The sequence below is a fragment of the Burkholderia sp. HI2714 genome (genome assembly GCF_002223085.1).
Taxonomy (GTDB): Bacteria; Pseudomonadota; Gammaproteobacteria; order Burkholderiales; family Burkholderiaceae; genus Burkholderia; species Burkholderia lata_D.
In genome coordinates this window covers 1-57,671 of sequence record NZ_NKFM01000042.1, presented here as the reverse complement: position 1 = coordinate 57,671, position 57,671 = coordinate 1, and the positions used below count along the sequence as shown (strand labels likewise).

The 57,671-nt window shown below is 68.7% G+C and carries 46 protein-coding genes and 1 pseudogene (1 of these 47 running past the window's edge); 15 read left to right on the top strand and 32 right to left on the bottom strand.

All coding sequences use genetic code 11. The features are described 5' to 3' along the window. The 5 genes from CFB82_RS22765 to panE form a co-directional block, all read right to left on the bottom strand. Positions 1-58 carry the beginning of an ABC transporter permease gene (locus CFB82_RS22765; RefSeq protein WP_089485372.1) on the bottom strand. 956 nt of this gene lie to the left of the window's left edge, so the window shows 58 of its 1,014 coding nt (coding positions 1-58); it begins with the start codon at positions 56-58; its stop codon lies beyond the left edge, outside the window. Then, a complete protein-coding gene (locus CFB82_RS22760; protein WP_089485379.1) occupies positions 45-1,565 on the bottom strand; it encodes a sugar ABC transporter ATP-binding protein in 1,521 nt (506 codons plus the stop codon). Before CFB82_RS22760 ends, CFB82_RS22765 begins: the two co-directional genes overlap by 14 nt. A 62-nt stretch (positions 1,566-1,627) precedes the next feature. Further along, positions 1,628-2,572: a substrate-binding domain-containing protein gene (locus CFB82_RS22755; RefSeq protein ID WP_069252104.1), complete on the bottom strand. Its 945-nt coding sequence runs from the start codon at positions 2,570-2,572 to the stop codon at positions 1,628-1,630. Between the two features lie 121 nt (positions 2,573-2,693). Continuing rightward, complete coding sequence (locus CFB82_RS22750; RefSeq protein WP_089448098.1) at positions 2,694-3,653, bottom strand: AraC family transcriptional regulator; 960 nt, start codon at positions 3,651-3,653, stop codon at positions 2,694-2,696. A gap of 233 nt (positions 3,654-3,886) precedes the next feature. After that, complete coding sequence (gene panE / locus CFB82_RS22745) at positions 3,887-4,834, bottom strand: 2-dehydropantoate 2-reductase (RefSeq protein WP_089485371.1); 948 nt, start codon at positions 4,832-4,834, stop codon at positions 3,887-3,889. A 258-nt stretch (positions 4,835-5,092) separates the two neighbouring features. Between panE and CFB82_RS22740 the strand changes: the two genes are divergently transcribed. After that, positions 5,093-6,646, top strand: coding sequence for a methyl-accepting chemotaxis protein (locus CFB82_RS22740; protein WP_089485370.1), 1,554 nt, complete (start codon positions 5,093-5,095; stop codon positions 6,644-6,646). Positions 6,647-6,671: 25 nt separating this feature from the next. Here the strand turns inward: CFB82_RS22740 and CFB82_RS22735 are convergent, their stop codons facing one another. Continuing rightward, a complete protein-coding gene (locus CFB82_RS22735; protein ID WP_089485369.1) occupies positions 6,672-7,349 on the bottom strand; it encodes a response regulator transcription factor in 678 nt (225 codons plus the stop codon). A gap of 387 nt (positions 7,350-7,736) precedes the next feature. Between CFB82_RS22735 and CFB82_RS22730 the strand changes: the two genes are divergently transcribed. Continuing rightward, positions 7,737-8,231, top strand: coding sequence for a hypothetical protein (locus CFB82_RS22730; RefSeq protein WP_069252109.1), 495 nt, complete (start codon positions 7,737-7,739; stop codon positions 8,229-8,231). Positions 8,232-8,258: 27 nt separating this feature from the next. On the opposite strand, the gene CFB82_RS22725 is transcribed toward CFB82_RS22730, so the two are convergent. From CFB82_RS22725 to CFB82_RS22695, 7 genes are all read right to left on the bottom strand, one after another. Continuing rightward, complete coding sequence (locus tag CFB82_RS22725; protein ID WP_089485368.1) at positions 8,259-8,765, bottom strand: hypothetical protein; 507 nt, start codon at positions 8,763-8,765, stop codon at positions 8,259-8,261. A 133-nt stretch (positions 8,766-8,898) separates the two neighbouring features. Then, positions 8,899-10,320: a sigma-54 dependent transcriptional regulator gene (locus CFB82_RS22720; protein ID WP_089485367.1), complete on the bottom strand. Its 1,422-nt coding sequence runs from the start codon at positions 10,318-10,320 to the stop codon at positions 8,899-8,901. A gap of 111 nt (positions 10,321-10,431) precedes the next feature. Then, positions 10,432-11,016 carry a hypothetical protein gene (locus CFB82_RS22715; protein ID WP_089485366.1) on the bottom strand — a complete coding sequence of 195 codons (585 nt, stop codon included), beginning with the start codon at positions 11,014-11,016 and terminating at the stop codon, positions 10,432-10,434. A gap of 156 nt (positions 11,017-11,172) precedes the next feature. Beyond that, positions 11,173-13,008 (bottom strand): chemotaxis protein CheA, encoded by a 1,836-nt coding sequence (locus CFB82_RS22710; protein WP_089485365.1) that lies wholly within the window; start codon positions 13,006-13,008, stop codon positions 11,173-11,175. Positions 13,009-13,052: 44 nt separating this feature from the next. After that, complete coding sequence (locus CFB82_RS22705) at positions 13,053-13,334, bottom strand: hypothetical protein (RefSeq protein ID WP_089485364.1); 282 nt, start codon at positions 13,332-13,334, stop codon at positions 13,053-13,055. 73 nt (positions 13,335-13,407) lie between these two features. Next, complete coding sequence (locus CFB82_RS22700; protein WP_089485363.1) at positions 13,408-13,998, bottom strand: hypothetical protein; 591 nt, start codon at positions 13,996-13,998, stop codon at positions 13,408-13,410. Positions 13,999-14,109: 111 nt separating this feature from the next. Next, positions 14,110-14,433, bottom strand: coding sequence for a hypothetical protein (locus tag CFB82_RS22695; protein ID WP_069252115.1), 324 nt, complete (start codon positions 14,431-14,433; stop codon positions 14,110-14,112). A gap of 266 nt (positions 14,434-14,699) precedes the next feature. Between CFB82_RS22695 and CFB82_RS42390 the strand changes: the two genes are divergently transcribed. Then, positions 14,700-14,891 carry a hypothetical protein gene (locus CFB82_RS42390; protein WP_143750957.1) on the top strand — a complete coding sequence of 64 codons (192 nt, stop codon included), beginning with the start codon at positions 14,700-14,702 and terminating at the stop codon, positions 14,889-14,891. Between the two features lie 369 nt (positions 14,892-15,260). Here the strand turns inward: CFB82_RS42390 and CFB82_RS42385 are convergent, their stop codons facing one another. Further along, a complete protein-coding gene (locus tag CFB82_RS42385) occupies positions 15,261-15,974 on the bottom strand; it encodes a hypothetical protein (protein WP_143750956.1) in 714 nt (237 codons plus the stop codon). 161 nt (positions 15,975-16,135) lie between these two features. Here CFB82_RS42385 and CFB82_RS22680 point away from each other — a divergent pair, with 161 nt between their 5' ends. The 4 genes and pseudogenes from CFB82_RS22680 to CFB82_RS22670 all read left to right on the top strand — a co-directional run bounded on the left by CFB82_RS22680 (position 16,136) and on the right by CFB82_RS22670 (position 17,208). Continuing rightward, the gene (locus CFB82_RS22680; RefSeq protein WP_256990437.1) at positions 16,136-16,540 is read left to right on the top strand and encodes a hypothetical protein; all 405 of its coding nucleotides are present in this window, start codon (positions 16,136-16,138) and stop codon (positions 16,538-16,540) included. Continuing rightward, a pseudogene (locus CFB82_RS44595) lies at positions 16,533-16,700 on the top strand (NAD-dependent epimerase/dehydratase family protein); the annotation flags it as partial. The gene CFB82_RS22680 and the pseudogene CFB82_RS44595, both read left to right, overlap by 8 nt. A 26-nt stretch (positions 16,701-16,726) precedes the next feature. Then, positions 16,727-16,909 (top strand): hypothetical protein, encoded by a 183-nt coding sequence (locus CFB82_RS44065; RefSeq protein WP_256990440.1) that lies wholly within the window; start codon positions 16,727-16,729, stop codon positions 16,907-16,909. Then, positions 16,906-17,208, top strand: coding sequence for a hypothetical protein (locus CFB82_RS22670; RefSeq protein WP_256990436.1), 303 nt, complete (start codon positions 16,906-16,908; stop codon positions 17,206-17,208). The genes CFB82_RS44065 and CFB82_RS22670 overlap by 4 nt, the downstream gene beginning before the upstream one ends. A 37-nt stretch (positions 17,209-17,245) precedes the next feature. Here the strand turns inward: CFB82_RS22670 and CFB82_RS22665 are convergent, their stop codons facing one another. Further along, entirely contained in the window at positions 17,246-18,169 is a 924-nt protein-coding gene (locus CFB82_RS22665; protein WP_046548314.1) for an AraC family transcriptional regulator, read from the bottom strand. Positions 18,170-18,635: 466 nt separating this feature from the next. Between CFB82_RS22665 and CFB82_RS22660 the strand changes: the two genes are divergently transcribed. The 7 genes from CFB82_RS22660 (at position 18,636) to CFB82_RS22630 (ending at position 37,204) form a co-directional block, all read left to right on the top strand. Further along, a complete protein-coding gene (locus CFB82_RS22660) occupies positions 18,636-19,097 on the top strand; it encodes a (2Fe-2S)-binding protein (RefSeq protein ID WP_069252121.1) in 462 nt (153 codons plus the stop codon). Between the two features lie 2 nt (positions 19,098-19,099). Next, the gene (locus tag CFB82_RS22655; RefSeq protein ID WP_089485360.1) at positions 19,100-21,310 is read left to right on the top strand and encodes a xanthine dehydrogenase family protein molybdopterin-binding subunit; all 2,211 of its coding nucleotides are present in this window, start codon (positions 19,100-19,102) and stop codon (positions 21,308-21,310) included. Positions 21,311-21,771: 461 nt separating this feature from the next. Continuing rightward, complete coding sequence (locus CFB82_RS22650) at positions 21,772-22,170, top strand: winged helix-turn-helix domain-containing protein (protein WP_089485359.1); 399 nt, start codon at positions 21,772-21,774, stop codon at positions 22,168-22,170. 364 nt (positions 22,171-22,534) lie between these two features. Beyond that, on the top strand, positions 22,535-23,695 hold the full coding sequence (gene sctQ, locus CFB82_RS22645; protein ID WP_089485358.1) for a type III secretion system cytoplasmic ring protein SctQ: 1,161 nt from the start codon (positions 22,535-22,537) through the stop codon (positions 23,693-23,695). A gap of 3 nt (positions 23,696-23,698) precedes the next feature. Beyond that, positions 23,699-24,373: a type III secretion system export apparatus subunit SctR gene (sctR, locus tag CFB82_RS22640; protein WP_069252125.1), complete on the top strand. Its 675-nt coding sequence runs from the start codon at positions 23,699-23,701 to the stop codon at positions 24,371-24,373. Continuing rightward, positions 24,370-25,158: a lytic transglycosylase domain-containing protein gene (locus CFB82_RS22635; protein ID WP_069252126.1), complete on the top strand. Its 789-nt coding sequence runs from the start codon at positions 24,370-24,372 to the stop codon at positions 25,156-25,158. The genes sctR and CFB82_RS22635 overlap by 4 nt, the downstream gene beginning before the upstream one ends. 196 nt (positions 25,159-25,354) lie before the next feature. Further along, complete coding sequence (locus CFB82_RS22630; protein WP_089485357.1) at positions 25,355-37,204, top strand: LWXIA domain-containing protein; 11,850 nt, start codon at positions 25,355-25,357, stop codon at positions 37,202-37,204. Positions 37,205-37,243: 39 nt separating this feature from the next. Here the strand turns inward: CFB82_RS22630 and asnB are convergent, their stop codons facing one another. The 15 genes from asnB to CFB82_RS22555 form a co-directional block, all read right to left on the bottom strand. Beyond that, positions 37,244-39,211: an asparagine synthase (glutamine-hydrolyzing) gene (asnB, locus tag CFB82_RS22625; protein ID WP_089485356.1), complete on the bottom strand. Its 1,968-nt coding sequence runs from the start codon at positions 39,209-39,211 to the stop codon at positions 37,244-37,246. A 265-nt stretch (positions 39,212-39,476) separates the two neighbouring features. Further along, positions 39,477-40,508, bottom strand: a complete 1,032-nt coding sequence (locus CFB82_RS22620) for an EscU/YscU/HrcU family type III secretion system export apparatus switch protein (protein WP_089485355.1) — start codon at positions 40,506-40,508, stop codon at positions 39,477-39,479. A 16-nt stretch (positions 40,509-40,524) separates the two neighbouring features. Continuing rightward, entirely contained in the window at positions 40,525-41,334 is an 810-nt protein-coding gene (gene sctT / locus CFB82_RS22615) for a type III secretion system export apparatus subunit SctT (protein ID WP_089485354.1), read from the bottom strand. Further along, positions 41,328-42,005, bottom strand: coding sequence for a hypothetical protein (locus CFB82_RS22610; RefSeq protein ID WP_089485353.1), 678 nt, complete (start codon positions 42,003-42,005; stop codon positions 41,328-41,330). The genes sctT and CFB82_RS22610 overlap by 7 nt, the downstream gene beginning before the upstream one ends. Further along, positions 41,998-43,374 (bottom strand): type III secretion system ATPase SctN, encoded by a 1,377-nt coding sequence (sctN, locus tag CFB82_RS22605; protein ID WP_089485352.1) that lies wholly within the window; start codon positions 43,372-43,374, stop codon positions 41,998-42,000. The genes CFB82_RS22610 and sctN overlap by 8 nt, the downstream gene beginning before the upstream one ends. Beyond that, the gene (gene sctL, locus CFB82_RS22600; RefSeq protein WP_069252133.1) at positions 43,371-44,000 is read right to left on the bottom strand and encodes a type III secretion system stator protein SctL; all 630 of its coding nucleotides are present in this window, start codon (positions 43,998-44,000) and stop codon (positions 43,371-43,373) included. Before sctL ends, sctN begins: the two co-directional genes overlap by 4 nt. After that, positions 43,982-44,731, bottom strand: a complete 750-nt coding sequence (locus tag CFB82_RS22595) for a SctK family type III secretion system sorting platform protein (protein ID WP_089485351.1) — start codon at positions 44,729-44,731, stop codon at positions 43,982-43,984. The genes sctL and CFB82_RS22595 overlap by 19 nt, the downstream gene beginning before the upstream one ends. Further along, positions 44,728-45,597 carry a type III secretion system inner membrane ring lipoprotein SctJ gene (gene sctJ, locus CFB82_RS22590; protein ID WP_089448123.1) on the bottom strand — a complete coding sequence of 290 codons (870 nt, stop codon included), beginning with the start codon at positions 45,595-45,597 and terminating at the stop codon, positions 44,728-44,730. Before sctJ ends, CFB82_RS22595 begins: the two co-directional genes overlap by 4 nt. A 52-nt stretch (positions 45,598-45,649) precedes the next feature. Next, entirely contained in the window at positions 45,650-46,126 is a 477-nt protein-coding gene (locus CFB82_RS22585; RefSeq protein WP_089485378.1) for a hypothetical protein, read from the bottom strand. Between the two features lie 148 nt (positions 46,127-46,274). After that, positions 46,275-46,487, bottom strand: a complete 213-nt coding sequence (locus CFB82_RS22580) for a hypothetical protein (RefSeq protein WP_034180511.1) — start codon at positions 46,485-46,487, stop codon at positions 46,275-46,277. Positions 46,488-46,628: 141 nt separating this feature from the next. Beyond that, positions 46,629-47,996, bottom strand: coding sequence for a type III secretion system inner membrane ring subunit SctD (sctD, locus tag CFB82_RS22575; RefSeq protein WP_089485350.1), 1,368 nt, complete (start codon positions 47,994-47,996; stop codon positions 46,629-46,631). Then, positions 47,977-50,019: a type III secretion system outer membrane ring subunit SctC gene (gene sctC, locus CFB82_RS22570; protein WP_089485349.1), complete on the bottom strand. Its 2,043-nt coding sequence runs from the start codon at positions 50,017-50,019 to the stop codon at positions 47,977-47,979. The genes sctD and sctC overlap by 20 nt, the downstream gene beginning before the upstream one ends. Next, positions 50,019-50,297 (bottom strand): type III secretion system export apparatus subunit SctS, encoded by a 279-nt coding sequence (gene sctS / locus CFB82_RS22565; protein WP_006480854.1) that lies wholly within the window; start codon positions 50,295-50,297, stop codon positions 50,019-50,021. Before sctS ends, sctC begins: the two co-directional genes overlap by 1 nt. Beyond that, positions 50,294-52,501 (bottom strand): type III secretion system export apparatus subunit SctV, encoded by a 2,208-nt coding sequence (sctV, locus tag CFB82_RS22560; protein ID WP_069252138.1) that lies wholly within the window; start codon positions 52,499-52,501, stop codon positions 50,294-50,296. Before sctV ends, sctS begins: the two co-directional genes overlap by 4 nt. 234 nt (positions 52,502-52,735) lie before the next feature. Beyond that, positions 52,736-53,584 (bottom strand): helix-turn-helix transcriptional regulator, encoded by an 849-nt coding sequence (locus CFB82_RS22555; protein WP_089485348.1) that lies wholly within the window; start codon positions 53,582-53,584, stop codon positions 52,736-52,738. Positions 53,585-53,867: 283 nt separating this feature from the next. Here CFB82_RS22555 and CFB82_RS22550 point away from each other — a divergent pair, with 283 nt between their 5' ends. Next, a complete protein-coding gene (locus tag CFB82_RS22550) occupies positions 53,868-54,773 on the top strand; it encodes a helix-turn-helix transcriptional regulator (RefSeq protein ID WP_069253006.1) in 906 nt (301 codons plus the stop codon). 118 nt (positions 54,774-54,891) lie between these two features. On the opposite strand, the gene CFB82_RS22545 is transcribed toward CFB82_RS22550, so the two are convergent. Both CFB82_RS22545 and CFB82_RS43335 read right to left on the bottom strand, forming a co-directional pair. After that, complete coding sequence (locus CFB82_RS22545) at positions 54,892-56,538, bottom strand: Nramp family divalent metal transporter (protein WP_089485347.1); 1,647 nt, start codon at positions 56,536-56,538, stop codon at positions 54,892-54,894. A gap of 121 nt (positions 56,539-56,659) precedes the next feature. After that, positions 56,660-56,797 carry a hypothetical protein gene (locus CFB82_RS43335; RefSeq protein WP_166897302.1) on the bottom strand — a complete coding sequence of 46 codons (138 nt, stop codon included), beginning with the start codon at positions 56,795-56,797 and terminating at the stop codon, positions 56,660-56,662. Positions 56,798-57,671: the final 874 nt, after the last annotated feature.

Below are 57,671 nucleotides of genomic sequence, written 5' to 3'. Positions count from 1 at the left end.
TGCCGGCGGTAGCCGCGAGCGGCGTGGAAGGCGTGGAAGAAGAATCAGGCAGGTTCATGGGTCGCTCCTCGCGTGCCGGCCGTGGCATAGGTCATGACCGTGTCGGGATCGATCTCGTCGCCGTCGAGCGTCGCCTCGATGCGACCCTGCCGGAACACGGCGACGCGATCGCACATGCCGACGATTTCCGGCAATTCGGACGAGATCATGATGATGGCGTAGCCGCGCGCGGTGAGTTCGCGCATCAGCCCGTAGATTTCCGCTTTCGCGCCGACGTCGATGCCGCGCGTCGGCTCGTCGAAGATCAGCACCGACGTGTGATGGTTCAGCCAGCGCGCGATCACGACCTTCTGCTGGTTGCCGCCGGACAGCGTCGCGACCTCGGTATGGATCGACGGTGCCTTCACGCCGACGCGCCGCATCACGTCGTGCGTGGTACGTGCTTCGCCGCGGCGATCGATCAGCCAGCGCATCGACCGGTACTTGCCGAGGTTGTTCAGCGAGATGTTGTCGCGGATCGAGAACGACGTGACGAGCCCTTCCGTCTTGCGGCTTTCCGGCAGGATGCCGATGCCCGCGCGCAGCGCGTCGGCCGGATCGGCGAGCTTCGCCGCCGTGCCGCGCACGCGCACGTCCTTGCGATGCGCACGCGTCGCGCCGATCACCGCGAGCGCGGTTTCCGTGCGGCCCGAGCCGACCAGCCCGGCGAAGCCGAGGATCTCGCCGGCATGCAGCGTGAAGCGGTTCACCGGGCCGCCGCGTTCGATCTGCAGTTCGTTGACCTCCAGCACCCGCGGCGCGTCGGCCGCGCGCGCCGGCTTCGGCGGAAAGCTGCTTTCGATCCGGCGGCCGACCATCATCCGCACGAGTTGTTCGACGTCCGTGCGCGCGACGTCGGTCGTCGCCACGTACTGGCCGTCGCGCAGCACCGTGATGCGGTCGCACACCGCGAAAATCTCGTCGAGGTGATGCGAGATGAAGATCATCGCGACGCCCTGCCGCTTCAGTTCGCGCATGATCGCGAACAGGTGCTCGGCTTCGGCCGGCGTGAGCGTGGCGGTCGGTTCGTCGAGGATCAGGATGCGCGCATCGAGCGACAGCGCCTTGCCGATCTCGACGAACTGTTGCTGCGCGACCGACAGCGCACGGATCGGCGCATCGAGATCGATCGCCACGCCGAGCCGCGCGAAGATCGCGGCCGCCGCGTGACGCATCCGCTTGCGGTCGCGCGCGCCCCAGCGATTGCGCAGCTCGCGGCCGAGGAACAGGTTGTCGACGGCATCGAGGTGCGGAATCAGGCTGAATTCCTGGAACACGATGCCGACGCCCGCCGCGACCGCGTCGTGATAGTCCGCGAAACGGCGTGCGGTGCCGTCGATCTCGATCGTGCCGGTATCCGGCTGATGAATGCCGCACAGGATCTTCATCAGCGTCGACTTGCCCGCGCCGTTCTCGCCGAGCAGCGCGTGAATCTCGCCGCGCGCAATCTCCAGATCAATGTCGGACAGCGCCTTCACGCCCGGAAAGCTTTTCGTGATGTGGCTGAGCCTGAGTATCGTGTCCATCGGCTTCTCCGTGCGAAGGGCGCCGGCCGCGCCGCCGCCCTTCGCGTCGCATCGCACGTCGTTCACCAGCTGAAGCCCTTCGCGTTGCCGCGATCGACCACCTTCACGTCGACGGGAATCGCCTTCGGCACCGTCGCGCCCCACTTGCGCGCGATCGCGATGCCGAGCGCGATTCGCACCTGGTCGGCCGGGAACTGCGCGGTCGTCTCGATGAACTTCGAATTCGGCTTCTGGATCGCGGCGATCGCCTCGGGCGCACCGTCGACGCTCGTCAGCTTGATGTCCTTGCCCGAGCTCTCGATCGCGGCAAGCGAGCCCATCGCGCCGCCGTCGTTCACGCTGAAGATGCCCTTCAGGTTCGGATGCGCGGAGATCATGTTTTCCGTGACCGACAGCGCGGTCGCGCGCTCCTGCTTGCCGTTCTGCGTGTCGACCAGCTTCACGTTCGGGTATTTCGCGAGCCCGGCCTTGCAGCCGCGCACGCGTTCGAGAATCGGCACGACCGGAATGCCGTCGAGAATGGCGACTTCGCCGCTGCCGCCGATCGCCTTCGCGAGGTAATCGCACGACATCACGCCCGCGTCGTAGTTCTTCGAGCCGACGAACGAATCGACCGGGCCGTTCGCGTTCGCATCGACGGCCACCACCACCGCGCCGGCCTTCTTCGCCTGCGTGATCGCCGACTGGATGCCGGTCGAATCGGTCGGGTTCACGAGCAGGATGTCGATCTTCTTCTGCAGCATGTCCTCGACGTCGCTCACCTGCTTGCTGACGTCGTGATGCGCGTCGGTGACGACGACCTGCGCGCCGATCGACGCGGCCGCGTCGTTCAATGCCTTCTGCATCGTCACGAAATACGGGTTGTTCAGCTCCTGGAACGTCATGCCGATGCGCAGCGGTGCGGCCTGCGCAGCGGCGGCGGGCAGCCAGGCCGCGACGGCGAGCGCGGCAACGGCCGCCAGGCGGGCGGCGCGACGGGGGGAAGAAGCGGGCGATGCGTGCGTCATGACGGTGTCTCCGGAATTGTGTGCAGCTTTTTCGTGGGTGAATGCGCCCCTCGCGACGTGGGCGACGCGATTGCGCTGGGTGAAACGGTGTGGAACGTTCAGGCGGGCCGCGGCCCCGCGATCATCCGGGCTGCGGTGCGCGCTCGGGGAAGCCGGCCGTGACGACACGCGGCGGCAGCGGATTGCCCGTAGGCGCCGCATGCAGCGCGAGCTCGCGGCTGCGCGCATTCAGGCGCTGCAGCGCGCGGAATTCGGACGGCGCCATCCCCTTCACCGCGCGGAACTGGCGGTTGAAGTTCGACACGTTGTTGAAGCCGGCCTGGAAGCAGATATCGGTGATGTTCGCGTCGTCGGCGAGCAACATCTGGCACGCGGCCTCGATCCGCAGACGATTCACGTACTGGACGAACGGCATGCCCGTCTGGCGGTGGAACGCGCGCGAGAACGCGCTGACGCTCTGCCCGGTCAGTTGCGCGAGATCGGCTTCACGCAGCTCGGACGCGAGGTTCTTGCCGATGTACGACAGCGCATGGCTGAGCCGCGTGGGCGTGACGTCGGCCTGGTCGTACGCGGGGCTCGCGAGCAGCGTGCGTTCGGCCGCCCCGCAAAGCCGCTCGAGGATCGTCATGAACAGCGCGATGCGGCGCATGCCGCGCGCGGCCAGCAGTTCGTCGAACAGCGGCGCGATCGCGGCGCTGGTCGCCGCGTCGAAGCCGACCCCGCGACGCGCATCGTCGAGCAGCGCCTGCGCGTCGCGGCATTCGGGAAACGCGTCCATGCAACGGCGCACGAACGCCGGGTCGAACTGGATCACGAGATTGCGGCGCTCGACGGTTTCGCCTTCGGCCATGTCACTGACCCAGTTGTGCGGCAGGTTCGGGCCGAGCAGCACGAGATGGCCGGGGCCGAACGAGCCGATGTGGTCGCCGACGAAATACTTGCCGCGCGTCGCGACGATCAGGTGCAGTTCGAATTCGGGATGGAAGTGCCAGCGGATCGTGCGGTACGGATAGCCGTGCGACCAGACCTTGAACGACTCGTCGCGTCGCACGTCGACCACTTCCAGATCGGGGTGCATCATTGTTGGCGTCTCCATTCCCATGTCTCGCTGGCCGGTTCGTGGCGCGCGTGCGCCGCGTCTTTCACACGGCGACGCGACCGGTCGCATGGGAAGCAATGTAGGTCGATCGAGCGCGCGGCTCCACCAACTTTACGCCTGATTTCCGATACTTTTTTGCGCATTCCGGCCGCACAGGGTGCCGGACGACAAATTTGTGCAGCGCGGAACGGCCCGGCGGCCGCCCGCTCCGGTGCTTACGCGGCCGCGTGCTCGCGCGCCGTCCGCACTTCGTATGCCTTCAGGTGGTTGTACGCGATCCGCAGCAGCGACAGCGTATCGGCCGCCTGCGGGTCGCGGCGCGCGAGCAGGTCGCCGATCACGTGATCGGCTTCGACGCGCGCATGGTTCTCGATGTCGCGCAGCATCGACGCGGTCAGCGGCGACGGCGTCAGCACCATCCGTTGCATCCGCTCGATGGCGGCCGGATCGGGCCGGTGGCCGTTGTGCTCGGCAATCGCGCTGCATTCGCCGAGCATCGTCTCCAGCAGGCGACGGCCGTCCGGCGCGGCAAGAATGTCGCCCACCGAGCCGCGGAACAGCGACGTGCTCGCGGCGAGCGTCGCGAGGAACACCCATTTTTCCCACATCCGCGCGGCCACGTTGTCGCTGAGCGTCGCATCGAACCCCGCGCCGCCGAGCACCTCGGCCACCGCGCGCACGCGCGGCGATTCGCCGCCCGCGAGTTCGCCGAAGGTGACCCCGTGCGTGTCGTTGAGGTGCACGATGCGCTGCTCGCGATCGAGCGTCGCCGCGATCACGCACAGCCCGCCGAGCACCGGCGCCGCGCCGAACCGGTCGCGCAGCACGTCGAGATGACGCATCCCGTTGAGCATCGGCAGGATCAGCGTCCGCGGGCCGACGAACGGCGCGAACGACTGAATCGCATCGTCGAGGCTGTACGCCTTGCAGCTCAGCAGCACGAGGTCGAACGGCGCGACGCCGGCACCCGCATCGCCCGCGCGCACGGTTTGCACGTTCGCGAGCGTCAGGTCGCCGCGCGGGCTGCGGATCAGCAGCCCGTCGCGCGCCAGCGCGGCCGCGCGGCCGTCGCGCACCAGGAACGTCACGTCGCGCCCCGCCGCGGCCAGCCGGCCGCCGAAATACCCGCCGACCGCGCCGGCCCCTACCACCAGAATTCGCATCGTTGCCTCCTTTCGGTTTCATTCGCCGCCGCGCCGCCGAGCCGCCGAGCCAGACGTGCGGCGCGCACGCCATCGCCCCTGAGTATAGCGACACCCGTTATGCATATGCATAGATACCCGTGTCGGCATGAGAGGCATGCGTCCACGGTACCGGTTCATAGGGATAACCCGTCTACGGTAACGGGCGCCGGACGCCGTCAAGACACTTACCCCGTCACGCCGTTCCGGGGAGCTTCCACGACTGACCGACCACACACCATGCGCAACCTTTCACTGAATCAGAAACTCGCCTCGATGATCGTCATCCTCTGGCTCGGCCTGCTCGTGATCGCCGGGCTCGGCGCATGGCAGACGCGCGCCTCGATGATCACGGACCGCCGCGAACAGCTCGCGTCGCTGGTCGCGCAGGCCGCGAGCGTGACCGACCATTTCTACAAGCTGTCGCAGCAGAACGCGCTGCCGGAAGCCGAAGCGAAGCAGAAGGCGATCGAGGCGATCGCCGCGATGCGCTCCGGCGCCGACGGCTACATCTCGATCAATGACTCGAAGCCGGTGATCGTGATGCATCCGATCAAGTCCGAGCTCAACGGCAAGGACGTGTCGAATTTCACCGATCCGAACGGCAAGCACCTGTTCGTCGAGATCGTGAAAGCCGGCAACCTGGAAGGCGGCAAGGGCTTCGTCGAGTATCTGTGGCCGAAGCCGGGCGCCGACAAGCCGCAGGACAAAACCAGCGCGGTGCAGCGCTTCGCGCCGTGGGACTGGTATCTCGTGACCGGCATGTACATGAACGACGTCCGCTCGGCGGTGCTCGAAAGCGTCGGCCGCTGGCTCGCGATGACGGCCGTGCTCGGCGGGATCGCGACCGCCGTGATGGTGCTGGTGCTGAAAAGCGTGCGCGCGAACCTCGGCGGCGAACTGGAAGTTGCGCTCGACGCCGCGCAACGCATCGCGCAGGGCGACCTGACCGCGCGCGTCACCGTGAAGCAGGACGATCGCGGCAGCCTGCTGCATGCGCTGCACACGATGCAGGCCGGGTTGATCGACATGGTGTCGCGCGTGCGGATGGGCACCGAGAACATCAACGTCGGCGCGAGCGAGATCGCGTCCGGCAACACCGACCTGTCGCAGCGCACCGAGGAACAGGCGGCCGCGCTCGTCCAGACCGCGTCGAGCATGGACCAGATGACCGCGAACGTGAAGCAGAACGCGGACAGCGCCGCGCAGGCCGCGTCGCTCGCCGACCAGGCCGCGCAGGTCGCGACGCGTGGCAGCGCGGTGGTCGACGACGTCGTACGCACGATGAACGAGATCACCGACCGCTCGCACAAGATCGGCGACATCATCGGCGTGATCGACGGGATCGCGTTCCAGACCAACATCCTCGCGCTGAATGCGGCCGTCGAAGCGGCGCGTGCCGGCGAACAGGGACGCGGCTTCGCGGTGGTCGCGGCCGAGGTGCGCTCGCTCGCGCAACGCTCGGCGACGGCCGCGAAGGAGATCAAGTCGCTGATCGTGTCGTCGAACGAGACCGTCGAGCAAGGCGCGGCGCTCGTCACGCACGCGGGCGAGACGATGGCCGAGATCGTGCAGTCGGTACGGCGCGTGAACGAGATCCTCGACGAGATCAGCCATGCATCGCGCGAACAGAGCGCCGGGATCGAGCAGGTCAATCGCGCGGTGGGCGAGATGGACCAGGTGACGCAGCAGAACGCGGCGCTCGTCGAAGAAGCCGCCGCCGCCGCGCATTCGTTGCGCGATCAGGCCGAGGCGCTGCGGGATGCGGTGACGCGGTTTGCGTTGCCGGCCTGACGGCGGCCGCCCGGCGCACGCGCGCTCACGCGGCGCGGCCGGGCCGTGACGCGGTCAGACCGGTGCCGAGCCCCAACCCCGCCGCCCGCTGGATCAGCTCGACGTCGTTGCTCACGCCGAGCTTCTTCATCGCGCTGATCTTCTGCGCGCTGACCGTCTGCTTGCCCTTGCTCAGACGCTGCGCGATCGTCTTGATCGGCACCCCCGACAGGTACAGGCGAATGACCTCGATCTCGCGCGCCGACAGCTTCACGAGCGCTTGGCCGCGCTCGTCGACTGTATCGACCGCGCGCCTGACGAGCGGCGACAGGTAGCGCCCGCCGCTGTAGCTCGAATGAATGGCCGTGACGATATGGCCGACCTCGTCGAACTTGCTGACGACGCTCACGCCGCCGATCGCGAGCATCGACCCGAAGATCAGCGGATTCTCGTTCGCGACCAGCGCGACGATCCCGACGTTCGGACGCGTGCGTCGCAGCCAGTCGAACAGCGCAAGGCCGTCCATCTGCTCGTCTCCGCGGACCGCATAGTCGACCAGCACGACATCGCAGTCGACACCGCCGAGCGACGCGACCAGTTCGGCCACGCTCCGGTACACCGCGACGATCTCGATCGCACAGCCGCTGCCCGCGACCTGCTCGATGCCGGCCAGCGTCAACGGCCAGTCGTACGCGAAAACGACGCGAACATTGAATTTCCTCATGCGCAGTTCCAGGTGGTTCGTCGGCCGCGCGACACGGAACGCGCACGGCCGGTTCGGCGTTGAAAGAACGTTCAGGCTATTTTTAGCCCGAACATCGATTCTAGGGAGGCGTGCTCAGGCGGGATATCGGACGGCATCGGGATCAACCGTCGGGGACGTAATACGAGTTTGAAATTTGCGCCGGTTCGAACGCCCGACACATCGGAGCCAGCCTCCGCGGACACCGGCCAAATGGCCAGCGTGGCGGTCGATGCGGGCCAAGCGACCGGCCAGCAGGTAAAATCGACGCCTTTGCATCCCGCGCCGGGCCACCGGCGGCGAGCGACGCGCCGATGCCGGCCGCGCGCCGCCGCCCGTTTGCCGGTTGCCCGTACCCCCGCTTTCCCCATGACCGAATCCGACCTGCAACCCGACGACACCTCCATCCACGAAGACGGCCTCTGGCGCGACAACGGCTGGACGGCCCGCATCATCAAGAACGAAGACGACGACGGCTGGGCCGTCGAGATGATCAAGGACGGCGAGTCCGAACCCGCGCTCGTCGGGCCGTGGACCATGGGCCGCGACAAGAAGAACCCGAAGCCGATGGACGCGAACGCGTTCCGCACGCTCGTGAAGACCGCGACCGAGGTGCTGATGCGGCACGAGCAGCAGCGGCGCGCGATGCTGCACAAGGAAGTGACGGTTCAGGGCGAGGACGACCAGGATGTGTCGGTGACGCTCGACATCGTGCCGGACGAGTTCGAGCCGTACGCGCAGCTCAAGGCATTCGATCCGTATGGCGAGCTGCTGGCCGAAGCAAAGGTGTCGGCCGGATTCAAGCTCAACAAGGCCAGCGCCGAGCGCTGGGTCGCATCGGGCTTCGAGCGGCCGGCCGCCTGATCGCGCGCGGCGCGCCGGGCCGCGCGCTCAGGCGCCGGCGCCCTGCCGTGCGCGCCGCAGCCGGCGCGCCGCCAGCTTGCGCCGCACGAGCTGTTCGAACTGCCGCGTCGCGACCGCCGGGTCGCGCGCGGCCAGCCCGAGCGCGTTGCGCACGAGCTGGATCGGCGTCAGCACGAGGCCCCACGGCAACCCCCACCAGCCGAACGCGGCCGAAGCCAGCAGCGCGACCGCCTGCTTCCTGCGGCCGCAACGCCGGCAGCACACATGGCGTCGCGTCGCCCAGCGCGTGACGAACAGCAGCGACACGACGCGATGCGACGCATGGACATCCACCGGCTGGTCGTCGCGACCGCAGATCGGGCACGGCCCGTAACGCCAGTCGTGCACGTACTCCCAGACTTTCGCGTCGGGCACCCGCTCCGCCTCGACGACGATCGGATGCGCTTGCGCGCACGCCGCACGGCAATAGCGGCGGCCGTCGATCGACCGCCCGCCGACCAGGAACGTCCTGCCGCAGTGACTGCACTCTGCCACGGTAACCTCGGATAAGCGTGATGCGCCGCGTGCCGGCCGCGCGCAGCATGGCTGCACCGGCGGTCCGGACGGGCCGTTTCCTGTCTTAACGGCCGACATCGCGCGGTCTTGAGCGGCGGTTTGCCGCAGCGCGTCAGCTGTGCAGCCCGTGCGCGGTCATCAGCCGATACAGCGTCGCGCGCGAGATGCCCAGCGCGGCCGCCACATCCGCATGCTGGTGGCGGTGGCGCATCAGCGTTTCCTCGATCGCGTGCCGCTCGGCCTGCCGGCGCGCTTGCGCGAGCGTCGGCGGCCGCCGCGACGTGTACGGGTGCAGTTCGAGATCCGACGCCGAGATCATCGGGCCGTTCGTCATCACGACCGCGAACCGGATCCGGTTGATCAGCTCGCGCACGTTGCCGGGCCATGGGTAGTTGTGGATCGCTTCGATCGCGCACGGCATGAAGCCGCGAATCCGCTGCAAACTGTCGCCGCGATAGCGCTGCAGCACGTAGTCGGCGAGCAGCATGATGTCGCGGCCGCGCACGCGCAGCGGCGGCTCGTCGATGCGCAGCACGCACAGGCGGTAGTACAGGTCGGCACGGAACCGCCCCGCCTGCATCGCGGCCTCGAGATCGACGTGGGTCGCCGACACGATCCGCACGTCCACCGGAATCGACGCGTGCCCGCCGAGCCGCTCGATCGTGCCTTCCTGAAGGAAGCGCAGCAGGCTCGCCTGGCTCTCGAACGGCATGTCGCCGATTTCGTCGAGAAACAGCGTGCCGCCGTGCGCGGCCTCGATCCGGCCGGTCTTGCGCTGGTGCGCGCCGGTGAACGCGCCGCGCTCGTGGCCGAACAGTTCGGCCTGCAGCAGCGTCGGCGGAATGGCCGCGCAGTTCACGGCGACGAAGGGCGCGTCGGCGCGCAACGACTGCTGGTGGATTGCCGCTGCCGTCAGCTCCTTGCCGGTGCCGGATTCGCCGGCGACGAAGACGGTGGCGTCCGTGTTCGCGACCTTGCGGATCGTCGCGAACAGCCGGCGCATTGCGTCGCACGAGCCGATCATCGTGCCGCCGGGGGGCGCCGCATCGGCGTCCGGGCTGACGTCCGCGAGCTTCAGCATCCCGTATGCATGGCCGACCAGATAGCCGATCGTCGTATAGGCGTTCGCATTGCGCACGTAGTCGAAGCAGCAGCGGCGAATCAGGCGCGTGATGGTGAGATCCCGCAGCCGCTCAGGGTCGGCGAGCGCGACCCAGCCGACGCGCGGATCGCGCAGCAGCGTCTCGAACGACGTGAGGTCGAGCGACGCGAAGCTGCCGAAATCGACGATCCCCGCATGCGGGCGGTTCACCCTGACGAGATTCAGTGCGTCCGCAACGGTTTTCGCGCGCCATACGTCCCAGCCGCGTGACGCAAGGCAGTCGACGAGCGCGGCATCGTGCTGCCGCGACAGGTAGACGAGTGGCCGCGGCGGCACGACATGGTTGCGCCGGACGGCAACGAACGGCGCCGGTCCCGCATCGCGTTCGAGATCCTGCGGGCCCGACACCCTGATCTGGCAGCAATAGTTCACGATGGCCTCGTCGCTTGGATGGGTTGTCGAAACGGCCGTTGCCGGATCGCGCGGAGCGGGACATCGTGGTCCCGCGGCGCAGCGCCGGGCCGTCCTCGGATTGACGTTTCGTTATCGGCAGAACACGACACGCTGCGTGTAGATCTGCGGCTCGACGACCGGCTTCGCGGAGCGGTTGAGGTCGTCACGATAGGCGCGGTAGGTCTTGCCGTTCACTGTCACCTCCGTCGCAGGGGCCGTCTCGATCGAGCCGAGCCCGTTGCGCTGCCACCCGCTCACCCGATCCGCCGCCGTCACGTTCGACTCGCCGGCGATCTTCTGCGTGATCGCGCTGCCGTCGCTCCATGGCTGCGTCTGCATGTCCTCGGCATGCTGCATCGCGCCGATCGTCTTGCCGGTCGATGTCGGCCCCTTCTGCGCTTCGAACGGCGCGCCACGGCCGTACACCGGCGATTGCCACGACGGGGCGTGACCTTCCTCCGGCATCATGTAGATCATCTGCGGATCGCCGATCATCATCATCGGCGCGCATGCCGTGTTGTCGGCGCGACCGAGCGTCGACAGCGCCTGCTGGACGCTCACGGCGTTCGCGGCGGTCTGCTCGCCCAGGATCACGAAGACCGCCGGGTTCTGAAATACCGACTGCGCCGCGGCTTGTGCGCTGTACAACAATAGAGCGACCAAAAAGATCCTCATGATTGAGGCCTCCTTGCATCCTCGTCAGGCAAAAAGAGGTGTTGACCTCGGGGATGGGACCAACACCCGTCAAACAGGAAACGACCGCCGGGCATCGGGTTCGAACGTCTCCCGTGCGGCCGGTGTTCCGGTCACACGGGAAACCGACCCGCGTGCTTACGACGACGTGCTCGTCGAGATGACCGCCGGAGCCGGCACGACCGGTGCAGCCGGGGCGGCCTGCTGGTCGACCGAAGCCGGCGGCAATGCTTGCGCCGGATCGGACAACGCCGGCATGTCGGCGGGCTGCGCAGCCGCTGCTTCCGGCACCTTCGCGTCGGCAGTCGGCAGGTCGGCAGGCGCCGCGGCTACGGCAGGCTGCGCGGCTTCCGGTGCGGGTGCTTCCGCGGCGACCGGCGCCGGCTCGGCGGCCTTCGCATCGGCTGCCGGAGCGGGCATCGCGGCTTCGGCTGCAGGCGCCGCGACGACGGCAGCGGCCGGCGTCGTGTCCGCAGCCGGCGCGGCAGCGACCTGCGCTGCGTTGTCGCTCGCGGCCGGCATCGGCTCCGGTGCCTTGTCGGCGACGGGCTGCACGGGCTCGGGGGCCTTGTCGGCGACCGCCGGTGCGGGTTCCGGTGCCTTGTCGGCAACCACCGGTGCGGGTTCCGGTGCCTTGTCGGCGACTGCCAGTACGGGTTCCGGTGCCTTGTCGGCGACTGCCGGTACGGGTTCCGGTGCCTTGTCGGCGACCGCCGGTGCGGGTTCCGGTGTCTTGTCGGCGACCACCGGTGCGGGTTCCGGTGCCTTGTCGGCGACCACCGGTGCGGGTTCCGGTGCCTTGTCGGCGACCGGCTGCACGGGCTCCGATGCCTTCGTGTCGGCGACCTGTGTGGCAGGCGCTTGCGATGCCTTGTCCGCGACTGCCGCTGCGGCGATCACGGCGGCAGCCGGCACGGCAGCAATCGCAGCCGCCGGGGCGACCGACGCTGCGGGTGCGGCGGCGACAGCGGGCACCGCGGCTGCGACGGCAGGTGCTGCAGCGGCCGGGGCGGCGGTAGCAACAGCAGGCGTCGCCACTGCCGGTGCGGCGGCCGCAACAGCAGGCGCTGCCACTTTCGGTGCGGCGGCAACAGCAGGCGCTGCAACGGCCGGCGCAGCGGCAACCGGCGCCATCGACGGCACGGGCACCGGAACCGACACGGGTGCGGCCTGCACCGAAGTCGTCGCCACCGGACGGGGCTGCGCCGGTGCCGGCGCGGCAGCGCCGAGCGGCGGCAAGCCCATGCGGTCGCGCACGATCGGATCGCGATACTTCACGTCGTCGGCGACCGTCGCTTCCACGCTCGGCGCCACGTTCGAACGGGCGAGCGGCGCAGTCGTGCCCGGGCACAGGTGCCCGGTCGCTTCGACCGCACGCCGGTTCGCGTCGCTCTGGCAGAGCAGCGCGAGTGCCACGTCGGTCAGGCCCATCGCACGGAATTCACGCGCATCGAGTCGGCGGACGCAGGCCTGGTCGACCAGCGTCGTGCCGCCCGTCGCACCGAACCCCGGGAACGACACACCGACGCTCACCGATCCCATGCAGGTGTCGGACAGCGTGGTCGTGAGGCCCGGCGCCTGGATCGAGGGGTTCGTCTTGATCGTCTGCGTTCCGGAGTAGTTGACGTTTTCCGACGTCTGGGTGTTGTACGGGTTGGTGCCGGGCGCGCCGGACGACTGCAGCGAGTTCACGCTCTGCGGCGTCACGTTGCCGCCGGCCGTGCCGGACGGCATCGTCACGTTGACGTTCACGCTCGAATTGCCGCTGCCGCGCACCCCGCTGCTGCTGGTGGCGTTGCCGCCGCGCGAACTCGTGGTGTTCGTGTTCATGCTCGAACCGCCGCCCTGGCTGATCGCAGTCGAGCCGCTCGACGACTGCGAGCTCGAACTTGAGTCCGCGGTTTGCGCGTGAGCCCCGATCGTGGTCATCGCGAACATCGCCGCACATGCCACCTTGATCCTGTTGCTGTTCATTTCACTCTCCGGACGAGGTTTGACCTCCCACCCAGGCAACCGTACTAATTCCCCTGAATGCCTTCAGTTTTCGCTGCTTCCCCGAACTGCTTCCAGCCGCTGCCCAGCTGGGACCACGAGCCGGCCGACATGCCCTGCCACTGCTGGGTGTCCGGTCCGCCGATGGCGCTGCCCGACGAAAGCGTTTGTTGTTCTGACGGTTTGGTTGTCTGGTCAGAGTTGTTTGACGTCTGCATATTCGATTGCACGTCGTCGGCAATACGGTCAGCGCCATACGCCGTCAGAGACGCGAGCATCAGAGCGGCGGCAATCAGGTTCTGCTTCATGCCAACTCCTTACGTGACAACAATGTGGAAAAGAGACCAGCGTCGCAGGGAAACTGGTCCCCCCCACCCCTGACTAATGACTGCTGCCGGTTGCGCTCGAGTCGCCCTGGCTTCCGCCCGATGCGGACGGCGAACCGGCCGGACCGGTACTCCACACGGTCGACGAGTTGTAGTGATTCGAGCCCGCGATCGCGCCCGACCCGCCACTGCCCGTCAGCCCCACGGCACCCGCATTGGCATTGCCGTTGTCGTTCGCGCCCGTAGCCGTGTAGTGGTTCGCGCCGAGTACGATCGTGGCGGTCACCCCTCCCGACAGCGCATTCGCGTTCTCGTTCGTTTTGCTGTTTCCAGCAAACGATCCAGCGGCACCGATACCGCCGCCTGCCGCGAACGCGCCTCCGTTCGTGCCCGAACCGCTGGCTGTCGAAGTCGAGTTGTGATACGCGGACGCCGTGCCGGCGGAACCGGCGGGTGTCACGGTACTGCCTGCATTCGCGCCGGCCGTCGAAGTCGAATTGCTGGTATAGCTGCCGGAGCCGACCAGCACCGAACCGGAAACACCCGCCGCAACGGATTGCGTCTGGTTGGTCGTGGACGATCCGGCTGCCAACGCAGCGGACGAAATGACGGTGAGCGCTGTCGCTAAAAAGACTTTGGCTTTCATAGCAATTCCTTGCTGTGAGAAAGTTCGACGGTGGCGGAGCCGGGCCTGCCCGCACGGGGCAAGGCCCGGCATCCGCACCGCCAGCCAATGACGAACGCTACGCGCCGAGGCTTAGTGGTGATACGTCCAGCCGATCGAGCCGGCGTTCGCACCGCTGGTGCCGCCTGCCTGTGCGCCGCCGAAGCCGAAGCCGCCGACCGACGACGTTTGCGTGTGGTTCGTGTACGAGATCGAACCGCTGCTGCCGCCACCAGCCGTTGCGCCGGCTGCGCCGAGTGCCGAGCCGGAATCGGTTGCGGTGAAGTGGCCGAACCCGGCGACCCCTGCCATCGTCTGGCCACCGCTCGTCGAATTGCTGCTCGACACCGTGCCGCTGCCGGCGAACGCTGCACCCGAAACCGCCAGAACTGCTGCTGCAATCAGAAGCTTCTTCATGGTCGACTCCAAAACGGCGTGGACGGAGTGAATCAGGAAGATCGCACGCCATCAACCTCCCTGATTTTAGCAATCCTAAAAATAACGATCACTATTCAATCAATAAAAAGTTATTGCCTTTTCAATCACGTTTTTTTGCGAATTTGGCCAGACGAAGCTTAGCTTCGAGATTTTTGGTTATCCAAATTTTTTTGGTAGGTGTTTTCTATTATTTTTATGAACATTGACCTTGAACCGAAAACACCATTGCTTGATAGACCGGAACGATGCGCACATCTTTCCGGCTTGCGATATTCGATACCCCGCCGGACGGCATGCCATCAATCGGCATCCAATTTCCGGAATCGAAAATTCGCGAATACATTAACCACCGCAAAATGCAGCGCCGCTTAAAATACACCTTTTACGCGGGCGACAACGGGCCTGCATGGCAGCCAGGTGGCGTGTCTTCTCCCTGAGCTATCGAAGATAGCGTCTTCCGGATAATCCGGTCGACAGGCGCTCGATCTAATCCGGCCGGCGCCGGCGTGGGCCCGGCGCGATCGAAGCGACCCTGCATGGCCGAGGACGAATCGGCATCACGCTGTCCGGCACGAACAGCCTGATCCATCCGGGTGAACTGAATGAGAGCGCGTACCGCTGTCGCCCGACCGCCGTGCGGCGCGACAACCGCGACAACCGCGCCAGCACGCGGAGCGCGCGGCGGGCAAGAAACCGGGACAGCACGACCCGCGAAGCTGGCACAGCGTCGCGAGCGTCTCCCCGGCCTTTCCGACTACCCCACTGATGGGCAAAGTACGTGCCGATCAAGCTATTGCTTATGGTCTTCATCGCCGTTTCCCCGACTGCTTATTGACGAGTTGGCCGCCCCACCTGTTCGTTACTTCGTGTCGACCGCCCGCCGGTGCGTCCAATATCGCAAGCAGCGTGCCACGCGATATTCCATCGCAGATTGCGCTCGGCACACGCCCGCCACGGCGGCCCGCAGCGCCGGAAACGACATTTTTTGTTTCAGGAATGTATCGCAATAACAGCTTGACACCCGCTCCGATCATTGAGCGTCGCGACGCAATCGCCGGATTAGACGGACGAATCCGGCCCGCAGGACCGCACCGGGCGGCCCGGTGAACGAGTGTTTCAAACTTGAGAACCGGGCTGCCGCGCAAGGCAGGCGGCGCGGGCATTTCCGCCTGCAAACCGGGGGTCGCGGCATGTGCGCCCCCTTCCCGTGCCATCACAAACGAGAATCGATTCGCCCGACACCACGCACCGGGAGTCCGACACAGCAGCCTCCGGCGAGGCTTCGACGTGCGTTTCCCCTGATGATCGAAACGAATTTGATTCATCCGTGAAAATACCGACAGGATCACACACCGTTCGAGGGCCGAAATGGACCGTAAAAAAGAAAACTTTCGTGTCGGCGTAATAATTAAAACAAATGAAAACTCGCGCCCCGTCACGCCGCCCATCATTTTTTCACTTTCATTCGCCCCGCCTTTCACGCACCGAATCACCCGATTCGCGGCGCATACGGTAAACATTTTTAATCCGTTATTCCCGCATTTCTCATTGATGAAACATTCAAACTCAACACATTTTTGACGACGCCATTCCCGCAAAAGCCTGATTTATCGCGCGTTTCGTCGTATCGAATTGCATCGACCCGGCAATTGATCCGCTCGCTTTTCTGTCCCCACGATACATGCATGAAACAGAAGTGCGCATATCGCGCGCCAATCGCGCCGCCGTTCCCGCGCGCATCGCGACGGCATCGTTCATGGCATGCCGATTGCCTCATCTCCGGCTCTCACCGAGCGGCACGCCGAGGCACAAGATCACGAACGGCGGCCTGCTCGTCAATCAGCGTATCGGGGAAAAGGCGATGAAGATCACCACCGATCGATCGACGTGCGCGTCGTTCAAGCATCAACTGGGTAGTCAGCGAAACCGGAGCGCCTGTCGCGGTGCTTCGTCGACTTCAGTCCATGCGAACCGGCGCTTGCCGAAGCGCTACCCGTGCGGCGGGATGGAACGCGTGCGCACCGCCGTCGAGCCAATCGACGTGTGGTTCCTCGAGCTGCTCGACGAAGGAGAAAGCCATGAATGACAGGGTCGCGCTCGAGACGCGCACCGGTCAGCGCGTCCTGGTGACGGGCGGCGCCGGCTTTCTCGGCAGCTACGTATGCGAGCGCCTGGTCATGGAAGGCGCGTCCGTCACGTGCATCGACAGCCTGCTGACGGGGCGCAAGCTCAACGTCGCCGACCTGAAGGCGTCCGGCCGCTATCGGAGATCGTGCTCCGGCCGCTGCCGATCGACGATCCGCACCAGCGCAAGCCCGACATCTCGGTGGCCTCGGCCGAGCTCGGCTGGCGGCCGGGCGTCGATCTCGACGAAGGCCTGCGCCGGACCGTCGACTATTTCAGCCGTGAACTGTGGCTCGAGCCGGTGCTGCGCCTGACCGGGGCCACGGCATGAAAGTGCTCGTGACAGGCGGAGCGGGCTATATCGGCAGCCATACCTTCCTGCGGACCAAGTACGAGCGGGTGATCGACTACGGGCTGCCGGTGATGGTCACGGAGCTCCGCGTCGACGGGTCGAATTCGCGCAAGCGCGAGGAACTCGACGAATTCCAGCGGTCGCTGTGGCAGCTTCCGTTGCTGAAGGCCGTGGTGTATTTCAACGCGGTCGATACGCCCGGCGCGTGGCCGGCGCACTATGTGCCGGACTGGCGGATCGCGCCGCCGTTCCTGCAGACGACGGTGATCGCCAAGTGACTTGATCGAGCGCTGTCGGCGCGGCAGCGGTCGACCGTCAGCCGAGCAGTTCCTTCCTGCGCAACTGCACGACGTCGCGCATCGGCGGCGCGCCGAACAGCCGGCTGTATTCGCGGCTGAACTGCGACGCGCTTTCGTAGCCGACGACGGCGGCCACCGACCCGACGTCGCCGCCCTGCCGCAGCAGCAGCCGTCGCGCCTCGTGCAGCCGCAACTGCTTCTGGTACTGCAGCGGGCTCAGCGTCGTCACGTGCTTGAAATGATGGTGCAGCGACGACACGCTCATGTTGACCGCCTGCGCGAGCGACTCGACGCGCATCGGCTCGGCGAAGTGATCGCGGATCCATTCGATCGCGCGGGCGATCCGGTGCGTCTGGCTGCCCGCGATCGCCATGTGCCGCAGCCGCGTGCCCTGCCCGCTCGTCATCAGCCGGTACAGCAATTCCTTTTCGATCAGCGGCGCGACGACCGCAATGTCGGCCGGCGTATCGAGCAGCCGCATCAGCCGCAGCGCGGCATCGAGCAGCGGCGGCGTCAGCTCGGCGAGTGCGATCCCCTCGCCTTCGGGGCCCGCGTCGGGTTCGGGCAGCCGCATCTCGGCCGCGAGTTCGACGATGCGCTGCGGATCCAGCGTCAGCGACAGGCACAGGTACGGCGCGTCCGGCGACGCGCACGTCACGCGCGACAGGATCGGCAAGTCGATGGAGGTAATCAGGCAATTCTGCGCGTCGTACTCGTAGGCCTGGCCGGCCACGATCACGCGCTTCGAGCCCTGCGCGGCGATCACGAGCGCGGCCCGCGACACACCGCAGCCGAGATCGACCGGCCGCGTGTGCCGGTGCAGCATCAAACCCGGCACAGCCGTTGAATGCGAGCCGTCCGCGGGCGCGAAACGGCTGATCAGCGTCGCCAGCTCGCGCTGCCCGGATTCGCGCGACGCCACGATATCGGTCATGTCCATGACGCTTCCTCGATCAATTTCCTCATGTCGCGGGAGCATAGCGAAACCGCCCGCCGCCTGCCGGGGATTTGCAGGATTGTTCAATAAATTTGCAGGATTGGGTAGACGCAAAAACCGATGCCTCGCGCACACTCAGGGCCTGCTCACGCTCATAGCGGGCTTGCGAACGTGCGTTGCCGGTCGTAGTGCAAGGAGTGAGGAGCGCCGTTTGGCCGACCAAACAAGCGACGATCGACGCCGCAATACGGCCGGCAACGCACGTTCCCCTGTTTTGGATCAATTCATTCGTGGGGCTGGCCCCCAGAAGGGCCGATCGCGGCGTCATGCTCCTTGCGAATACGTCGAGTATTCGCTGCGTCGCATTCCTTGCGCTCGGCCCTTCTGGGGGCCAGCGCAAGCCCGCTATGAGCGTGAGCAGACCCTGTAACCGGGCGCATGCCGGGTTTTCCCCACGGAGACAATCACAATGCCTACCTCCTTTGTCCTGAACGGCAAGAACGTCACGCTCGACGCCGATCCGTCGATGCCCGTCCTCTGGGCGATTCGCGAACACGCGGGACTGACCGGCACGAAGTTCGGCTGCGGCATGGCGCAGTGCGGCGCGTGCACCGTGCATCTCGAAGGCCAGGCCGTCCGCTCGTGCGTGCTGCCGCTCGCCGGCATCGCGGGCAAGCACGTCACGACGATCGAAGGCCTGCAGAGCAAGCCCGCCCATGCCGTGCAGGCCGCCTGGGTCAAGCTGCAGGTGCCGCAGTGCGGCTACTGCCAGTCGGGCCAGATCATGTCGGCCACCGCACTGCTCGAACAGAACCCGAAGCCGACCGACGCGGACATCGACGCCGCGATGAACGGCAACCTGTGCCGCTGTGCGACCTATGCCCGCATCCGGGCGGCGATCCACGACGCGGCCGCGACGCTGGGAGCCTGACCATGACGATCGAACTCGACAACACCGGTTCGGTGCGTCCGTCGCGCCGCACGTTCCTGAAGGCCGCGGGCGCCGCGGCCGCCGTCAGCCTGACGATCGGCTTCGACTTCAGCGGCTTCGGCCGCCGCGCGCTCGCCGCGCCCGCGCCCGCCGCCGGTTTCGCGCCGAATGCATTCCTGCGCATCACGCCCGACGGCACCGTCACCGTCATCGCGAAGCACGTCGAAATGGGCCAGGGCGCGTATACGGGCATCGCGACGATCGTCGCCGAGGAGCTCGACGCCGACTGGTCGCACGTGCGCGTCGAAAGCGCGCCCGCCGATGCGAAACGCTACGCGAACCTCGCGTTCGGCACGATGCAGGGGACGGGCGGCAGCTCGGCCATGGCGAACTCGTGGCAGCAACTGCGCGAAGCCGGCGGCAAGGCCCGCGCGATGCTGGTATCGGCCGCGGCGGCCCGCTGGAAGGTGCCCGCGAGCGAACTGACGACCGCCAATGGCGTCGTCACGCATGCGAAGAGCGGCAAGACGGCCACGTACGGCACGCTCGTCGCCGATGCGTCGAAGCTGCCGGTGCCGGACAAGGTCACGCTGAAGCAGCCGGCCGATTTCAAGCTGATCGGTCACCCCATTCCGCGCGTCGACGCGTCGGCCAAATCGAACGGCACCGCGCATTTCACGCTCGACACCACCGTCCCCGGCATGCGCGTCGCGCTGCTGCAGCGCCCGCCCCGCTTCGGCGCGAAGGTGAAATCGTTCGACGCGACGGCGGCCAAGGCCGTGCCGGGCGTCGTGTCGGTCGTGCAGGTGCCGGGTGGCGTCGCCGTCGTCGGCACCGGCTTCTGGGCCGCGAAACAGGGCCGCGACGCGCTGAAGATCGAATGGGACGAAACGAACGCCGAAAAGCGCGGCTCGGACGAGATCATGCGCGAATACCGGCAGCTCGCCGACAAGCCGGGCACGTCGGCGCGCAAGGACGGCGATGCCGATGCAGCGATCGCGGGTGCCGCGCGCAAGATCAGCGCGACGTACGAATTCCCGTATCTCGCGCATGCGCCGATGGAGCCGCTCGACGCGGTCGTCAAGCTGACGGCGAACAGCTGCGAGATCTGGGCCGGCGACCAGTTCCAGACGGTCGACCAGGCCAACGCGGCCCGGACGGCGGGCCTGAAGCCCGAGCAGGTACAGATCCACACGCTGTACGCGGGCGGCAGCTTCGGCCGGCGCGCGAACGCGTGGTCGGACTACGTGGTCGAGGCCGTGTCGATCGCCAAGGCGCTCGGCGCGGACGGCAAGCCCGTCAAGCTGCAGTGGACGCGCGAGGACGACATTCAGGGCGGCTTCTACCGGCCGATGTACTTCCACAAGCTCGACGCGGGGCTGACCGCGGACGGCAAGCTGGTCGGCTGGCGCCACCGGATCGTCGGCCAGTCGATCCTCGCCGGCACGCCGTTCGAGGCGTTCATGGTGAAGAACGGCGTCGACGCCACCTCGGTCGAGGGCGCGGCGAACCTGCCGTACGCGGTGCCGAACGTGTCGGTCGAACTCACCACCACCAAGGTCGGCCTGCCCGTGCTGTGGTGGCGCGTGGTCGGCAGCTCGCACACGGCGTACGCGGTCGAGGCGTTCATCGACGAAGCCGCGCACACGGCGGGCAAGGATCCGTACGCGTTCCGCCGCGACCTGCTCGCGAAGGAGCCGCGCATGCGCGCAGTGCTGGACCTGGCCGCGCAGAAGGCCGGCTGGGATCCGGCCAAGCCGCTGCCGAAGGGCCGCGGGCGCGGGATCGCGGTCGCCGAGGCGTTCAAGAGCTATGTCGCGCAGGTCGCCGAGGTGTCGGTCGACGCGGACGGCAAGGTGAAGGTCGAGCGCGTGGTGTGCGCGGTCGATTGCGGGATCGCGATCAATCCCGACATCGTCGCCGCGCAGATGGAGGGCGGCATCGGCTTCGGGCTCGGCGCGGCGATGCACAGCGCGATCACGCTGAAGGACGGCCAGGTCGAGCAGCGCAACTTCGACGGCTACCACGTGCTGCGGATGGCCGAGATGCCGAAGGTCGAAGTGCATATCGTGCCGTCGGCCGAAGCCCCGACCGGGGTCGGCGAGCCGGGCGTCGCGCCGATCGGGCCGGCGGTCGCGAACGCGATCTTCGCGGCGACGGGCAAGCGGCATTACGTGCTGCCGTTCGATTCGGCGGATAGCGCGAAGGCTTGAGGATGGGCCGGAACGCCGGCCGCGGGGCGGAAACGCCTTGCGGCCGGCGTTTTTTTTTATTCAGGAGGCTGGCAATGTAGGGTTCGATGTCGGCAAGAAATCACCTATAACACATTGATTCGTATAGAAAATCAATCGACCCATGTAGGGTTCGATGTCGGGTTCGCCATTCGGCCGCAACGACGCTCCGCCGGCCCCGACTCCCCGCCGCGCCCCACACGTTACGTCGGACGTAACGCCCGTAACGTCGCCCGCCGATGCTACGTAACAATCCTTCACGGTTGTCCCGCCCCCTTTTCTCTCCGCCCCCGCGCCTCCCGTTAAAAATTCTTTTAAATTCAAGGCTGCCGCGCCGCCTGCACGGGTGCCGCACGCTGTCGATCCCCGACGATCCTCTCCCTGGCCCGGAAGTTGCAGCACAGGACCCGCAAACACTCCTTTAAGGACATGCGAGGGCCACCATGGATTGCAAATACCTGTACATCGACGACATAAAAATCAACTTCGTGCGCCGCACGATCGAAATCGACAACAAGATCATTGATGTCACGCCGCGTGAATTCGACGTCGTCGAATTCCTGCTCGACAACATGAACAAGATCGTGCCGCGGCAGGCAATCCAGGAAGCCGTGTGGGGCCGTGAGCTCGGCGTGTCGTCGCGCACGCTCGACACCCATATCTCGCGTATCCGTTCGAAGCTGCAGCTCGATCACGACAAGAACCTGCGGATCATCCCGATCTACGCGGTCGGCTATCGCCTGGTGCTGTTCGGTGCGGCGATGACGCACGTCGAGCGCCACGAAGCCGCGCCGATCCTGCGCGTGGCACCGCAGGCCGTAATGGCCGCCGACTACGCCTGACGCTTCCCGCGCGCCGCCCGCACGTGGCGCGCCGGCGCCCCCCACCGCGCTGCGGCGATCCGCAGCGCCTCGCGGCCCCGCCCGTCGGGCGCGGCCTGCACGCCGCCCGGCCCGCCAGCCAGTCGCGACCCGACCGCCGCCTCCGGGCGGCGGTCGCTTTTGAGCGGCGGCCGCGGCCTGCCCGCTGCGTCACGCTTCGTAGCGCCCCGCTTCGGCGCGCGTGCCGCGATGCGCGCGACTACGGATTCCGGCGCGGCACACGGCCATGGCCGTCCCTACAATCGACGCAGCAGCCGCGCGCCCCGAGCGCCACCGGCCCCAGAACAACCCGTCGAACCAACGCCGAATCCGCCCCGATCCCGCCGTGCCTGCGCTGTTCCTGACGAATGCCGACGCCGGCGATGCCGCGAACCGGGCGATACCCGACGCTTGCGCGCCGCCCGCCGCAGGGCCGGCCACCGCCGCGGTCGCGCTCGACGCGTCGCCCTACCTGCCGCGCCTGTCCGCTGCCGCCGCGCGCGGGCTGTCGCACGCCTACTGCGCGACCGGCGCCATTCCGGTCACGCTCGGCGAGCACGCGTACGACGTGCGCTGGCGCGTCGACGCCGAGCCGGCCGCCGATGCGCACGCGTACCGCTTCGTCGTCGGCCCGGCCGCCGGCACGCTGTGGATCGACCCGGTCGCGGAAGCCGCATGGCTGGGTGACGCGGCCGATCCGGCCGTGCCGGCCGTGATTCGCGCGGCGCTGCTCGCCGATCTGTGCGCGCCGCTCGCGACCGTGCTGCAGGCCGCGACGCGGCAGCGCGTGGAACTGCTGCCGCCGCCCGACAGCGTGCCCGCCTGGCGCGCGTCGCCGGCGGCGCTGCGCTTCGAGCTGCGGCGCGCCGACGCCGCCTGGCGCTGCCATGGCGCGCTGCTGTTCGACACGCCGGATGCGCTCGCCGTGTTCTTCGCGGCTGCGCCGGCCGCCCCGGCCGACGCGCGCGCGGCCTACGCGAACCTGCCCGTGCCGCTCGTGTTCGAGATCGGCCGGACCGAGCTGACGACGGCCGAGCTGGCCGACGTCGTCGCCGGCGACATCATCGCGATCGAGCGCTGGCAAGCGCACGAGCAGAACCTGCTGTGCGTCGCGCGGCTGCCTGCCGCGCCGGCGTGGGAGATTACCGGACGGCCGTCGGGCAACCGGCTGACCGTCGAACGAATCAGGGAGATGCCTTTGGAACCGACCCGCACCGACATCGCGTCCGCGACGACGCACGACGCGCCGCCTGCCGACGCGCCGCGTCCGCTCGACGGCCTCGCGGTCGACCTGCGCTTCGAGCTGCCGCCCACGTCGATGCCGCTCGGCGAACTGAGCGCGCTGCAGCCCGGCGCCGTGATCGAGCTGCAGCAAGGGATCAACCAGAGCGTGATCCATCTCGTCGCGAACGGGATGCTGATCGGCACGGGGCACCTGATCGCGGTCGGCCAGAAGCTCGGCGTGCGGGTCGTCACGCTGACCCAGCCCGCGCCGCGCGAGCGCTGAACGATGGGCAACCTGCCGAATCCGGTCGCGCTGATCGCGGTGATCGCCGCGCTCGGCATCGCGCCGTTCGCGGCGCTGATGGTCACGAGCTACACGAAGCTCGTGGTCGTGCTCGGCCTGTTGCGCTCCGCGCTCGGGATCCAGCAGGTGCCGCCGAACCTCGTGCTGAACGGCATCGCGCTGATCCTGTCGCTGTTCATCATGGCGCCCGTCGGGATGTCGATCCGCGACGCGCTGCAGGCGCGCCACTTCGATGCGTCGGGACAGTTGTCGACGGCCGACGTCGGCGCGCTCGCCGATGCCGCGCTGCCGCCCATCAAGGAGTTCCTCGTGTCGCACACGCGGCAGCGCGATCGCGAATTCTTCGTGCGCACCGCGACCTCGGTGTGGCCGAAGAACCGCGCGGACGGCATCAAGGACGACGACCTGCTGGTGCTGGTGCCGAGCTTCACGCTCGCCGAGCTGACGAAGGCGTTCCAGATCGGCTTCGTGATCTATATCGTGTTCATCGTCGTCGACCTGCTGGTCGCGAACATCCTGCTCGCGCTCGGCATGCAGATGATCTCGCCGACCACGATCTCGGTGCCGTTCAAGCTGCTGCTGTTCGTCGCGCTCGACGGCTGGTCGCTGCTCGTGCACGGCCTCGTGATGTCGTACCGGGTGGCGGGCGCGGGATGAGCGCGCACCGCCTGCGAACCGCCGCCGCCTGCCTGTGCGCGCTGGCCGCGCTCGCCCTCTCGTGCCTGCCGGTGCGCCGCGCGCAGGCCGCAGGCGTCGGTACCGGCTTCGCAACGCTCGCACGCGCATGCGCGCCGAACGTCGATCCCGACACGCTCGCCGCGCTCGTGCGTACCGAGTCGGGCTTCAATCCGTATGCGATCGGCGTGGTCGGCGGCCATCTGGCGCGCCAGCCCGCATCGCTCGACGAAGCGCGGGCGACCGCGCGCGACCTCGCGGCGCGCGGCTTCAGCTACAGCGTCGGCCTTGCGCAGGTGAACGAGCGCAATTTCACGAAATACGGGCTCGATGAAGCGACGATGTTCGAACCGTGCCGCAACCTGCGGGCCGGCGGCGCGATCCTGACCGAATGCTTCGCGCGCTCGTCGGGCACCGGTCGCGCCACGCAGGCCGCGTTGCGCGCGGCGCTGTCGTGCTACTACAGCGGCAACTTCACGACCGGCTTCTCGAGCGGCTACGTGAGCCGCGTCGTCGCCAGTGCGCAGCGCAACGCGCGCGAAGGCGGCGTCGGGCCGATTCCCGTCGTCAGCGACACGCCGCCGCCCGCGCGCCAGCGGCGCATGGACGCGGCCGCGACCACGCCGCCCGAGCGGGCGCGCCGGCTGCCGTCGCCCGCCGCGTCCGCCGACGCGCCGTCGTGCCACGCCCGCCCGGTCGTGATGATGTGCCGCGGGCTCGCGGCCAGTCAGGCGAAGCGGCTGTGCGTGAAGTGTCTCGACGAGTAACGGTGCGGTGCAACACGCCGGCCCCGTCGATGCGCATTTCGTAGCCGTCAGGCGCCGTGCGCGCCGCACGCATCGCACTGCTACGAAACTGGCGCCGCGCGGTGCGCGCCCCGGTCCGTACACTCGAATCGGCGGCAAGTGCCGGGCGCCGGGTCGCATGCACCCGCACGCCACGGCAGCCTGACAGGAGACTTTCATGCTGGACATCGACGGCGTCGGGATGGGCGTCAACTGGATGGCGTTCCTCGAGCGTACGCTCGAAGCCGAACGCGCGAAGGCGGCGAGCCAGGCCGCCCAGCAGTCGAGCGACCCGTCGAAACAGCAGGCCACCGCGCCGCCGGCCCCGCCGCTCACCGTGCAGGTCACGCCCGACAGCGATCCGTCGAAGCCGACCAATGCCGAAATCTCGTCCGCGACGTCGCTGATCCAGAGCCTCGCCGCGCAATACCGGCCCACCGCGCCGGACATCACGGTCGACGATCCGCTCACGAAGGCCGCGCAGACCGCGATCCAGGGGGCGCAGACGAAGTTCGACGACGCGCTGAAGGACGAACAGGGCAAGCAGACGGCGCTCACCGCCGCGCAGAACGATCCGCAATCGTCGCAGGCCGCGATCGACCAGGCCCGCACCGCGTACGACCAGGCGCACACGGCCACCGCCAAGGCGGAGAAGGAGCTCGACGTCACGACCGACGCCGGCTACATGATCGCGTATGCGCAACAGGCCGATCACGACAACGCCGCGCTCGACCCGAAGCAGGCCGGCTCCGCGCAGGCGAACGCAAATGACGCGCTCGACAAGCTGAAGGCCGCCGTGCCCGGCATCGGCGACGATCCGACGAAGGCGTCGCAGGACACCTGGACGCCGCAGCAGAAACAGGCTTACGACACGTGGCAGCGCGCGGATGCGAAGCTGTCCGAAGCGAAGGCGCGCCACAACGCCGACATCGCGAACTCGAACCTCGCCCTCGCGCAATTGCAGTCGTATGCGTCCAACGGCGACTATTCGGACGCGATGGATGCCGGCATCGCGCGCGTCAACGACCAGCTCGCGCCGCTCGGCCGCATGATCGACGCGCCGGCGGCGATGAATCCGGACGACGCGCAGAAGGCGCTGGCCGGCGCGGCCGACGACGCCAACTATGCGAACGCTTGCCTGAACGCCGCGACCGACGCGGCGAATCTCGCCGACGTCCAGATCACGTACAACACGGTGTCCGGCAAGTACGGCCCGACCGTGATGAGCACGACGGTCGATGCGCAGCGGAACCTGCTGAACCACGCCCAGGCGAGTGCGCGCGTGAGCGGCGGCTACCTGCAGATGCTGTATGCGAATCGCCAGGTCACCGAGCAGCAGGCGAATTACGACGCCACGCAGAAAAGCGCGACGCAATGGCGCCACGACCATCCTGGCGTGAAACTCGTGGATCCGCGCGCCGACCTCGGCGTCGACGACGCGGCCGCGCAACTGTCGAAGGCCAAGGATGCCGCGAGCCTCGCGCACGACGGCTACGTCGCCGCGTACGGCAACGCGCTCGCGATCCACTATGACGACGTCGCCGCCGGCGTGCAGGACCAGTACGACCACCGCACGATGTGTCTTGTGAACGATCCGACGCCGCTCGAGATCAAGGGGCTGAAGACGATCGCGTCGGCACTGCATCAGGCCGACGACCGGATGACGGCGACCGTCAACGAGCGCGCGACGAAGCAGGCGCTCGCCGACGCGCAGGCGAAGCAGTCGGATCTGCAGATCAAGGTCGACGGGTTGCAGGCCCAGTACGATCAGTGGAACCGCGATCACGGCGTCGGCCCGACGCCGAGCGTGCTGGCGGTGACGAAACCCGACAGCACGCCGAAGAACATCCCGCTGACCGCGCCCGTCCCGTTCATCGTGAATCCGTACGCGCAACAGCTGACCGATGCGCGCGCGGCCCTCGACCAGGCGACCCGCGACGTCCAGCAAGACCAGATGCTCGGCGAAACGCTGCATCAGCAGGTGCTGTTCAACGAATTCGACGCGCATCTCGACGAGCGGCTGCGCAACCCGAAGACGGAATCCGACCAGAAGGACTACGCGAAAGCGCTGTCCGACTTCTTCGGCGCACACCGCGGCGAGCTGTCGCAATCGCTGCTCGACAAGGCCGGCGAAGCCACGCAGCACGGTGCGACGATCGACTTCGGGAAGCTCGACGACACGCAGCAGCGCAACCTCGTCGGCGTCGCGATCGGGCTGTCGCCGGACAGCACGTCCAGCGATCCGCATGCCGCGCAGTTCACCGACGGCAAGAAACTCGAGTCGATCGACAAGGTACGCAACGAGCTGCTGAAGGTGGGCGGCGGCGCGGGCACGCGCGTCAACGTGATGCCGATCGTCTACGCGTCGAAGGACGCCGGCCTGATGACGAGCGCGATCTTCAAGGTCACGAACGCGAACGGCGACACGCACTACGTCGACGACCAGGGCTCGAAGTATTCGGACATCGGCAATTTCCTCGACGACAACCAGCTGTCGTCGAACGGCACGCTCGACATCGCTACCGGCTACGACGCGAACGGCGTCGCGCAGATCGACCGTCACAACAGCGCGCACGACGACAGCTGGTGGGAAAGCGTGATGCATACGCTCGGCGCCGGCGACGTGAACCTCGGCATGCTGATCGGCGGCCTCGCGCTCGAAGTGGGCGGCGGCCTGCTCGACGCCACGGTGTTCGGCGCCCCGCTCGGCATCGCGCTCAACGCGGTCGGCACGGGGCTGATGTATACGTCCGCGACGGCGGCCGTCGTGAACTCGGGCTACGACCTCGCCAACCGGATGGAGCACGACCGCACGATCAACCCGCTCGATGCGGGCGCCCGCGCGGACTACCTGAACCTCGTGCCGCTCGGCGTCGGCAAGTTCGGCGAAGCGCTGTCGTTCGCGAGCCGCACCACCACGGCCGAAAAGCTCGTGCAGCGCTTCGGCGGCGATGCGGAGCAATTCGCGTCGCGCGTGAAGAGCGGCACGCAATTCGCGACGAAAGCCTCCGCCTACGGCGGCGCGGCCGACGCGGCCGGCCAGTTCGGCTACGACCTCGCGACCGGCCACACCGACCGGCTGTCCGGCGACGCGACGTCGTTCCTGCTCAACGCGGGGCTCGCGGCGGGCCCGCAGCGGATCAAGGCGCTGTCGACCGGCATCGTGCGCCGCACCGGCAGCTTCGGCGCGCGCGACCTCGGCAACCAGGCCGTCTCGATCGGCGACCAGCGCGTGACGGTCGGCAAGGACAAGTACGCGGCCCTCGATACGCTGCGTGTCGGCCGCCAGCAGGCGACGCTCGACGGCCGCTCGATCACCGTCGCGAAAGACGGCACGTTGATGGTCGGCAACAAGATCCTCACCTACGACGGCGTGCCGATCCGCGTGCTCAACCGCGGCAACGACGTCAACACCGGCGCGCGCGGCAGGACCGAATCGACCGCGTTTCTCGACCAGGACGGCACGATCACGCTCGGCGAACGCGTGAAGGGCCTGACGCTGACGCGCTTCAACCGGTACGAGACGGATGCGCGCATCTCGGCCGACGAACACGGCGGACTCAGCCTGTCCGACGGCATCGAGCTCAAGTACGCGCACGACATCGCACAGCCCCGCCCTGCCACGACGCCGGTCGCGCCGTCGCAAGGCGACGCGCAGCCGCCCGACGAAACGGGCCGCACGACCCCCGTCGCCGCACGCGCGACCGATGCGGCCGGCGCGGCGGCCACCGCCGACGAGCCGGCGGCCGCGACCTCGCGAGCAACCGCGCAAACGCGCCGCACGTCGGCCGACGTGCGCGAACGCGCCGCCGAGAACGACCACGAGGCCCGGCTCGCGTCGAATGCGGACCGCCGCAGCGGCGACGCGCGCACGATCAACTACCGGCGCGTCGCCGATCCGGCCGAGTCCGGCGCGGGCGGCGCACTCAAGCCGCTGACGTTCCGCGAGCGGGTCGCGTGGACGATCCTCAACGCGCTCGAGACGTCGCCGCTGTCGCCCGGCTTCGTCGCGCGCGACGCCGACGTGACGCTGGCGTCGCGCCGGCCGCTCGTCGAGCAGCACGAGTACGGCGGCCGCACGCTGTACGTCGTGCGCAACGACCGTGCGGGCGGCGCGTTCGCGACGCGCGACGGCGTACCGGTCGGCGGGCACGAACTCGCGCTCGATGCCCGCTACGCGTTTCGCGCGCCGGCCGACATGGCGGAACCGATCGTGCTGATCGCCGAGCAGGCGGACGCGAAGCTCGCGCCCGAACTCGCGAACGTGTGGAACCGGCCGGTGTTCGTCGCGCCGCGCGACGCGCTCGCGGCCGACGGCACGCTGCGCGCGACGAGCGGCTACCTGCGCTACGACCCCGCGCCGCACCCCGAAGTCGATCTCGGTCCGCTGCGCGCGGACGGCACAACCGTGTTCCATGCCGATACCGGCAAGCCGGTCGATCTCGCCGAGCATCTCGGCGCGCTGATCGCGTTCGGCAACGAGAAAGGCGGCTTTGCGCTCGGCCGCGGCGCGGTGCTCGGCCTGTACGAGGACCTGACCAGCACGCGCAGCCAGCAGCGCAACGCGGCGCTCAACGAGCAGGCCGGCCTTGCGCTGCTGCGCGGCCGCTTCGATCTGCCGACCGTGTCGATGGACGGCCCGTTCTCGCACGCGAATCGCGTCGCGGTGCTGTACCAGCCGCGCGGTGCGCTGCATACGCAGGATGTCGAGCGCGGCGTGCTGCCGTCGACGCTGAAAGCCGGGACGCTCGACCAACTGCGGGCGCTCAAGACGCTCATCGCGGAGAATCGCCTGTACTTCGACGTCCAGGGTATCTATCACGACGGCCGCCTGCTGATGACGGACCCGGGCCGGATCGAAACCGGCAACGACGGCTACCGCGGCACGCACGACCGCGTCGACGACCAGTTGCAACTCCTCGAGCGCGGCGTCGAACGCGGCGACGTCACGCTCGCGCACCCGGAAACGACCGAGGTCGCGCCGTCCGGCGACAAGCCCGGGCTCGTCGCCCGGCTGCAGATGCGGTTCGGCGGCGCGCCGCTGCCGAACGAGGTCAGTGCGCTCGCGCAACAGTCGGGCACGCTCGCGCAGCAACTGCGCATGCTCGACGACAACGGCTGGCGCGTGCGGGTCGGCAAGCGCGGCGGCGGCAGCCGGATCGATGCCGGCAAGAAGCGCGTCACGATCGACGGCGCGCTCACGCACCCCGAATCGATGACCTACACGCTCGCGCACGAAGCCAAGCATGCGGTCGAGGCGATCGACGGCTCGCTCGGGCTCGACTACAGCGGCCGGCGCCGCTTCACGCGCAAGGCGCTCGAAGCGGAGGCGCGCGCGCAGCTCAATGCGTTCGAGGCGCGCTACGAAATCCAGATGAAGAGCGGCGTCGACATCGCCGCGCACGTCAAGCTGCCCGACGCGATCCAGGCGGTCGCCGATGCGTGGCAGCCGTCGCACGACTACGCGGGCACCGTCGCGACGCTGGCCGACGCATTCGCGCGTTCGCCGGTGTCGGGCGCGCACGGGCAGCACTACGACGCGTTCTACGGCGACGCCTTCGATCGCGGCGCGGCGCAGGCGGCCCGCACGATGCCGGCGCCGCAGGACGCACCGGCGGCCGGCGACGCGCCGCGCTCGATGCGCGAGATCCAGGCGCAGCGCGTCGCGTGGACGAACGACCATGTGGAGCGCAATGCGTCGCCGTTCGGCGCGGGCGGCCCGCCCGCGCTCGACACGCTGTCGTTCCTGCGCAGCGACGAGCCCATCCGGCTCGATCCGCGCAACCAGATCGCCATCGTGCCGGCCGAATCGCTGCGTGGCGGCACGCTGCTCGGCCCCGACGGGCGGCCGGTCGATCCGCACACGTTCACGCTGCTCAATCCGCCGCCGCCCGACCCGGGATATACGACGATCCTGTCGGCGCGCCACGCGAACGAAGGCGCGGCCGCGCAACTCGCGAACCTGTGGCAACGCACGATCTACGCGGCGCGTCCGGATGCCGTCGGCGAAGCCGGCGCGCTGACCGACCTGTCCGGCCTGAACCGCTACACGCCGGCCGCCTATCGCCAGCCGTCGCTCGGCGAGCTGTCGGTCGACACGGCACGCGATCGCCTGCATGTCACCGGCGACCCGTCGCGCGTCGTCGACCCGGCGGATTACCTCGGCCCGGTGCTCGGTTCCGGCGCGGACAAGACCGTGTTCGACGGCGGCGCCGGACAGGCCGTCGGCATCTATCGCAACGGCACGCCCCGGGGCCTCGTCAACGCGTACGAAGCGGTCGCCCTCGAACAGGCCGGGCTGCGCGAACTCAAGGAAACCTACAAGCTGCCGACCAGCACGACCGACGGGCCATTCACGGTCGCCAATCGCATCGGCGTCGTACTGAAGCCGTCCGCCCAGCTGAGCAGTGTCGACGTCGAATTCGACCTCGGCCTGCCAAGCGTGGTGTCGCACGACGGCCTGGCCGATCTCGGCAAGATTCGCCGCGTCACCGCGCAGCACCATCTGCTGTACGACTTCCAGGTGCTGTTCGGCCGCACCGGCGAGGTGATGCTGCACGACCCCGGCGAGGTCATGCACGAGGCCGACCCGGACGGCAGCGTACTCGAACGGATCGACGACGTCGCCGCGAAGATTCATTATGGACTCCAGACCGGGCGCATCCGTCTCGCGCACCCGGAGATGACCGAGCACGGCGCCTACGCGCCGCGGCGCGGCGTCATCGAGCGCGTCGTCACGACCTTCCGCGGCGTCGTGCTGCGCATGCGCGCGCACGCGCTCGCGTCGCGTTCGCCGACGCTGATGGCGCAGATGCGGCTCGCGAAGCAGGACGGCTGGACAGTGAAGCTCGGCGCGCGCGGCGCAGGCCAGTCCGTCGACGCCGAACGGCGCGTGATCGTCCTCGACGGCAACACGCGGCGTGCCGGCACGCTGGTGTTCGCGCTCGCGCACGAGGCGCAGCATAGCGTCGACATCTCGACCAATGCGCTCGGCCTCGATCACACGAGCCCCGAAGCGTACGTGCGCAGCCTGCTGCTCGCGGAGGCGCGCGCGCAGGTCAACGCATACCGCGTACGCGACGAGATCCTCGCGGCGGGCGGCGGCGACATCGCGGCCCACGTGCAGCTGCCGGACGCACTCGCGCGCGCCGCGCGCCACGCGTACGAGAGCGGCGACCCGGCCGCGCTGCAGGCCCTCGCGGACCAGTTCGGCGACACGCGCACGTCGCTGCCCGGCAATCCGACCTATCGCGTGCTGTACGCCGAGCAGGCGCGCGCGCTGACCGGCGACGCGCGACTGCCGAAGCTTGCCGCGCCGGGGGCCGGCAACCGCGCATCGGGTGCGTCAGGCGCCGCCGGCGGCGGGCGCGCACGCGAAAGCGCAAAGATGAAGCTCGCACGCGCCTGGCTCGACGAACGCGGGTTGCGCACCTTGACGCGCGTCGAAGGCAACAGCCTGCCGGAACTGCGCCACCTCGTCCGGGAAACCGGGCGCAGCACCTACGTGCTGATCTCCCGTGCCGGCACGCCGAGCGCCGGCTCGCCGCCGAAGTTCGTCGCCGAGGCGCAGGTCGATGCGAACGGCGCGATCAAGATCACCCATGCCGACCGGTCGCTCAAACGCGCGGGCCGGAAGACACTCGACGATGCGCTGTCGCTCGCGCTCGATGCGCGGAATCGCAACGAGGCCGCGGCAGCACGACTCGACTTCGATTTCTACGTATCGAAGGTGCCGCTCGCCGAATTGAAGCGCCTGGGCGGTCCGTCGAAGATCGAGCCGGCGCACGACGGCGACACGATCGAGCTCGCCCATGCGGGCCGCGTCGACGACGGGCTCGCGGACGCGATCAATGCGCTCGGCTCGGTCAAGCACTATTCGAACGCCAACAAGGCGATCGCGAACGCGCGCAACGTCGATACGATCTATGCGGTCGACCGGAAAACCGGCGAGATCCTCGGCCATGCGACGCGCGATCCGAACAGCGGGGTGTGGTACTACGAAGCAAAAGCGCCGCTCGACGGCACCCGCGTCACGCCACGCACGCTCGACGACGCGTTCCAGCGCCGCGTGAATGCGCGGATGCGTCCGGGCGGCCCGCGCCACCGGATTCCGCTGTCGCGCGCCCGCCAGCGTGGCGTCTCGTTCATCGCGACGGAGATCGGTGCCGACATGATGGCGCGCATCGGCCGCTTCGATCCGGTCAAGGCGCCGAAGGAAAAGGCCGACCGCCTGCCGTCGCGCCTGCGCCCGCGCTATGTCAGCCAGACCACGATCGCGTGGACCCTCGACGCGAGCCACCGCGTCGCGCTGCTGACGCGCGCCCGCGCCGCCGCGCTGCTGAAGCCGCAGGCGACGCCGGGCGCCCTGCCGTCGGGATCGGCGGCGCCCCATGCGCAGCCCGCCCCGTCCCGCCCGACGCTGCGCGACGCGCTGGTCGAAGCGCACATGCTGCCCGCCGGCGCGAATCACGCGCTCGACTTCAGCGGCCCGAACGCCGTGCATCTGCTGACCCTCGCCGAGCACGGCATGCTGGCCCCCGACACGCACCGCGTCTACGTGTACCACAACGGCCAAGCGATCGCGCACCAGCTCGACGCCCCCGACGGCGTGCTCGTGCCCGACGCCGCCGGCAACCTGCTCTGGCACGACGACTGGCGCGACACGAGCGGGGCCGGCGTGCCGCTCGACGCGTCGCCGATCGGCCGCGGGCCCTACGGCGCCGACGTCCATCTGCTGCTCACCGAACTCAAGCCGGACGGCGTCGACACCTATGCGGCCGGCACGCGCGTGGACGCGCTGAACAAGCAGATCGCACGCCTCACGAAGCTGCAGGGCGCGTCGAGCCGCAACCTGGTCGACACGCTGCGCAAATGGGCCAGGCAGGAAAAAGCCGCGGCCATACGCGAACGCAACGCCACGCAGCGGGGCATCGACCGCGAGATCGAAGCCGCACGCAGGCGCAACGCGCCCCTGCCCGAGCATCCGGTGCTCGAGATCAAGCCGTACCAGCCGGCGCTCGTCAGTTCGACGCTGATCGAATGGAAGCGGCACTACGGCGACGGCGGCATGCCCGATCCGCTCGCGCACGTCGCGCGGCTCAAGGCGGTCATCGCGCGCGAAGGCAACCGGCGCGCCGGCCCGCTCGAACTGGAGGACACGCCGGGCGACACCGCGCCGCCGGTGATGATGGCCGACGCGAAGGCACTGAACTGGCTCGGCAAATGGCTGGGCATCGCACGCGACTATGCGACCGGCGGCGCGCGCTATGCGCCGGTGCCGCGCTGGAAGGACATGCAGCGCAGGCTGAGCGCGGCCGCCGCGACCGACCGGCAGATCATGCGCGCGTTTTTCCGGTCGAGCCGCGACGTGCAGTATCGTGTCGCACCGATGAGCCGTGCGTACCGGCTGTCCGACGATCCGAAGACGTTCCTGGCCCAGCTCCGCCGCAACGGCGCGGCGGGCGCGGTCGTCACGCTCGTCCTCGATCCGCATACGCTCGCGGCGGCCCAGGGCAAGAAGCACGACCAGGATTTCGTCGACGACGTGAAGCGGCTCGGCGACCAGACGCGCGCGAAGCTGGACTACACCGATGCGACGATCACCGGCGAGAACGGCCACGTCGTGCATCTCGACGAGCTGACCGAGCAGAACCTGCACGCGTGGCTCGACGCCGCGGCCGAAGGCGGCTTCCTGCTGCGGCTGGAAACCGCGTCGGCCCGTGCGCTGGTATCGCGTACCGACGAGCGCTACCAGGCCGGCACGAACGACGGGTATCACGACTACGTGCGGCTCGCGTCGCTGCTCGAGAAGTGGGCGAACGAACATCAGCGCGAACCCGCGACGCACGTGATGGTGACGTTCCACGGCTGGGATGCCGTGCCGGAGCCGGTGCCGGGCGCCGGTCACGTCGAACTCGTGAACGCCCTGCTCGACCGGCCGGCGCTGAACTGGGTGCACGTCGGGCTGTCGTACGCGACGCACGGCGCCGACTTCATCGCCAACCAGGACCTGACGAGCGCGCTCGCGAAGATGCTCGTCGAGCGAGCCGGCCCGCACGCGGGCAAGCGCAACCACGCCGCGTTCGAGCGGATCCATGGCGGCGACGCGCTGACCCGCGTCTTCGAGCGCGTCGATCCCGACACGCTGGTCGAACAGCACCAGCTGCTGCTCGCCGAGATCGACCGGATCGGCCGCGACAGCGGGATGACGCCCGACGAGATCGGCTCGCTCGTCAGCCGCCTGTACGAAGGCAACACGACGAAGCTGCTGAATCGCGCGCGCTACGCGGTCGCCGACTACGCGACGCGGGCATGGCAAGCGGACCCGAACAACGCGCCGAAGCCGAACTCGAAGGTGCGGCGCTTTACCGAAGACTGGCAACGCGACGTCGGCAGCAAGCTCGACAAGCCGCAGCAGAGCCGGACCATCGGCAGGCGCCCCTTCTCGTCGCAACCCGACTGGCGCGAGGTCGTGCAACGGCCCGAGCTGCTGGTCGACGACGCGAAGCCGCTCAGCGACAGCCGCCTCGTCAGCAGCCAGTCGAACCGGCCGGCCCCCGCCGCGCCAGCCGAACCGCCGCTGACGCCCGAGCAGGCCGCGCATGCGGAACTGAACGCGCTGCGGCTGCAGCAGGCGGGCCGGCTGCGGTCGTGGTTCACGCGGGAAAACGTGCTGTCGATGCTGGCCGGCGTCGGCGTGGGCTTCGGGGTCGGCTTCGGCGCGCACCAGTTCGGCCTCGCGTCGCCCGAGTTCAAGCAGACGAGCAACGCGATGTTCGTCGGCGCGCGCACCGGCCGTCTCGTGCAGGCCCTGCACCAGGATTCCGTGCGGGCGCTGCAGGATGGCGATCCGCGGCTGTTCCGGCGCGTGCTCGATCGCTTCGTGCGCGGGCTCGACAGCCAGCTCGCCGCGCACGAGATGGACCGCGACACGCGCGGCGCGTCGCTCAGGCTGCTGGCCAGCGAGGCGCGCGCCAAGGTGAACCAGCTGATCGTGCTGCACGAGAAGCAGAAAGTGCCGGCGGACGACGTGGTCACCTATACGAAGATGATCGCGAACGACATGATCGCGCAGATGCAGGGCGTGCTCGGCGGCACGTCGATCCAGCAGATGCACCACGGCAACCCGCGCCGCTTCTTCGGCAAGCTCGGGCGCTCGGCGGCGCTGGCCGGCTACGTCGGGATCGGCGAGACCGCGATCCACAACCTGTTCACGGATCCGTCGATCGTGCCGGTGCTCGGCGGCGTCGGCGCGCTGCTCGGTCTCGGCTATACGGCCGCCATCCATCTCGGCGCGACGCGCAACCTGTCGCTCGACCGCCGCAGCCGGCTGGTGCGCGCGATCGATGCGACGTCGGATGTCGTGTCGGTCGCGGCTGGCTACACGGGCGCGTTCATCGGCGCGCACGCGACGATCCATTCGAACGTCCCGCTCGCGCTGTCGGGCGCAACCTCCGCGACACTGCTCGCGCTCGCGCGCATCGACACACATTTCCCGAACGCGACCAAGGCGATCACCGGCCGGATTCCGACCGCGATCGTGCTCGTGCCGATCGCGATCTACGTCGGCAACTGGATCTACACGTTCTTCGACGACAAGGGCAAGCCGGTGCCGAAGTCGAACGTCGCGCCGCCGGGCGGCAGCGCGTCGCCGTCACCAAGTGCGTCGCCGTCACCGGGCGCGTCGTCGTCCGCCCCGTCGCCGTCGGCCACGCCGACCGCGAGCGCGCAGCCGACACCCGGGCCGTCCGGGTCGGCCACGCCGACGCCGCCCGCGTCGACGCCGTCGGCCAGCCCGTCAACGCAGCCGCCGCGCTATTTCGTCGTCGACGGGGATTCGCTGTGGGTGATCGCCGACCAGCATCGCGATTCGCTGCTCGACGCCGCCCACGTCCCGCCCGCGGACCGGCAGGCGATGTCGCGCGCGGAGCAGGACTCGGCGGCACTCCGGGAAATCCTGCAGCTCAATCCGGCGGTGGCCGCCGATCCGGCCCACCTCGCGATCGGCACGCCGCTGATCGTCGGCTGACCGCGGCCCGGCCGCGCGTCGGCCGACCGCGGCGCCGCGTCACCCCGCGCGCTGATGCTCCAGCCATGCCTGGAACATCAGCACCGTCCACAGCTGGTGCTGCCAGTTCATCCGGCCGGTCTGGTGCTGCCGCCACAGGCGGTCGACCGCCGCCGCGTCGAAAAAGCCCTCCTCGCGCAGCCGCGACGGCCGCAGCAGCGCCTCGGCCCAGTCGCGCAGCGCGCCGCGCAGCCAGTGGTCGACGGGTGCGCAGAAGCCCTGCTTCGGCCGGTCGATCAGCGCGGACGGCACGTACCGGTCGAGCAGCCGGCGCAGCAGCGCCTTCGACTGCCCTTCCGGCAAGCGCACCGCCGCCGGCACGCGCCACGCGAATTCGACGACGTGATGATCGAGGAACGGCATGCGCGTTTCGAGGCTGACCGCCATCGCCGCGCGATCGACCTTCGCGAGAATGTCGGTCGGCAGGTAGGTGAGCGTATCGATCGCCATCGCCTGCTCGGCGAAGCTCAAATGCTCGGGCCACGCGGACACCGTGTCGAGCGGCGTCGGCGGTTCGTGCCCCGACAGCGCGAGGCGTTCCGGATGATGCACCGACGACATCAGCAGCCGGTACAGCCCGATGCGGCTCTCGGCCGTCATCACGTGGCCGAGCTTGTGCAGGCGGTCGCCGATGCGCGTCGCCGATTCGCGCGCCTCCACGCTGCCCCACGCACCCTGCGCGACGGCCGCGAGCTGGTCGGCGTGATCGGGCCGCAACGCATGCAACGCGGCGGCGATCCGCGCACGCACCGCCGCCGGCACGCGATGCAGCTTGCGCCACAGGCGCGGCGTCAGGAAGTAGCGCGTATAGCCGCCGAACAGCTCGTCGCCGCCGTCGCCGGACAGGCTCACCTTCACGTGCCGGCGCGTCAGCTCCGACACGAGGAAGGTCGGAATCTGCGACGCATCGGAGAACGGCTCGTCATAGATCGACGGCAGCTTCGGCACGACGCCGAGCGCATGGTCGGCCGTCACGTAGAGTTCGGTATGGCGCGTGCCGAGATGGCGCGCGACCGCCTTCGCGTAACCGGCTTCGTCGTAGCCGGCTTCGTGGAAGCCGATCGTAAACGTGTCGACCGGCGCCGCCGATTGCGCCTGCATCAGCGCGACGATCGCCGACGAATCGACGCCGCCCGACAGGAATGCGCCGAGCGGCACGTCCGCTTCCATCTGGCGTGCGACCGCCTGGCGCAGGATCGTGTCGAGCTGGCCGACCGCTTCGTCGGCGCTGCCCTCGAACGGCTGCGCGCGGCCATCCGCGATGGCCTGTTCGAGCGTCCAGTACGTGCGGACGCGCGGCGTGTCGCGCGCATGCTCGAACTGGATGAAGGTGCCCGGCGGCAGCTTGTGGATGCCACGATAGATCGTGTAAGGCGCGGGCACGCTCGACTGGCGCAGGTACAGGCACAGCGCGTCGCGATCGATCGTGCCGTCGAAGCCCGGATAGCCGCGCAGCGCCTTGAGCTCGGACGCGAATACCAGCGCGTCGCCGATCCGGCCGTAATAGAGCGGCTTCTCGCCGATCCGGTCGCGTGCGAGCGTCAGCACCCGCGACGCGCGGTTCCACAGCGCGAACGCGAACATGCCGGTCGCGCGCCGCAGCGTCGCCTCGACACCCCACGCGACGATCGCCGCGATCAGCACCTCGCTGTCGGAGTGGCCGCGCCACGCCGGTGCGCGTCCTGCACGCTCGAGTTCCGCGCGCAGTTCGCGATGGTTGTAGATTTCGCCGTTGAAGACCATGACGTAGCGACCGCACGCGGATGCCATCGGCTGTCGGCCGTGCACCGACAGGTCGACGATCGCGAGCCGCCGGTGGCCGAGCGCGATGCCGGCCTCCGGGTCGACCCAGATCCCCTGCCCGTCCGGCCCGCGATGCGCGAGGCTTGCCGTCATCCGCGCGAGCGTGCCGCGCGCTGTCTCCTCATCGAAGGCGACGCTATTCAGAAAGCCGTCGATTCCGCACATTGATTTGTCTGCCCCTGTTGACCATGTTCGTCACACGTGGCGCAACCTCGCGGCCCGCCGTCCGGCGTGACGGTCGAGCCATATTACGAAGAAATAAATCAGCAATAATTCACTGGTGAACTTCCGCACCAGGCAGAAAAAAATAACGTCAAGCACCACGCGTGCATGACCATTCAAGGGGCCATATCGAACGGGAACGCGTGGCCGCGCACGTGCTCGGAACGGAAAAAGGGGCGGCATGCCGAAGCGGCCGCCGTCGCACGCGTCAGCCCGCGCCGGTCGCCCATTTCAGCAACTGCGCAACCTCGCGGAAATGTTGCGGCTGGATCGTGCCGTTCTCGGGCGTCGTCTCGTACAGCGCCTGCGCGAGGCCGACGTTCGCGAGCGTCGGGCGCAGTTCGTCGCGCGCGGCACGCACGATCCGCTCGGCCGCGTCGCCCTCGCCGCGCGCGAGCACCCACGGCAGCGTGCCGATCCCGCCGTAATACAGCGCGACCGCGACGCGCGACGAATGGACGACCACCGACGCATAGCCGATCCGCTCGGACAGCGACGCGAACTGCACTTCGCGCGCGAGCTGCCGGCGCTTCGCCGCGATGTGCGGATCGCCTTCGTCCTCCTTGTGCTCGCGCCGCACTTCGTCGATCGACATTTTCATCTTCTGGTTGAATTCGTGCCGCTGGTGCACGATGTCGATCAATGCCATCACGATGTAGATCAGCGCGGCCCAGCCGAACAGCAGCATCAGCAGCTTCACGATCAGCGCGAGGATCGAGATCGGCCGCGTGAAGCCCGACTGCACGGACGGATCGAGCGACTCGACGATCAGCCAGCCGAGCGTCGCGACGAGCAGCGCCGTCTTCAGCAGCATCTTCGCGAGATTGACGAGGTTGCGCAGCGACCACAGGTTCTTCATCCCCTCGGCCGGGTTGAGCCGCGACAGCTGCGGCACGAGGCGGCTCCACGCCATCACGCCGCCGACCTGCACGAAGCCCGCCAGCAGGCCCGCGAGCAGCCCGGCCGCGACGATCTGCGCGGACAGCGTCGCCCAGTCGCGCGCGGCGCCGTCGATCAGCACCGCGATCCGCGTGGCGGGGTCGGACGCGCCCACCGCGTCGAACACGAGCCGGAACAGCCCCTGCACGCGTGCGAACAACGACCCGATGCCCACCGCGAGCGCGACGCACACGCCGACGAAGAACGCCGACGAAATCGTCTCCGCACTCTTCGGCACATCGCCTTTCTCGCGCGCCTCGCGCAGGCGCTTCGCGGTCGGCTTCTGGTTCTTTTCGGCCATCGCGGCTCCGGCGCGCTCAGCCGCCGCCGTGCGCGGCGAACAGCGCGCGCAGCAGCGCCATCAGCCCGCTGTCGGGGCTCAGCAGCGCATGCAGCGACGCGTACACCACCGGCAGGAACAGCACCATCATCAGCAGCGCGAGCGCGCTCTTCAGCGGCTGCGAGAACACGAAGATGTTGAGCTGCGGCACCGCGCGCCCGACGAGGCCGATGCCGAGCTCGACGAGCACCAGCACGATCGTCACCGGCGCGGCGAGCTTCACCATCCATTCGAAGATCGTGTCGGTCTGGCGCACGACGAAGGTCTGCAGCATCGACGAGAAATCGGGGCCGAGCGAGCCGATCGGCCACCACGCATACGACTGCGCGAACAGCTGCACGAGCACCTGCAGCCCGCCCGCGGTGACGAACAGCGCAATCGCGACGAAATTCAGGAATCCAGACGTCGGGCCGCCCTCATGCCCGCCCATCGGATCGAAGAACGCGGCGCTGCCGCTGCCGGTCTGGAAATCGATCAGGTAGCCGACACCCTGGATCGCGAACAGCACCGCACTGAACGCGCCCGCGAGCAACATGCCGACCATCGCCTCCTTCGCGACGAGCAGGCACCACATCAGGAACGGCAGCGCGGCCACCTGCGCGGCGTCGATCGCCGGCGCGACGAACGCGGCGATCACGACGGCGACGCCGTTGCGCACGAGCCCCGTGACGATCTGCTCGTTGAACACCGGCACGACGAACATGATCGGTAACAGGCGCGGCATCACGTAGAGCAGCGGCCGCAGCATGCCCGCGACGTCGTTGAAGCCCGAGGCCGGGTCTAGCATCGGCGCTCCGCGGCGGGCGGCGCGGGATCGTCGGGTGCGGCGGAAGCGTCGGTTTCGCCGGTGGTTTCAGCAGCGATGTCGGCGCCCGTTTCCGCTTCGGTCATGGCCGCCTCGAACGCGGCGGCGGCCTCCGGCGGCGTGGACGCATGACCGGTCGCGTCGCCCGCGCCGGCCGCCCAGGTACCGCCCGTCGCGAAGCGCCGCACCGCATAGCCGTCCGCGACTTCGTCGGCATCGCGCTCGACTCGCGCGGCGCGCGCGTGCAGCGCCTTCTCGCCGGCTTTCTCCAGCTTGTCCTCGGCGGCCTGCGCCTTGCGCGCGGCGCGCTGCAGGTCGGCGAGCGTTGCCTCGTGACCGCGATGCACGTGCGCGGCCTCGCTCACCGACGCGTTCGCGGTGCCGATATGCCGGTCGAAGGTGCGCGTATCGGCCGCCGCGTTCTGCAATGCACGCGCTTCGCGCACGTCGTCGGCGAGGCGCGTCTGGATCGCCGCCTTTGCCGCGACCTGCTGCGCGAGCTGCGCCTGCGCGGCCGCCAGCGCGCGCCGACTCTGCGCGGCAATGCCCTGCTGGCGCGCGGCCGCGACACGCGCGATCTGGCTGCGCATCTCGCGCACGCGCTTCAGGCGCGCGAGCGTCGCGAGCACGAGGCGGTCGTCGGCTTCAGACATGATCGTTCGCCAGCTTCGTCAACTTCGCGAGCAGCGTGTCGAAGCGCACGTCCTCGTCCGACGCCTGCGCGCAGAACGCACCGATCGCGTCACGCGCGCGCAGCGCCAGATCGCCGAGCCGGTCGCTGCCTTCGCGATATTCGCCGATCTGCACCAGCAGCTCGATCTCCTGGTACTTCGCGATCAGTTCCCGCACGCGCGCGGCCGCATGCTGGTGCGCGCGGCTCGCGACGAGCGGCATCACGCGCGACAGGCTCGCGAGCACGTCGATCGCCGGATAGCGGTTCGCGAGCGCGATCTTGCGCGACAGCACGATATGGCCGTCGAGGATCGAGCGGACTTCCTCGGCGATCGGGTCCGATTCCTCGTCGCCTTCGACGAGCACCGTGTAGAGCGCGGTGATCGATCCGCGCGCGCCCTGCCCCGCGCGCTCGAGCAGGCGCGGCAGCACCGCGAACGTCGAGGGCGGGAAGCTGCGCCGCGTCGGCGGCTCGCCGCTCGCGAGGCCGACCTCGCGCTGCGCGCGCGCGAAGCGCGTCAGCGAATCGACCAGCAGCAGCACGCGCTTGCCCGCATCGCGGAAATGTTCGGCGATCGCGGTGGCGACCAGCGCGGATTTCACGCGCTCCATCGCCGGGCGATCGGACGTCGACACGACGACGATCGAACGCGCGCGCACCTCGGGCGACAGGCTGTGCTCGATGAATTCGCGCACCTCGCGGCCGCGCTCGCCCACCAGGGCGATCACGTTCACGTCGGCCTGCGCGCCGCGCGCGATCATGCCGAGCAGCGTGCTCTTGCCGACACCGGACGGCGCGAAGATGCCGACGCGCTGCCCGATGCCGAGCGTCATCAGACCGTCGATCACGCGCACGCCGGTCGGAAACGGCGTGTCGATCATCTTGCGCGCGAGCGGATTCGGCGGGTCCTGCTGCGTCGACACCCACGCGGCGCCCGTCACCGGCCCGCGATCGTCGAGCGGCCGGCCGAGCCCGTCGAGCACGCGGCCGAACAACCCTTCCCCCACCGGAAACACATGCTCGCGCCCGGACGGCACGACGGTCGTCTCGGGCGACAGGCCCGCCACGTCGCCGAGCGGCGTGAGCAGCGTCGTCTGCCGCGAGAAGCCGACCACCTCGGCGAGCAGCGTCGGCTGGTTCGGTGTGCGCAGCTCGCAGATTTCGCCGAGCCGCGCGCGGATACCCGTCGCATTCAGGATCTGCCCGACCGCATGATTGACGCGGCCCTGCACCGACACCGGCGAGAAGAACGCGAGGCCCGCATCGAGTTCGCCGACGAGGCGGCCCTGATCGAACGGCGCGCCGTCGTCGTCGCCGAACGGCTGCGTATCGTCGAGCGGCGCGTTCATCGCGCGGCCCCCTTCAGCGCATCGCGGCGGATCGCCTGGCGCAATGCGTCGATCTGCAGGTCGAGGCTCGCGTCGATGCGCCCGGACGGCGTCTCGACCGTGCACGCGTGGCGTTCGAGCTGCGCATCCTCGACGATGCGGATCTTCTGCCGGTTCGACTGTCCGGCGAATGCGCCGTCGAGCGCGTCGCGCATTTCGTCCTTGCGGCCGGGCGCGATACGCACGATCAGGAACGCCTCGTCGCGCACGAGCGGCGCGATCCGCGCGAGCGCGGCCTCGTACAGCGTCCGCGTGTTCATCTCGCCGACGATCGCGCGCACGGCCTTCACGACGATGTCGGCCATCGCATCCTTCATCGTCTCCATCGTGCGCGCGGCGGCGAGCGCCTGCGTGTACGCCTGCGCGGCCTGCTCGCGCTGCGCGCGGCGCATCCCTTCGTCGTAGCCGGCCGCCTGGCGCTTGTCGAATTCGCGCTGCGCGTCGGCGACGATGCGCGCGGCCTCTTCGTGCGCGGTCGCGATCACGTCGGACGCGTCGAGCAGCGCCGCGTATTCGCGCTCCTTGAGCACCTTGCGCTCCGACAGGAGTTGCAGGTTGTCGCTCGTGATCAGAAAAGCCAGTCCCATGACGCAAGCCTCTCGGGAATCAGAAACAGGAACATCAGTTCGCCGAACTGGTCGCGCTGTGCGCGGTTCAGCCAGTACGGCGCTTCGTCGTCGATCGCGCGGTGGAATTTCAGGCGCGTGCGCCGCGCGACCGCGTCGCCCGCCACGCCGATGAAATCCGCCAGCAGGCGCCCGCCGCGCGCGCGAATCACGGCAGGCAACGCGGCGGGATCGGCGCGCCACGGCTCCAGCGTGTCGGCGAGCGCACCGAATTCCGGCGCGCGTTCGAGCGCGAGTTCGAGTGCGTCGGCGCCGAGCTTCGCCGCCACTTCGGCGCGGATGCGCCGCACGGCCAGCGCATCGCGCAGCCACGTGCGATGCAGCAGCAGCCCCGCATACGCGGCCAGCTGCTCGAGCGCCGCGCCCGGCAGCAGCGCGAGCCGCGCGCACGGGTTCGCCACGTCGAAGTCGTGCCGTCCGGCCACGCCGTTCGCGTCGAGCAGGTGCCGCGCGAGCAGCTTGCGGCCGGCCGCGCCGAACGCATCCGGCGAACGGTAGCGCGCGGGCCAGTCGGCCGGCACGCGCGTCACGTGCAGATAGCGGTCGGGCCGCAGGTTGAAGTCGCAGACGAGCGCATGAAACGCGGCGCGGCGTGCCGCGGGCGGCGGCCCGAGCGGCTGCAGCCACGGCAGCGGCGCCGCATCGGAGGCGGCCGGCCCGTCGCCCGGCGGCAGCGCGTGCGGATCGCTCATGCGCCGTCGCGCGCGCCGTCCGGCGTGCGCAGGCCGCCGGAACCGGTCGCCCCGTGCCCAGCGCGCGATGCACCGAGCAGGCCCGCGAGCCGGGCGCCGAACATCCCGCGCCGCGCCGCCGACAGCGCGATCACCGCGCAGGTCAGCAGGATCAGCGCGAACACGAGCCAGCCGAGCGGCGAGCGCAGCCGCACGATGTCGGTCACCGCGCTGCCGATTCCGTCCACGCGCGTCGCGCGCGCGGCGGCCGGCTGCAGGAACAGCGACACGTTGTCGTACTGCAGCCCCTCGATGCTGTGCGCGACCAGATCCTTGACCATCGGCGCCATCGCGCGCAGGTCGACGCCGGGCCGGTAGCGGATATACACGGCCGCGGACGACGGCTTGATCTTGTCCGCGAGCGGATCGTTCTCCGGAATCACGACCTGCACGCGCGCGACGACCACGCCCTCGATGTCCTGCAGCGTGCGCGACAGATCCTGCGACACGCCGTACAGGTAGCGCACGCGTTCCTCGGCCGGCGTCGACACGAGGCCCTGCTTCTGGAACAGCTCGCCGAGGCTCGCGTAGCTCGGCTTCGGCAGCCCGTTCGCCTGCAATACCGTGAGCGCCGACTGCATGTCGCCGTCCGCGACACTGACGAGCCACGCGTTGCGGTCCGACGTGTCGCGCGCGTCGTTGTCCTTCGACGCGCTGATGCCCGCATCGCCGAGCACCGCGACCATCTGGTTCGCATCGCGCTCCGACAGGCCCGAGTACAGCTCCTTCTGGCACCCGGCCAACAGCACGAGCAGCCCCGCGAGCAGCGCGCGCGCCGCCCGGCTGCGCCACGCATGCGCGCGCGGCGTCGAATCGATCGTCGTCATCGTTTTTCCGCTTCCGTGTGAGCGCGGCCGCGTGCGGCACGCGCGCACGCCATCACTCCTGCGTCTTCAGCACCGTGTGCGTGAAGCCGTTCGCCGCCTGCGCGACCGACAGGCTCAACTGGTATTCCGAAATCGTGGTGGTCGCTGTCCACTGAAAATCCATCGCCTTCACCATCGTCATCATCGGGTCGCTGCGGCTGTCGGCCATCGACGTCAGCATCTCGCTGCGATGCTTGTCGATGTTCGCGTACCGCGCGTCGAGATCGTTGCCGTAGGTGCGCAACCGCTCGACGAGCGACGACTGGTTCGCCTGCGCGGGCGTCATCTGCACGGCCGGCGCCGCATCCGCCGGTGCGCGCGACATCGCGACGCCCGACGAAGACGGCGGCGCGGCCGGCGATGCGCCCGGCTGCATCAGCGCATCGAACTGGCGCACCTGCGCCGGATCGGACGCCGAGCCCGTTTGCTGCGCGGCTCCCGCGAGCGCGGCCGCGCCCGGCGGCGACGCGCCTACGCCTGTCACTGACATGTTCATGTCCTCCTCGAGAAGCGGACGCCGGACCGGATCGGTCGGGCCCGCCCGGAACGGGCCGGCCGGCACGCGCACGGCCGCCACCGGGCGCCCTTCGCGGGCAGACCCGGCGCGCGACGTCGCGCGGCGCGGCCGGCGGCCGGCGTCATGCGCGGCCGGCCGAGCTCAGGTGTTGCGCGACCTGGGCGTTCGCCGTCCCCTCCTGCGCGGTCACGGCGTTGCTGGTCTCGAACGTCGCGGTCGACTGCTGGACCTGGAAGTTGATCTTCGTCAGTTCGAGCTGCGTCTTGGTCAGGTCGTCCGCCTGCTGCTGGACCTGGTTCGTGTTGGTTGCACCACCTGCTGCCTGCGTACCCATGTTGCGCTCCTTTACGTGAACTGCATCCACCTGGCGACGGAAGCCCCATGCTCCGCCGTCGACGTGAGCCGCCGCACGCTCGCGACGCCCCGCGTACTGCGCGCACCGCGCGCCGCGCGATGCGCATGACCTGTCGCGGCGCTAGTGCGCCGCCTCCTTCGATGCGCGTGCCGCCGAGGCGTCGGCCGCCGCGGCACCGGCCGCCGACCCGTCCGGCAACGGCGTCGGCACCGGCTGCGCGATCCCCGCCGCCGCGCCGCTCGCGAGCGGCGCCACGGGCGGCGCCGGCACCGGCTCGGGCGCAGTCGCCGACGCTCCGCCGAGCGGCATCGTGATGCGCTGGCCGTTGCGCTCGAACACGACTTCGTCCGGGCCGATCGACACGACCGCCGCGCCCTCCTTCAGTCGCGCACCTTCGAAATAGCGGCTGCCGTCGGCCGTCTCGATGTAGCGCTGGTCGCCATCTCCGGCGAACACGGTCGTGATCTCCGGAATCCCGGCCATCCCGCCCAGCGTCGTCGCCGTGCGCGGCGCGGCCGGATCGGCATCGCGCACGTGATCGACCACTTCGAGCGCGGGACGCGCGTCCTTCATGTAGTTGCGGATCCGCGGCTCGATCTGCGCGCGCGCGGCCGTGCCGGTCACCTCGATCCGGCCCCGGCCGAGATACGCGACCGTCAGTGCCGTGTCGCTGAAATAGGTCTGCGCGGTCGCGACCAGGTCGCTGACCACGTAGATGTTGCCGAGCGCCGCGTTGTCGACGCCCGCGACGATCTGCGCGACGCGTTCGCGCGCGGCCGGATCGCTCACGTAGCCCGACACGATCACGCCGTCGTCGCGCGGCGCGACGGCCAGCTCCGGGTACGCGCGCAGCAGTTGCTGCAGCCGGTGCGTGCGCGCGAGCACCGATTCGTGCTGCCACGGCAGGCGCCCCGACCAGGTGACGAAGCCGTAGCCGAGCGCGCCGAGCAGCACGCCGAGCCACAGCGCGACCAGCGCGATCACGAGCCGCCGGCTGCCGAGGCGGCGCAGCCCGCCCGCGAGCCAGCCGAGCCACGCGGCCTCGCGCGCCGGGTCCGGCGCGCCGGCTTCATCCGGCAGCGCGACGCTCGCCTGCGCATGCCGCGCGATGCCGAGCCGGATCGAGCCGACCGTCACGACGTCCTGCGGCGTCAGCGAGCGGCGGCCCGCGCCGAGCGGTTCGTCGTTGAACAGCACCGGCGCGCCGGCGTCACCGCCGTGGTTCTGCACGGTCACCGCGAGCGCACCGACCTGCAGGCACACCTGTTTCGCGCCGATCTCGCGATCGGGCAGGATCACCTCGCAGTCGGCCGCGGTGCCGACCCAGTTCGCACCGCGCGCAAGCGACATCGTGCGACCGTACATCGGCCCGCTCAGGAAGCACAGGTTCCACGGCGATGCGGGCGCGGCGGCCGACCCGGCCCCTGCGCCTGCCGCGCCGCCGGGCAATGCGCCGTCGCCGTGCGGATCAATGATGCTCGTCGACATGCGTGGTGACTCCTGCAGTCGTCGCCGCCGGGCGCGCCGCCGAATCAGCCGGCGGCGGCAACGCGGGCGGCCCGAACTTCGTGCCGGGCAGCGGCTTCGGCGTCAGCGGCACCGCGACGTCGTTGTCCGGCGGGCGGTACATCGACATCCCTTCCTGGTTCGCCGGTCCGTCGGCGCCCGGGTTCACCGGCGAGCCGTCCGGCGCGTACATCGACGCGGTCGTCACCACGCGCGGCGTCAACAGGTAGAACCGCTCCATGTGGTTGCCCGACTTGTCGGTGTACTTGAACAGGTTGCCGATCAGCGGAATGTCGGACAGCCAGGGCACGCCGCTCTTGTTCAGCCTCACCTCGTCGTCGTTGAAGCCCGCGATCAGCAGGCTCTTGCCTTCGTCGATCATCGTCTTGGTAACGATGTTGCGCTGCTGGATCACCGGCACGTTCGACACGGCCTGCCCCGGCACGATGTTGCCGTCCTGGATGTCGATCGACATCATCACGCTCTGCGGATTGCCCGAGACGGCGGCCGCGTTGCGGATCGCCTCGTCGACGATCATCGGCGTCACCTTGATGCTCGTGCCGGTCGTCACGCTGTACAGCGACGAATCCTGGTAGCCGGGCACCTGCACGTAGAACTGCGTGAGGTTCTCGAGGATCGCCTCGGTGTTGTCGAGCGCGAGCACCTTCGGCTTCGATCGCAGTTGCGCCTGGCCCTTCTGCGCGAGCGCGTTCACGCGCGTGAGCAGGTAGTTGCGCAGCGACCCGCCGATCGACGCGGTCAGCGCGATGCCGGTCGGCATGAAGGTGCCCGTCTGCCCGGTTTCCGACGTGCCGATCCCGAACGTCAGCGGCGGATTCCCAACGCCGTTGTACTGCGTGTTGCCGTTCAGCGGGTTCTGGCCATTGCCGATCTGCACGTCGCCGTGCGTCGTGTGCAGGCGCCAGTCGATCCCGAGGCTGTCGAGCGAATCCTCGTTGATGTCGATGATCGTCACGTTGATCTCGACGATGCGCGGCCGCTCGTCGAGCTGGTTGATCAGCGACTGGTAACGGTACATGTTCTCCGGCAGGTCGCGCACGATCACCGCGTTGATGGCCGGGTCGGCGACGATCTGCGGCAGCGTGTCGCCGCCGCCGCTGTTCGAGAACGGCGAGAACCCGCCGCCCGTGCTGCCGTCCGCACCGCCATAGCCGCCCTGCCGCGGGCCGCCGGAGATATCGGGGAAGTCGAGCCGCGGCACCGCGATCGTCAGCCCGGAGCCGAGCTTCACCTGGCGCGCGGCCTGCCCGAGCGACGGGCTCGACGGCGCCGCGGCCGTGTCGCCCACCTTGCCGAACAGCCGCCGCAGGATCGTCGCGACGCCGGGCACCGTCACTTCCTTGCCCGAGCGGTTGATCGTGAAATCCGACGCCCAGCCGTACTTGAGCCGGAACGCGCGAATATCCGCATGCGCGCCGTTCGCCGACGGATCGCCGACCGAGCCCACCGCCTGCCGCACGAGTTCGACATAGCGGCGCGGGCCGGCCACGTACACGCTGTTCGCGCGGTCGTTGATCACCAGCGTGTAGCGCTTGTCGGGGATCTGCATCGCCTGCAGCGCGCGGCCGATTTCACCGGACGCATTCGGCGGAATCGGGATCATCTGCGTCTGCGACTGGTCGGCCGGATCGACGTACAGGAACGAACCGTCGTAGTACCAGGTCAGGCCGTAGGTCGAGCAGATGGTATCGAGCGTCTGCTGCGGCGTACCGGAGAACCGGCCGCTGATCACGCCGTCGACCTTCGGGTCGACCACCGCCGTCACGCCCTGCGACGACGAGAGTTCGCGGATGAAGTCGCCGATCTTCTTGCCGTTCGCGACGATCGTGAACGGCTTGTTGCGCCAGCGCAGGTCCGCGGCACGCGCGGGCTGCGCGGGCGCCATGCACAGCGATGCCGCGAGCAGCGCGGTCGCGCACACGGCAAGCGCGGCCCGTTGCAGGCTGCGCGGTTGAAACCGGATCGAGGCGACGCGTCGACGCATCAAAGGACTCCTGTGGAAGAAACGAACATGCGTTCGAGCGCCTGCTGCGCGAAGCGCAGCACTTCGCCGCCGAGCCAGCCCGACAGCAGCACGAGGGCGACCATCACGGCGATCAGCCGCACCGCGATGCCGATATTGGCGTCCTGCACCTGCGTGACGGCCTGCAGGATCGCGACGACGAGGCCGGTCACGGTGGCGATCAGCACGATCGGCAGCGACAGCAGCAGCACGAGCATCAGCGCCTGGCGCGTCAGGTCGAGGATCGTCGAGCTCGTCATTGCACGGCTCCCGGCACGCGCACGTCGGCGCCCGCGCCGACCGTCCCGTCGTCCGGCGGATTCTTGACCCAGCCGATCGTGTGCAGCTGCACGTCCTCCTCGACCTCCTGGTACGACAGCACCGCGAGGTCGGGCAGCACCGGCTGCAGGATCGTCTTCACGTAGCGGCGCGCGCCGAGCGCGACCATCACCGCGAGCCGCGCGGCGCCCTGCGCCGTGCCGTGGCCCCCGGGGCCGGCCGCCTGCGCGGCCTGCACGATCGCGCGCACCTGCTCGCCGATGTCCTGCTTGACCGCGCTCGACAGCGCAAGAAAATTGCCCTGCTTCGTGCGCATCACCGCACGCTCGATCCGCTCCTGCAGGTTCTGCTCGAACAGCACGACCCGCAGCTGGCGCGTCGTGCCCGCATGGCGGTCGGTGATCATCCGGCGCAGGTCGACACGCACGAGTTCGACCAGCGCGATCACGTCGTCGGGCTCGTTCGGCGCCCACGTGATCAGGCTCTCGAAGATCACGCGCAAATTGCGGATCGGCACCTGTTCCGCCAGCAACCGGCGCAACACCTCGGTCACGCGCTGCAGCGGCACGAGCCGCGTCAGTTCGCCGACGAGCTCCGGGTGCTCGCGGCGCACCAGGTGCACGAGCGCCTGCGTCTCCTGGATGCCGAGCAGCTCGTCAGCATGCTGGCGCACGATCTGCTCGACGTGCGCGGCGAGCGCGCTTTCGCTCGACAGCCACTTGCCGTCGGGCGCGGCACCGTCGGGCTTGATCCACAGCGCGGTCGCGAACGGGCCGAACGCTTCGGCCGGCTGGCGCTCCGCGCGCTCGGGCAGCGGCGCGACACCGTCCCACAGCAGCCAGCCCGGCTTCAGCGCGCCTTGCGCGGCGAGCACGTCCTGCAGGTAGATCCGGTACGTGCCGGCCGCCGCGCCTTCGTCGTCGTTCAGCGTGATGCGCGGGAACACCGTGCCGATGTCCGCGTCGACGCGCGCCTTCGCGCTCGACAGCGCGGCCTGCAGCTGCGCGAGGTTCAGGCTCGTGCGCAGGTCGTCGGACAGCGACACCGCGATCAGCGACGTGACGCCGGCCGCATGCGACACCTTCGCGGGCTGGCCGTCGTCGGCCGCGCCGACGCGCCCCGCGACATGAATCAGGTTGAAGCTCGGCGCGGCCGTCTTGCGCCTGAGCTGCGAGAACGCGAACGCGCCGAGGCCGAGCGCGATCAGCGCGAACGACCATTTCGGAAAACCCGGCACGACGAGGAAACCGCTCAGCACGAACGCCGCGATCAGCAATGCGCGCGGATGCGCACCCAGTTGCTCGCCGAGCTGTTCGCCGAGCTGGCGCTGCCGCGCATCGCGCGTCGCGACGCGCGTCGTGACGATGCCGGCCGCGATGGACACGAGCAGCGACGGGATCTGCGACGCCATCCCGTCGCCGACCGTCAGGATCGCGTAACGTTGCAGCGCGTCGCCGATATCCATCCCGTGCATCAGCGTGCCGACCGCGATCCCCGCGACGATGTTGATGAAGGCGATCACGAGGCCTGCGATCGCGTCGCCCTTCACGAACTTCATCGCGCCGTCCATCGCGCCGTGCATCTGCGATTCCTGCTCGAGCTTCTCGCGGCGTTCGCGCGCTTCGTCGGCGCTGATGATGCCCGCGCGCAGGTCCGCGTCGATGCTCATCTGCTTGCCCGGCATCGCGTCGAGCGAGAAGCGCGCGCCGACCTCGGCCACCCGCTCCGAGCCTTTCGCGATCACGATGAACTGCACGACCGCGATCACGAGGAACACCACGCCGCCCACCACGACGTTGTTGCCGACCACGAGCCGCCCGAACGCGTCGATCACGTGACCCGCGTTCGCGTGCAGCAGGATCAGCTTGCACGACGCGATGTTCAGCGCGAGCCGGAACAGCGTCGTGAACAGCAGCAGCGCGGGAAACGACGAGAAGCTGACCGCCGACGGCACGTAGGTCGACACCGTCAGCAACACGACGCTCGCAGCGAGATTCAGCGAGATCATCCCGTCGAGCGCGGCCTGCGGCAGCGGCAGGATGAACAGCGCGACGACGGCGACGATGAACGTCGCGAGGAACAGGTCGGCGCGTGGCGACGCGCCCCCGAGGCGCCGTCCGGACACGCCGCGGCCAGCGGAAAACAACCGCTGCCAGTCGCGGGGGAGCGCCTTCGGTTCTGCCATCGTGCCGTCGTCCTGTCGTTATTGCCGGCCGGCACGGGCAACCCTGCCCCATGTCGCACGGACCGTTGAATGGGACGAGTGTAGCGACGGGGAACGACGGAAAAAGGGAGGCGCCTCGTAGCGTGAAAGCGCGTTTGCCGGCGACGATCGAATCGGACTACGAAACCCGGCGGCGCATGTCGGCACGCGCCGCCGGAACCGCTTCCATCGCGCGCCGGGCCGCCGGCGGGCGCGTCAGGCCGACGTCAGGTCGGACGGCAGGCGCCGTGCGGCGAGGTACGCGAGCTGCGCGCGGTTCTGCACGTTGAAGAGCTTTTCGAGCGAGCGGATGTGGTGGCCGACCTTGTGCAGCGACGTGCGCAGCGCGCTCGCGATCTCCTGGTCGGACAGCCCGTGCACGAGCCGGTCGAGCACCTGCTGCTGCTCGTCGCCGAGCGCGAAGCCGCGCATGCGCGCGATGCGCGCCTCGAGGAACGGCAGCGCGACGCGATGCACGGCGAGGCTCACCGACAGCGCGCCGCCGATCACGCGATCGTCGATCCAGTCGGTGCCGTGCGTCTCCGACGTCACGTTCACCGCGACACGCAGGTCGAGGCGCGGCGCCGACAGGCCGAAGATCACGCCGCTGTTCATCGCATGCGCGCGCAGATGGCCGGCGAGCGCCAGCACCTTGCGGTCGCCGCTGCCCTGCGCGGCCGCATCGATCTCGTCGAGCCGCCACGCGACCGGAAAGCCGCTTTGCCGCACCTGCGCGAACCGCGGATCGCTTTCGTAGAGCATGCCTTCGATGAACGGCTGCATGAACGTCGCCGGGGCGAGATCGCGCAGCAGGTGCGCGCACAGGATGCGCCGCCCGATCATTTCATACGCGCCGTAACCGAGCGTGCTGAATCCGATTTGCCGCAATCGCGCATGGCATTGCGCGAAATCGACCGGTGCGAAGTCGGATTTACCGGGCGCAATTTGAATGCCGGTAAAAAAGTCGCGTTCGATTGCCTGATATTCGCTCGAATAAGCGGCAGCAGCCGTTATATCGGCTTGTGAGAACCATTCGACGCGTGGTGCGCCGTCAGCATGTGTCATGAGGAGCCCACCCTTTCCCAATATTTGAAACTGCGCCCCGTCACGATCTGGTCTTTTCTTTATGATTTTCTGGTCGTCGTTATATGCGTGCGAATATGAACCTTTCGCCGCCATTAGTATTACGGCATATTACGCGGATACACGCATTTTTGTACAATGCCCCCGCGTTTCGTCAGGGATGACGATCGACGCCTATCAAAACGATGCTCGATCGCACCGCCGCGAATGCCGTACACGATACGGCCGCCGCCAGGCGATGCGCGTCGATTCCGAGGGATGGCTCATGTCCGACATTGCATTGCATGAAGAAGCGGTCGCCCCAACCTTTCCCCGTCCGTCGCGCGGGCTGGACGCGCATCCGGACGCCCGGCGAGAGCGCCCGGTACAGGTCGTCTGGTGCGACGACGTCAAGCACGGCGAGCTCACGCAGCCGCACGCGCCGAAGCTCGGCGTCGCCGATACGCTCGCGCACGCGCAGAGCACGGCCGAGCGCAACCGGATCGTCACGAGCCTGCTGCATCTGACGGGCTTCTCGACGTTCGCGTACTTCGCGCTCGAATTCGCGCGCGAGCGGGTCGAAAGCCTGTACCTGCACGAAGCCTTCACGCCGGCCACCTATCGCGGCGATTACGTGCGGCACAACCATCACGACATCGATCCGCGCACGCTCGGCGCGCGCGTCTGCAACATGCCGATCGTGTGGGACCTGCAGCAATTGCGCCGCGAACACCGCGAGCGCGATGACGGCCCGCACGTGACGCCGGCCGCGCTCGACGGCTTCCTGCAGACGATGCAGGACGACGGAATGTGCAGCGGCATCATGTATTCGATGGCCGTGCCCGGCACGCGGCTGCATGCGTTCATGAGCTTCACCGCGCCGCGCCGCACGCGCGAATGGATCACGCCGGCGACGATCGAGCAGGCGCTGTCGATCGGGCTGTCGGTGCACAAGTTCGCGTCGCCGCAGCTGATCTCGACGTCGCGCGAGCGCGCGGTGAACGGGCTCACGCCGTTCGAGCAGGAACTGCTGCTCGGCATCGCCGAAGGCGCCTCCGACAAGGAGATCGGCCGGCGCCTCGACACCAGCGCGCACAACGTCGACTATCACCTGCGCAAGCTGCGCAAGCGCTTCGGCGTCGCGAACCGGATCCAGCTCACGTACCTGACGTCGAAGCTCGAGCTGATCTGACGGCCGCGCGGCGTGCCGCACGCGGACGCGTAAACGCACATGCCGGCCACGAAGGCCGGCATGTGCGGGTTGCGGCGCGGTGCCGGGTCCGGCGCCGCTTCCTCGAAGACGACCTGCGTTACTTCAGCAGCGTCATCTGCACCACCTTGACGATCACGAGACCGACCGCGATCACGAGATAGCCGCGCAGCACGGCCATCCAGATTCGTGTCGCGACCGTCATGTTCTGCGGCTCGAGCGTGTCGAGCGGCGGCATGCGCCACGTGTCGCGCAACGAGCGATCGACGGCCGGCTCGACCACGCGCTTGTTGCGGCGGATCAATACCGTGGCGATATAGCCCGTGATCGCGAGCACGGTGCCGCCGACCAGCACGTCGACGATCGCTTCGCCGCTGATATCCGGATACATCACCGATGCCGTGAGGATGATCGACAGCAACACGAGCACCCAGATCACCGCGCCGGTGAACACGTTGAGCTTCGTCGAGTTGACCCACGGGCCGAGCACCTGGCGGTCATTGCACAGCACCAGCAGGAACACCGTCGCGCTCGGCAGCAGCACGCCCGCGAGCGTCTGCACGGCTTCGGTCAGCAGGCCGAGCGGGCTGCCCGGAATCAGCACGAGCGTGGCAGCGGCCGCGACGATGCCGAAATACACGAGATAGAAGCCCTTCGCATCGGACACGCCGCGGTGCAGCGAGTGGCGGATCTTGAACACGTCGCCGATCGCATAGGCCGTCGACAGCGATACGGCTGCCGCGCCGATGATGCACGCGTCGAGGAGCGCCACCGCGAACAGCGTCGCGCTCGTGCGGCCCGCATACTTCTCGAGGCCGGCGATGATGCCGCCCGCATCGGTGAAGTTGCCGGCTTCCGGATGCCCGTTGAACAGGGCGGCGCTGAACCCGATCATCGCGACCGCGCCGATCAGCACGAACACGATGCCGATCCACAGGTCGGCCTTCTCATACTTCATGAAGCGCGGCGTGATGCGCTTGTCGATCACGTAGCTCTGCTGGAAGAACAGCTGCCATGGCGCGACGGTCGTGCCGACGATGCCGATCACGAGCAGCATCACGTCCGACAGCTTCGCGTGCGCGGGCCAGTTCGGCACGAAGAAATCGCGCGACATCTGCGCGACGGGCGGATGGATCGACACGAGCACCGGCACGAGCAGCAGGCTCAGCACGCACAGCCCGATCGCGAACCGCTCGAAGCGCCTGAAATCCCCGGTACTCACCGCGGCCATGGTCAACGCGGCGGCCACGCACACGCCGGCTACCTTCGGCAGCCCGAAGAAATCCAGCACGAACGTGATGCCGATGAACTCGGTGACGATGGTGAGCGCATTGAGCAGGAACAGGTCGATCACGCTGAACGCGCCCCAGAACTTGCCGAAACGCTCGAAGATCAGGCGCGCATGGCCGACGCCCGTGACCGCGCCGAGGCGCAGCACCATTTCCTGGTTCACGTACAGCACGGGCACGAGCAGCAGCAGCGTCCACAGCAGCGTCGTGCCGTAGTTCTGCCCTGCCTGCGTGTAGGTGCCGAATGCGCCGGCGTCGTTGTCGCCGACCATCACGATGAGGCCCGGGCCGATGATCGCGAGCAGCGTGCGCAGACGCGCCCACCACGTGCCGCGCGAGCCGGTGTCGTGATGCGCGATCGTACCGAGCGCACCGCGGATGTCGCCCAGGTGGGCTTCGTCGAGCACGGCGCTGCGTTCGGCGGCGATTGGTGGAGAAACGTTGGATGGCGTGGACATAATATGTTCCGTACGGCTAATGGTTATTCGATGCGATGAGCGTGTGGCCTTGGAATGCGCACGCGGCGCCTACCCGCAGGCGGTTGCACGTGCGCATGCCGAGACGCGCTCGGTGCGTCTTTCAGTGGATCAACGCTTTCAGCTGGTTCAACAGGCGGGAGAACACCCGCGGACGGGCGTCGAGCATCAGCATCGCGTCGTAGTGGTTGCGCGATTCCGTGACGTGCGGGAGGTTCGACAGCAGAAGGCCGAAGTTCATGATCTGGCTCCGTGCGGCGACGGCAGGCGTGCCGGCCGCGTCATGGGCGCGGGGCCAGTCCGGGGCCTGAACGACGTGTCAGGCTAGTCGGCCGGATTGTCCCTGCGACCCGGGTTCAAAAGGGTCTGTGCGTGCAACGGGCATAAGGGACAACTGTCACTGTCGTTCATGGCGGCTCCTGTGCGGTGTTCGGGAGAACACGGTTGACCGCCATCGGGCGTGCGGGCCGGCATTCGCGATGCCTGAAAAGGCGTGCGCGAACGCGGCCGCCTGCCTGGCGGCGGTGAAACCGGCGGGCGCATGCGGAAACGCATCACGCTAACCGGCGCGAATCAGGGTGCACGTAGGGAGTAACTGCGGAATACTGCTGCGCGCACCGTTTGCCTGGGAGACAAACGGCGGCTTCGATGAGGCGCGGACGTCGGTCGCTCAGGCGGAAATTTCGTTCGAAGATCGACTACTGCAGGCGTCCAAGGCGGCGGCCCCAAGAGTGAAGATGGCGGATTCTATGGACCGCCCGAAAGTGAAGTCAACCCCTCCCAACCCCATTTCTCGAAATAAATTTCCCGCCTTGCGGCACTGAAAGATTTGCCCCTGGAAACACGCGGCGCAACCTTTCAGGGCATGTGGGACGGTCGGGGGAACGATGCGTATGAACAACGGGGCAGCACGTCCGGTCGTGCGCCTTCGCTGTCCATTCCGCGCCGCAACGCGCCGCCGAGGTGCCCGTACAACGTGCGCCGCTTTTACTGACGAGTGCACCAAATAGTTCGTGGTGCGTTATACGGGTATGAAGACGAAAACTGATGCCCGAAAGTTGGATCAGGCGACGCAGGCGTACCTGAGGAAGACGGTGGTCGAAGCCGTGCGTGAC

Bases quoted from the DNA above. Each gene is read 5' to 3' on its own strand.
- sctJ (WP_089448123.1), bottom strand. From the start codon at position 45,597: ATGACGACGATCGATTCGACGCCGCGCGCGCATGCGTGGCGCAGCCGG.
- sctT (WP_089485354.1), bottom strand. From the start codon at position 41,334: ATGCTAGACCCGGCCTCGGGCTTCAACGACGTCGCGGGCATGCTGCGG.
- CFB82_RS22545 (WP_089485347.1), bottom strand. From the start codon at position 56,538: ATGTCCACGCCATCCAACGTTTCTCCACCAATCGCCGCCGAACGCAGC.
- sctR (WP_069252125.1), top strand. From the start codon at position 23,699: ATGGGCAACCTGCCGAATCCGGTCGCGCTGATCGCGGTGATCGCCGCG.
- sctL (WP_069252133.1), bottom strand. From the start codon at position 44,000: ATGGGACTGGCTTTTCTGATCACGAGCGACAACCTGCAACTCCTGTCG.
- CFB82_RS22670 (WP_256990436.1), top strand. From the start codon at position 16,906: ATGAAAGTGCTCGTGACAGGCGGAGCGGGCTATATCGGCAGCCATACC.
- CFB82_RS22740 (WP_089485370.1), top strand. From the start codon at position 5,093: ATGCGCAACCTTTCACTGAATCAGAAACTCGCCTCGATGATCGTCATC.
- CFB82_RS22735 (WP_089485369.1), bottom strand. From the start codon at position 7,349: ATGAGGAAATTCAATGTTCGCGTCGTTTTCGCGTACGACTGGCCGTTG.
- CFB82_RS42385 (WP_143750956.1), bottom strand. From the start codon at position 15,974: ATGTTTACCGTATGCGCCGCGAATCGGGTGATTCGGTGCGTGAAAGGC.
- sctC (WP_089485349.1), bottom strand. From the start codon at position 50,019: ATGCGTCGACGCGTCGCCTCGATCCGGTTTCAACCGCGCAGCCTGCAA.
- CFB82_RS22755 (WP_069252104.1), bottom strand. From the start codon at position 2,572: ATGACGCACGCATCGCCCGCTTCTTCCCCCCGTCGCGCCGCCCGCCTG.
- CFB82_RS22650 (WP_089485359.1), top strand. From the start codon at position 21,772: ATGGATTGCAAATACCTGTACATCGACGACATAAAAATCAACTTCGTG.
- CFB82_RS22665 (WP_046548314.1), bottom strand. From the start codon at position 18,169: ATGGACATGACCGATATCGTGGCGTCGCGCGAATCCGGGCAGCGCGAG.
- CFB82_RS22655 (WP_089485360.1), top strand. From the start codon at position 19,100: ATGACGATCGAACTCGACAACACCGGTTCGGTGCGTCCGTCGCGCCGC.
- CFB82_RS22730 (WP_069252109.1), top strand. From the start codon at position 7,737: ATGACCGAATCCGACCTGCAACCCGACGACACCTCCATCCACGAAGAC.
- CFB82_RS22595 (WP_089485351.1), bottom strand. From the start codon at position 44,731: ATGAGCGATCCGCACGCGCTGCCGCCGGGCGACGGGCCGGCCGCCTCC.
- panE (WP_089485371.1), bottom strand. From the start codon at position 4,834: ATGCGAATTCTGGTGGTAGGGGCCGGCGCGGTCGGCGGGTATTTCGGC.
- CFB82_RS22610 (WP_089485353.1), bottom strand. From the start codon at position 42,005: ATGTCTGAAGCCGACGACCGCCTCGTGCTCGCGACGCTCGCGCGCCTG.
- CFB82_RS22700 (WP_089485363.1), bottom strand. From the start codon at position 13,998: ATGAAAGCCAAAGTCTTTTTAGCGACAGCGCTCACCGTCATTTCGTCC.
- CFB82_RS22760 (WP_089485379.1), bottom strand. From the start codon at position 1,565: ATGGACACGATACTCAGGCTCAGCCACATCACGAAAAGCTTTCCGGGC.
- CFB82_RS22705 (WP_089485364.1), bottom strand. From the start codon at position 13,334: ATGAAGCAGAACCTGATTGCCGCCGCTCTGATGCTCGCGTCTCTGACG.
- sctD (WP_089485350.1), bottom strand. From the start codon at position 47,996: ATGTCGACGAGCATCATTGATCCGCACGGCGACGGCGCATTGCCCGGC.
- CFB82_RS22715 (WP_089485366.1), bottom strand. From the start codon at position 11,016: ATGAGGATCTTTTTGGTCGCTCTATTGTTGTACAGCGCACAAGCCGCG.
- sctN (WP_089485352.1), bottom strand. From the start codon at position 43,374: ATGAACGCGCCGCTCGACGATACGCAGCCGTTCGGCGACGACGACGGC.
- CFB82_RS43335 (WP_166897302.1), bottom strand. From the start codon at position 56,797: ATGAACTTCGGCCTTCTGCTGTCGAACCTCCCGCACGTCACGGAATCG.
- CFB82_RS22585 (WP_089485378.1), bottom strand. From the start codon at position 46,126: ATGTCAGTGACAGGCGTAGGCGCGTCGCCGCCGGGCGCGGCCGCGCTC.
- CFB82_RS22710 (WP_089485365.1), bottom strand. From the start codon at position 13,008: ATGAACAGCAACAGGATCAAGGTGGCATGTGCGGCGATGTTCGCGATG.
- CFB82_RS22630 (WP_089485357.1), top strand. From the start codon at position 25,355: ATGCTGGACATCGACGGCGTCGGGATGGGCGTCAACTGGATGGCGTTC.
- CFB82_RS22750 (WP_089448098.1), bottom strand. From the start codon at position 3,653: ATGATGCACCCCGATCTGGAAGTGGTCGACGTGCGACGCGACGAGTCG.
- asnB (WP_089485356.1), bottom strand. From the start codon at position 39,211: ATGTGCGGAATCGACGGCTTTCTGAATAGCGTCGCCTTCGATGAGGAG.
- CFB82_RS22660 (WP_069252121.1), top strand. From the start codon at position 18,636: ATGCCTACCTCCTTTGTCCTGAACGGCAAGAACGTCACGCTCGACGCC.
- CFB82_RS22680 (WP_256990437.1), top strand. From the start codon at position 16,136: ATGCATGAAACAGAAGTGCGCATATCGCGCGCCAATCGCGCCGCCGTT.
- CFB82_RS22695 (WP_069252115.1), bottom strand. From the start codon at position 14,433: ATGAAGAAGCTTCTGATTGCAGCAGCAGTTCTGGCGGTTTCGGGTGCA.
- CFB82_RS22550 (WP_069253006.1), top strand. From the start codon at position 53,868: ATGTCCGACATTGCATTGCATGAAGAAGCGGTCGCCCCAACCTTTCCC.
- sctS (WP_006480854.1), bottom strand. From the start codon at position 50,297: ATGACGAGCTCGACGATCCTCGACCTGACGCGCCAGGCGCTGATGCTC.
- CFB82_RS22580 (WP_034180511.1), bottom strand. From the start codon at position 46,487: ATGGGTACGCAGGCAGCAGGTGGTGCAACCAACACGAACCAGGTCCAG.
- CFB82_RS22620 (WP_089485355.1), bottom strand. From the start codon at position 40,508: ATGGCCGAAAAGAACCAGAAGCCGACCGCGAAGCGCCTGCGCGAGGCG.
- CFB82_RS22635 (WP_069252126.1), top strand. From the start codon at position 24,370: ATGAGCGCGCACCGCCTGCGAACCGCCGCCGCCTGCCTGTGCGCGCTG.
- sctV (WP_069252138.1), bottom strand. From the start codon at position 52,501: ATGGCAGAACCGAAGGCGCTCCCCCGCGACTGGCAGCGGTTGTTTTCC.
- CFB82_RS42390 (WP_143750957.1), top strand. From the start codon at position 14,700: ATGCGCACATCTTTCCGGCTTGCGATATTCGATACCCCGCCGGACGGC.
- CFB82_RS22555 (WP_089485348.1), bottom strand. From the start codon at position 53,584: ATGACACATGCTGACGGCGCACCACGCGTCGAATGGTTCTCACAAGCC.